Here is a 43,136-nt window from a genome sequence, read left to right on the forward strand (position 1 = left end):
TTGCTCAGTGTTCAAGCCGAGCAAAGCCGAGGCTTTAAAATAAAAAAGTTCCCTCTTCAAGATGATATTTTTATTTACAATTATTGAATTTAGGGTGAGTATTCTAAAATCGAATTCTCAGCTTTGCTGTAATTAAAAAGTTCCATTAGCTTGTCAGGGTAAGTGGCATAAACCAAAGGACGAGGAAAGGGGATATAAGCTTCGATGCAAATCAACATGGAAATTCGTGTCGCACAAAACGCTATTTAGGTTGTAATCAAGAAAGCTTTCAATTGTTTCTATGAAAGTGGATAGTTACCGCTTTATTCCGAAGAAGTGCAGAATCTGGGTTGAAAATTATTATTGTTATTATTGTGGCGATCGCACCGCAACACTATCGCCTGGTGTTGAAGGCCATCTCACCGTCAGAATAGTACAGTCAGACTGAGCAACCCAACAATATGGTACACCCGCACACCACAGCACATAATTACCCTCACGAGATAGAATCATTTCCCCATCCTCAAACTGAAGGCAAAATTGGCCATTAATCAAGATGGAAAGAGTCGCGGCTGTGTCATTTACTCCCCACTCGGTTCTACAGTCTCCTGCTTTATGGACACCCTACTTTATTTCTAGTGCTGTGGTTGAGTGAGGATCATCATCTGGGGTGATGAAGTAACCCATAAACCAACCCCAGCGATTTGCACCTTCCTTCGCAGCATTCCCAAAAATAACTTTAGGTTGCATCACTCACCTCGAAAGAAGGAAGTGAACTATTTACACTTACCGCAAGTTCACTTTACAAGAATACCCGCTTATGTTGTTGTAGTAGAGAGTGGGGTATTGGTTGCTCTAAATGAGAAAAAGCGCGTAGGCACAGCCCACCGCAAGCATCGCTAGTTTGCCAGAGGGTTTGCTTGATTAACTCCAACTTCCTGGAAACTTCTTTATTCATAACTAATTAAAATAGATCAACACAGATGATTAATTATGAAAATTATCTGCGTCCATCTACGATTTTAGATTAAGGTGAGTTTAACCAACCTCTCCATTTAGGAGAAGACCGAGCTGGCTCCTCTACGACTAATGGATAATTTATTTTTTGAGCGTTGCATAGTTGCGGGATGATTTAGCAAGTTCCAAAATTCTCCCCCTGCAACGCCAGCCTCCTCTGCTTGCCTCAATCCATCCCACTGTTCTGCAACGCCATTTTTTGGTATTCCCCTACTCTTGACTGGGAGCAGCAGGTTGCGATTGAGGTGATTGAGGTTGTTGGCGTAAACGGCGCAAAGAGTCCCGCAACTTGTTCTGGCTAGTGTTATCTGTTCGCCGTCGCCGATTTGTGGTTGCTTGTGGCTTTTGTGATGAATTGGTAGTCGTCGGCTCACGTTGGATGCGGCGTAAGGACTCTCTTGCACTTCCTTGAGTAGGAGTTGTCCTAGCTCCAGATGATGAGTTTGTAGGAGTACTTTCCGCTCTTTGAGGTTCTAACCGTCTACTAAATCCAGATATTACTGGTCTTGTGGCTGTAGCTTCATTAGATGAGGGTGGTGTCAACTCTCGTCGCCTACGTCTTGGATTTTCCTGTGTGGAGTTGGCAGTAGTTGCCTGCCGGGTTCTCTCTTCTGCTTCTCTTTGTGCTTGCCGTTCTTGAACTTGGCGCGATCGCCGTGAACCTTTTATGGCAAATTCAGTGGCTATAGATACTCCTTGTCTACCACCTTCTGTGGGTTTTAATTTCCAGTCACGCGCTTGTCTCAATTGGGCTTCATCCAATTCACGGTTTCCACTGGATCTGGTTAGCCGCACATTAGTAACATTGCCTTGTGCATCACTATCGACAGCTACTTCTACTCTGCCTTCAACTCCTCGCCGTCTTGCTGCATCAGGATACTTGGCATTACATTCACGGCAAGCTGCACGACCATTAGCATTACCTGAAGTGTTAATTTTTGGAGGTGTTGGCACTATTGGCGCTGTTGCTACTGTCGGACGGTTTCCTACTCCATTGCCTATACCACTGCCAGAGCCAGAACCAATTCCTGAACCTCTACCACTGCCAGAGCCAGAACCAATTCCTGAACCTCTACCACTGCCGGAGCCAGAGCCAATTCCTGAACCTGTACCTGTACCTGAACCTGTACCTGAACCTGTACTTAAAGCAACGCCAGAGCCAGAACTACCAGAGTTACCTGTAAGAACTGAACTACCACCGCCGCCACCACCACCACCGCCACCCCCGCTCTGAGGAGCAACAGTTGTCACAGGAACTTCTGGCTTGGGAGCAATTTCCCTATTTGTTGGTTGTGGGTTTTGAGTAGTTTGTTTTGGTTGTTGTTGAACTGGCTGAATTTGAGTAGTTTGTTTTGGTTGTTGAACTGGCTGAATTTGAGTAGTTTGTTTTGGTTGTTGTTCAACTGGCTGAATTTTTGGTCTTTCAATCAATTCTTGTACTGGTTTTTGTACTGGTGGAGTTTCTATAGACTGTTTTTGAACAACTTCTGGTTCTTTTTTGGGTTCTTCTGGAATTTTTTCAATTGGTTTTTCTGGTTCCGCAGTCGGAGAATCTACGATCGCCACCTCTATTGGTTCTTCTTCTCCTGTGGGCACTCTCGTCAAATAATTACCTATGCCTGAGGACAGTACGCCGATATGCAGCGCCAGTGAACCTATCAGACTGTAAGTCAGAAAAGACTTGAGAGCCTCAACTTCTTTGGAACGTTGCTCGACAGTAGTGCCGGAAAAGCTCATAGCTATTGCTACCTATTCTCACTAATTTAGTCATCTTAGAATGCATAGTCACAAATATCAAGTAAAAAATTAAAATTATTTTGGGCAGTGTTATGAACAGCATACTTATATAATCAAAATATCTTTGAAAAAGACTGTTTAATATAATGATTTATAGATAAAATTAATTTTTGTGTTATGTATTAATTAAATTATTTTATGTAAAACCAAAAAAGATTAAATAAAAATAATGATAATTCTATTTGAAAAAAGTATGATTATATCTTAAACTCTATTGAGAAAAAGTTTCATTTTTTTAGCTTGATTCTGGTAATTTGATTTTGTATTGTTGATGACGTTTAGAGGCACTACATGGGAATTCAGAATTTGTTTGAAGCAGGCGGTGTGGTCATGTTGCCCCTGCTGGCGTTTTCGGTGTTGGCAGGGGCATTAATGATCGAGCGGGCGAAGTTTTGGATACAGATTGGTAAGCGTCAAAACCGGGTGGTGCGAGAGGTTTTAAATCTTTATCGACTTGATAATGTTGTTAGTGCCGTGGATAAGCTGCAAAAAAATGTAGATTTGCCTATAGCACGCATTTTTCTGGCTGGACTACAGCTAGAAAGACCGACTCCAGAAAAATTTCGTTTGGCTTTGAAAAGCGAGGCGCAAGCAGAAATCCCTATGCTCAAGCGGTTTCAAGCTGTATTTGACACCATTATTGGTTTAGCGCCTCTGTTGGGACTTCTCGGCACAATTTTAGGATTAATTCGCTCATTTGCTGGACTGAATATTGGTGATGTCGGAGGTACTAAAACTAGTGCAGTTACTGCTGGTATTAGTGAAGCTTTAGTTGCTACCGCCTCAGGATTAGTTGTGGCTATCTTTGTGCTTTTAGGAGCCAGCATCTTCCGGGGACTATACCAGCGGCAGATAACAATGATTCAAGAGTACGGCGGACAGCTAGAAATACTGTTCCTCGATCGCTATGATCAACTCAATCGCCACGAACAACAGGAGAAGTCCTATGGATCTAGATGAGAATGAACCAGATTTACCACCATTTATAAATGTAGTACCTCTGATTGATGTAATGTTTGCCCTTTTGACATTTTTTATTATGTCAACGCTGTTTTTAACACGCTCAGAAGGGTTGCCAGTAAATCTACCGAAGGCAGCCACGGCGAAGGAACAGCAAATTCCCACTAAAGTTACGATCACGGTAGATGAAAAAGGTCAGATAAGCCTAAACCGCGATCCAATAGCAGTTAATGATTTAGCAGCGCGAGTGCGGACTTTAGTTGGTTCTAACCAAGATACATTGGTGATTATTAATGCCGATCAAAAAGTCTTGCATGGTGAGATAGTGGGAATAATGGATCAAGTACGTCAAGTGAAGGGTGCAAGGTTAGCGATCGCTACCCAAAGATAAAAACTAGAAATATTGTGTATCAGAAGTTGAGCGAGTCAGGAAAATTCTATATTCTGACTCTTAACTTCTTCTTGTATGATGACTACTACCAGCTACGCTTACACATCTGCAATTCTTGAGATATAAGTTTAAATAATGATTCTTGCTGTGAATGAATAAAAAAGTGGTCACCGTCGAACTCATGTAATGAGAAAGCAGCGATAGTCTGCTCTTGCCATGCTTGCAAAGCCTCATGACTAACTTCTTGGTCTTGCAAACCACCAAAAACAGTAATAGGACACTCAAGTGGCTGTTTTTGAGTGTAAATATAAGTTTCCAGAACGGCAAAATCTGCCCGCAAAATAGGGAGGAACATCTGCATCAGTTCCGCGCTTTCTAGTACTGCTTTGGGTGTACCATTAAGACTGCGTAGCTCGCCCTGCAAATCAGGGTCTGATAGGACGTGGAGGGGTGGTTTGGTTAACGGGATTTGTGCGGCGCGACGAGCAGATATGAAGAGGTGAAAGGGAGCAAGACTATACTTAGAGTGAAGTAGATGGGTCAACTCGAAGCTAACTAATCCGCCCATGCTGTGACCGAAAAAGGCGAATGGTTTGTCTAAATATGGTAACAGAACTGGAGCGATCGCTTCAACAAGAGATTCTAATCGCGTCAAGGGTGCTGACTTAATCTGTCTTCCGCGTCCCGGATATTCCACTGCACAGACTTCGACATTACTCGGTAGATTATTAGGCCATGTGCGAAAAATCATTGAGTTCCCACCAGCGTAGGGGAAGCAGAATAAACGCAAGTTGGCTTGAGGATTTGGTTGGGGACAGATAACCCAGGAATTGAAGCTTGGTGTAGTTGTCATAATAGACCCTGCATTAGCTGTTTAACCTTTTGTGGCTCATTGCTAGAACCTGCTTCATATCATACTAAATGACCGCACAAGGGCAGGTATTTGCTACTATGAAAAATGTAAAAAATGTCATAGTGTATTCGTGAAGCAGACATCTTGCTTATTTTATAATAAGGAGTCTTTGATGAGCGTTTATATTATTCGACCCAAAGCAACATCAGTAGCGCGATCGCTAAAACTTGAATCTAAAAAATTTACACCAGAAAGTCGTAAGGCGCAAGTTGCAGAAGTTGTAAATTTTTGGCAGGAAAATCCAGTACACCAAGAAATCGAAAGCTGGCTCGAAGATGCACAAAACCCAACTAGCCAAGTTTCAAAGCACCCAGATTACTCAGGAATTACTGGGGCAAGTATTGTAGAAATGCCTGATGATGAAGCTCAAAGGATGCGTGAGGAGTTACCCAACGCTCTCATTTTACGCGATCAGCCGATTGAGTTGATTGAGCCACAACGGAATACAGATACTAGAGATGAAATTACCAAAAATGAATTGTGGCATTTGGATGCGATCGCTCTCAACATAGCACGTCAAAATGGATTTACAGGCACTGGGAAAAACATCACCATTGCTGTCCTCGACACGGGTATTGACTCAACTCACCCAGAATTGCAAGGCAAAGTAACTGAATCTTATAGTTTTAATGATAGAAGCAAGCAAATCCAGTCAATATCTTCCCAAGATACCAATGGTCATGGTACTCATGTAGCTGGACTAATTTGTGGTAAGCAGGTTGGCGTTGCGCCAGAAACTAAATTAATCGACGGCGTACTTATCCCAAGAGGTACTGGCAACTTATCAAACTTTGTGATGTGGCTGGACTGGCTAGCACTTCGAGTAGACGTGAATATTGCCAATATCTCAGCTGGTCTTCCTACTTATGCTTATGAAATGAGCGATGTCATTGATACTTTATTGGCAGTTGGTATACTCCCTGTTTGTGCTGTTGGTAACAATGGACGTAACAATACTAGAACACCAGCAAACTGTCGGAGTTCAGTTTCAGTAGGTGCGACAAACTTTAATAGTAAAGTTGCCGGTTTTAGCGGCAGTGGCAGGATATCTGTTAATAATCATTCTTATGATGTTCCCTCTTTGGTTGCACCTGGAGAAGGAGTTTATTCATCAGTTCAAGGTGGTGGTTACGAAGCTTGGGACGGAACTTCAATGGCAACCCCAATCGTTTCTGGTGTAGCAGCGTTAATCTTAGAGAAGTATAGTAAGCAAATTCCGGTATTGGATTTAATTGACGGACTGCTCACAAGTTGTCAAGATTTGGGACATGATAAGGAACGCCAAGGTAAAGGTTTAATTCAGGTAACCGCAGCCCTATGAAACTTAACGAAAGTCAAATTGCCAAAATTGACCCTCTGCTTCAGGAAGTTTTGACGGGGGCAAAGGGGAATGAGGTAATTCGGGCAATTATGAGTTTGGGGGACGAAAATCAAATCAGATTAAATGCTAGCAATTCATCGCTGAAACCTCAACAATTTACATCATCTGAGGCTTATCGACAGGCATTAATTGATCAGCGCAAAAGTCAACTTGCTTTAACGCTGGGTGATACTATCGAAGAACTCCAGGAACTTTCTTTGAAACCTATTGGAGGTGGACTCAGCCGCGTTGTGGTTGTAGAAGGTTCGGCTGATGCGATTTTAAGCGCGTTGGCACTGTCTGGAGTTAACCATGTCACTTTAGATCAGCTGATTGCACTACCAGAAGTTGCACCAGATGCAGCAGTTAAATATTTTGCTGACATTTATATAAACACACTTGACCGGCCTTTAGATAAGAAAACCACAAAATTAATTTATCAAGCATCTGAACAATATATTATTGAATACCACAAGCGCCATAACAAGTTGCAAATATTGGGAATGCAACAGCCTGTAAATTTGGATTCAATTTACACAGCTGTGCAATGTTTACAGCAAGATGATATCCGGCGATTTGAATCAATTGAAGCCTTACAGAATCTTTTCAGCGAAACTGGAAAACGTGGCTTTCACCTTGAAAAGGCTGGTAAGCAAGAGGGCATTAAAGTTGCCAATCAGCAGCAATATTTGATGGTACTTGGCGCACCGGGTGCTGGTAAGTCTACATTTTTGCGGAAGATAGGACTAGAAGCACTCAAGGGCAAATCTGGTGAATTGCAATATGAATGTATTCCGGTTTTTATTGAATTAAAACTATTTACCGAGAGCAATATCAATATTAAAGAAATAATTAGACAAGCATTCCGATTGTGTCAGTTACCATTCTTTGAAGAGTTTACTAATAAAGCGTTACAAAAAGGCAAGTTATTAGTTTTGCTGGATGGTTTAGATGAAGTGCCAACGAAAAATACAGATTTAGCAATTAGGCAAATTCAAAGCTTTGTTGAGCAATACAAAGATAATCGATTTATTGTATCTTGTCGGACTGCTGCCTATCGAGCGCAGTTTAAGAAATTGATGGAAATTGTCATCGCAGATTTTGATGATGCTCAAATTCAACAGTTTATTCAAAATTGGTTTTCTTCAGAGGTAGATAGAAAAGCCAGAACTGCTGACAAGTGCTGGGAGTTAATTAAAACCCAAGAATCAACTAAGGAGTTAGCTCGAACTCCTGTATTGCTAACTTTTCTCTGTTTAGTGTATGACGAATCTCAAGACTTGCCTGAAAATCGAGCTAGGGTTTACAGTGATGCTCTTGATATATTACTCAAAAAATGGGCTGCTGAAAAACGGATTCAAAACGATCCAATTTATCGTCAGCTTGGGATCGATTTAGAGAAAATCATGCTAGCTGAGATTGCATATCACAGCTTTAAATCACAGCGACTGTTTTTATCTGACCAAGAACTTGTGCTTCAAATTCAAGAGTTTCTGGCAAGTAATGACAATGCAAATAAGAATTTAGATGCTGAGGCAGTTCTAGATGCTATAGCTATTCAGCAGGGAATATTAGTAGAACGGGCAAGGGATGTCTACTCATTTTCTCATTTAACGCTACAAGAATATTTAACAGCACAGTATATTAATGACCATCGTCAAGTTGAAAAATTAGTTACTGAACACCTGACAGATAAACCCTGGAATGAGGTGTTTTTATTGGTAGCTGGGTTGATGCATGGTGGTGCAGATAATTTGCTGTTGTTGATGGAAAAGGAAGCGCAAAAATATATTAACACCCCGAAGTTACAAGCTTTATTAAACTGGGCAGAACAGGTAACAGTTGGATCGCCAGGGGATTTTAAACCTGTGGGTAAACGCGCAGTTGCGATCACGATTGCGATTGCGATCTCCTACGCTAATCCCTACCTCTACCCTGTTCGCTACGCCTACGCCTATGCCAACGCCATTGCTGACCCCAAAGCCAACGCTATGGTTTACCCCGACAGCTACGCTAACGCCATCGCCTACTACCAAGTCCATGCCATTCTCTTCCCCGATACCTACGCCTTCTTTGGCCTCAACGAATACGCCCATACCATTGCTCAAGCTATCGAGTATACTTGTAAACTTGAAAAATTAAAAATTTTCAATAACGTCAACTTTACTATGCTGATCGCCCAACTAGAAGCACTTAAAGCTACAATTCCTGATGATCAACAGCCACAAGAAGCGCGTCTGGCATTTCTTAAACACCTGCAACAAACCTTACTCAAAGCTTTCCATCTCAGCTTAGAAATAGTCAACTTATCTGAGGAAGAAATAGAAGCACTGGAAAATTATCTCTACGCCAATTACCTCATCATCCAATGCAAACAAGCAGCAGTACGGGCGTCGCCTCAAACCTGGGAAGCGATTGAGGCGCGGATGTTGTTGGTTCCAAATGGTTAAGCAACAATAGGAAAATCAAAAGATAGCCAGATAAACGCTCCATGAGTTCATTACAACAGGCTAAAGATACAAAAACTCAAACCTTTACAGCAATCTTGCATTGGGAAGAGGATGTTTATGTAGCTGAATGTCCAGATGTAGGAACCGCCAGCCAAGGAGAGACGATAGAAGAAGCGAAAAACTATATTTAGAAGAGTTCTCGCTTGCTGAAGTCGCTACGCTAAAAACTTTCATTAGCAAAATTGAAGTCGTTGTTATTACAACTTCAAGTTTTGTTATAAATGCTCAAGCTGTAGTTACTACAACTCCAGTTGTGATAAGTAAAATTGAAGCTGTTGTTAATACAACTTAAGCTGTTGTTATGAATGCTCAAGCCGTTGTTACTACAACTCCAGTTGTGATAAGTAAACTAGAAGCTGGTGTTACTACAACTTAAGCTGTTGTTATGAATGCTTAAGCTGTAGTTAAAAACGTTGAAGTTGTTCTAACAAACGCTCAAGCTGTAGTTATAAACGTTGAAGTTGTTCTAACAAACCCTCAAGCTGTTGTTATGATACTAAGTCTTATAGTTATGAATGCACAAGCTGTGGTTTTTTCTCTTCACCCACATATATCTCATCTTCTCTGTTAATAAACACCTGAGACAATGCCTGATAAGCTTCACTCCAAGCTGCCATCACTTCTTCTGTAGCTGCTTCCCCTAAAACATCTTTCATTGCTTGCAGTAAACTTTCTCCAACAATAGGATATTGCTCTGGTGTAACATGGGTCTGCACATGACGATGAGCAATCTTTTCCACCATCGATTTTAAAGCTGGTAGATTATCAATTTGGGCAGCATAGCCATAAACTGCTGTAGCCAACCTCGCAGGCTGAGAACCATTTGCTTGAGCAGACATATCAAATTGCTCTCTGATTTCTGGATGGTTACGAAACATAATTTCATACATCCGAGTTGTAATTTGCTGACCGTTCTTTTTTAAGATAGGTGCTGTAGATTTAACGATATCTATTGTTTGTTGGCTAATCATAGTATCTTGAACCACTTGTAATGTTGATTGACTTCAATTTAGTGGTTATTCCTATTGGTTACTATGAGCTAGCTCAGTCAACGAGTAATATCCTGTCAAAGCCTCTATACATCTACAGCCAGTGGCATTGTTAAAAAATTGCAACAAGAATGAAAATGTAAGAATGCAAATATGTACATCGATAATTTATCAAGCAATTTGATATGCATACGATTGAGAAAAAGTCAACAATAAAAGCCTGGGCAGGTGCGATCGCCAAACCAGCAAAAGAATTTCCCCCTACCCAACTGCCAATTCTTTCTGGCAAAATTCCAGATGGCTTGCGTGGCACACTTTACCGCAATGGCCCGGCACGGCTAGAACGCGGTGGCAGTGGCATGGGACACTGGTTTGATGGAGATGGAGCAATTCTGGCTGTAAATTTTACCGATGCAGTCGCAACCGGGGTTTATCGCTACGTGCAAACCTCTGGCTATCAAGAAGAAGCCGCAGCAGGTAAACTAGTCTACGGCAATTATGGCATGACTGCACCAGGGCCAATTTGGAATCAATGGCAAAAGCCGATCAAGAATGCTGCCAACACTTCGGTGTTAGCACTTCCAGATAAACTTTTGGCACTGTGGGAAGGTGGTAAACCCCACGCCCTCGATTTACAAACTTTAGAAACTTGGGGCGAAGATGATTTAGGGGGGTTAAGTAAAGGATTAAACTATTCCGCGCATTGTAAGCGTGACGAGCAAACAGGGGAGATTTTTAACTTTGGCATCACCCCTGGACAAAATGCGACGCTGAATATTTACAAAAGCGATTCGACTGGGCGGATTATCCAACAAGCCGCATACCAGCTAGATGGTGTACCATTGGTGCATGATTTTGTTTTAGCAGGACAGTATCTTGTATTTTTCCTTCCGCCAGTGCGGTTGAATGTCTTACCCGTGCTAATAGGGATAAACAACTATAGTGATTCGCTAGAGTGGCAACCTAAATTAGGAACTAAAATTTTAGTTATTGATAGGGAAACCCTATCTGTAGTGAGTCGTGGAGAAACCGAACCTTGGTATCAATGGCATTTTGCTAACGGTTATGTAGATGCTAGCGGTTCAGTGATTGTGGATATCGCCCGTTATGAAGATTTTCAAACTAACCAATATCTTAAGGAAGTGGCTACAGGTGAGACTCACACCCCAGCTAAAAGTACACTAACGCAAGTTCATCTGCATCCCCAAACTGGCAAAGTTACCTCAATTCAGCAACTATTAAACGGACATTGTGAATTTCCGAATGTACCACAGCAAAACGTGGGGCAAGCTTCTCGGTACACATATATGTCAAAATCCCGTTCAGGAACAGATATTAGCCAAGAAATATTAAATGCGATCGCTCGTTTTGATCACAAAACCGAAACCCTCACCGAAGCAGACTTAGGAGAAAACCGTTATCCTTCCGAACCCATCCACGCCCAAGACACCCAAAACCCTGAACAAGGTTGGGTGCTAACCGTTGTCTACGATGGTAATTCTCATAGTAGCGAAGTTTGGGTATTTGATAGCGATCGCCTGGATGCTGAACCCGTTTGCAAACTAGGATTACCCAGCATCATCCCCCACAGCTTCCACGGCACTTGGAACCCAGCATCATAACTCCTCTGCGTACCTCTGCGTTTCCCTTAGCTACCTGGTGCGTTCAAAAAACAACGGTACAGTAAAAACTTATAGCATTGACTAGACATAATTAATCGCATCTGGTCAATGCAAAATCAAAAATCCCAAAGAGTCTTGTCCTATGCAATTACAAGAAAAACCCCACTATTCTCCCACAGAATACTTAGAACTAGAAGTCATTTCTGAGTATCGTCATGAATATATAGATGGTCAAATTATACCCATGACAGGTGGAACACCAAATCACAACCAAATAGCTGGTAATTTTTATGCAGCCCTCAATTTTGCTTTGAAGCGACAACCTTATCGAGTATTCGTCGCTGATCAACGTCTATGGATTCCCAAAAAGCGAATTTATACATATCCTGATGTAATGGTTGTTGCAGGTTCATTAGAATTTTCTGAGGCACGTAAAGATACAATTACTAATCCCTTAGTAATTTGTGAAGTGCTATCCAAATCTACCAGAAGCTATGACATAGATGAAAAATTTGCGGCTTATCGCACCATACCCAGTTTTCAAGAATATGTTTTGATTGATCAGTACAAAAATCATCTAGAACAGTATTCTAAAACTGATGAAAATAAATGGATTTTCTCAGAGCATGAACAAGAGAGTGGTATTTTAACACTATCCTCTATTCAATTTCAAATGCCTCTATTAGATATTTATGATAAAGTTGACTTTGAGGCTAAAGAATAACCTCACTCTAACTGGTTAACTAAGCAACATGACCACTTCTAGACGCCACTACCACATCACTACCTTCGGTTGTCAGATGAATAAAGCTGACTCAGAGCGCATGGCTGGCGTTTTGGAAGATATGGGCTTTGAATGGTCAGAAGACCCGAATAATGCAGATGTGATTCTCTACAATACCTGCACAATTCGGGATAATGCCGAGCAAAAGGTATATTCTTACCTTGGCAGACAAGCGAAGCGCAAGCATGAGCAGCCTGATTTAACCCTCATCGTTGCAGGTTGTGTTGCCCAGCAAGAAGGTGAAGCGCTATTGCGGCGAGTCCCAGAATTAGACTTGGTAATGGGGCCACAACATGCCAACCGCCTCAAAGATTTGCTGGAATCAGTATTTGACGGCAATCAAGTTGTCGCAACCGAGTCTGTTCATATTATTGAAGATATCACCCAGCCGCGACGGGATAGTAAGGTAACAGCTTGGGTAAATGTAATTTACGGCTGTAACGAACGCTGCACCTATTGCGTGGTTCCCAATGTGCGCGGTGTCGAACAATCGCGCACACCGTCAGCTATCCGGGCTGAAATGGAAGAATTAGGACGGCAAGGTTACAAGGAAATTACTCTACTCGGTCAAAATATTGACGCTTACGGCAGAGATTTGCCAGGAACAACAGCAGAAGGACGGCATCTGCACAACTTCACAGATTTACTTTATTACGTGCATGATGTACCGATAATTGAAAGGCTAAGATTTGCTACTAGCCATCCCCGTTATTTTACAGAGAGATTAATTAAAGCTTGTGCTGAGTTGCCCAAGGTGTGCAAACACTTCCACATTCCCTTTCAATCTGGGGATAATGAACTTTTAAAGGCGATGGCGCGGGGTTATACTCATGAAAAATATCGTCGGATCATCGATACCATTCGGCGGTATATGCCAGATGCTTCCATTAGTGCTGATGCGATTGTCGGTTTTCCTGGGGAGACAGAAGCACAGTTTGAAAATACCCTGAAACTGGTGGAAGATATTGGCTTTGATATGTTGAATACAGCAGCATATTCGCCGCGTCCAGGGACACCAGCCGCTTTCTGGGACAATCAGCTAAGTGAAGAAGTTAAAAGCGATCGCCTCCAACGCCTGAATCATTTAGGAAACTTGAAAGTAGCCGAGCGATCGCAACGTTACTTTGGACGCATCGAATCCGTTTTAGTAGAAGACCAAAATCCTAAAGATCAAACCCAGGTGATGGGACGCACTGATGGTAATCGTCTGACATTCTTCAATGGAGACATCAAAGAATTGAAAGGGCAGTTAGTGAAGGTAAAAATTACCGAAGTTCGTCCTTTTAGCCTGACGGGTCAACCAGTTGAAGTAAGACAAGCCATGCCAGTATGAAAAACAGGGAAAAGGTTAAGGGGGAAAGAGAACCTCGATATTTAACCTTTTTTGTTTCTCAAAGCTACTTCACCTTAACGCGGAAGCGAACAAAGCCGTAAAAATCTTTGACAAGATTGGGTAAATCTGGACTCCGCGTAATATTCACCACCACGGCTCCATTAGTGTTAGTAGCAGTGCAGTATGATGGGGTCGACTCGTTAGCAGGATAAAAGCGTCCGCGATCGCCATCCTCGACATTGCTAAGGTAAAATGTAGGACTGCTAGAACTAACTGCAAGACCTATGCCTTGATCTGATCCTGGTAAGCCGCCATCACCAGGACTCTTACCATTAAATGCAGTGGGAATAAAAGTAGTATTATTAGGAACTAAATCGCAGAATTTGACATTAGTAGCATCATTCGGGCCCTTGGAGAGGAAGTAGATAGTATATTCCAATTCATCGCCTGGTTTGACAGTGCCAGCATTAATCAATCCGCGCAGATAGCCAGCAGGCCATTTTGCATCGTTATCATCAGAAGCGAATGGTTCTGGTACGTAGTTGGCAGCAGTAATCGCCACGTCGCTGCGACCATCTACAATGTCGCTTAAATCTTGATTATTGATGCGGGTGATGCGTTTCACTAACAAAAGCTTTGCATTAGCAGTAATCGCACCGTTATTGCTTTCCCCAACGCTAGTAATACGACTACCTATAGTATCAGTGTCTCTAGTTGGTAGGTAGTTTGTACACCTTGTGCTAGCGTTTTTACTAGTAGTTGCTTCCCAACAAGCACTAGCATTTGTATCCTGACCATTGGGAGTTAAACTAATAGATTGTCCAGTGCTAGCGCCAACTAGAGAAGACTGATAAGTATTGTCCCAGAGATTAAGAACACTTGAGGGAGGTGTATTAACCTCACTACCACTGCCGTATGCGATATAGTCAATAATTTTATCCTGGTTATCGTACAACCAAATATCATCACCAGAGTTGTTGAGTTTGGGAGTTTGTCCTAACCAAGCTTGAAAAGCTGCTCCTGTTGCTTGATGATTGGCGTTGTTATCCCCAATCCAAATCACAGCATATTTCCCTGGTTGTAAAGTTGTGCCGTTAGGGAATGTATAAGTAAACCCGTTAGTACTATCATTATCATTAGCAGTTAGGTGTCCATCTGCTAACTTCAAACCACTTAAATCTACAGTTGAGGAGGAAGCATTATAAAGTTCAATAAACTCATCGTTAGTGTTAGTAGTAGTACCCGTTTCGTTATACAAAACTTCATTTATTATGATTTTGCCAACGTTGGGTGAAACTGCATCAATAATATTAAATGGAGTTGGTTGAGTTTGACCAGGATAATAAGTCCATAAATCCAGCCCTTTAGCATCTCCAAAAGAGCCAGTGCATGATGTGTTAGTATTACCAGCGCTACCAGACTGACCAAATTTCCGGTCATTGCTGGCGGTGTCAAAACCGTTAATTGGGTCGCTAAAGGCTGGGCTTGGTGGACTAATACCACAGAGTACTTGACCAGACGTACCGATTTGAATACCACCGATAGTTTTATAACCGCGATCGTCATAAAATCCTCTGGTGTTGCCGAGTGGATTAGTGACATTCAGCATTGTAATGGTAGGGCCGCCAGTAAAATTGTTTTCCGCATCTAGCAAGGGAAAGTGATATTCACCTCCAAAGGTTCTGACTGTGACTTTATAATTACTGTTAACTGGAAAAAAATTACCACTGTTATCTTTACCATCCCAACTAACCGCTTGCTGTCCCGTTGTGGTCATAATCCCTCGCAGAAGACGGTTTTGTGAGTTGGTCGGATCAAAATTACTACCATCTCGGCTGATAATGAGTTCATAAATACCTGTGACAGTGCTGCCAAAGTTAAAAGTACCGCCTGTACCGTAAGAACTATTATTTCCTGTAACTGTGCCGTTGAATTGTAAGTTACTGATAAGAGGAATAATTGGGCTAAGGGGAATGCCAGTTCCATCTAAACTGCCATCTGATTTGTAACGTTCAATGTATGGAAGTGCGTTGGCGTCGATGGAGTTGAAAAAGGTAGGATATTGGGGACGAGCCAAGCTAACACCACCTTGGGGACTTGTCAGCTGACCATCCGCCCCTAATAGGTCATGATAGAGAGGCGTTTTACCATCACTATCAAAAAAGCCAGTCTGATTACCATAGAGAACGAATCCATTCGGGTCTGTGCCCCTGAGTTCTACTTTATACTGAAAGCCATCTATGGTTACAGGATAGACAGGGAAGTTGAGATATCGACCGTTACCGCCAGTAAATAAAGCCAGATAATAGCTGAATAATCGCCCGTTTAAGTCAGTTGTTGAAGTTTGGTCGTTACTACGTACTGTTACATCCCAAGCTGCAACACTACTTCCTTGTTGAGCATTAAAGTTGTTCACACTACTCAAATTAATCTCACCAGTAACAGTGCCATCAGCTCCAGAGTTACTCCCAACAGGCCCGTAAAAAACTATGTCATAAACTCCAGTGGATGGAGCGTGGTAATAGCAGGGAATATAACCGCTGGGATTACCTCCACCAGAAATAGCACGGGGGCCATTTAACTCCTGTAGGCGAGTTGAGATAACCCCTCGTCCAGTTTGAGAAGTACATACAAAATCTGGTGTGCTAGGAACAGTTTCACTACCAATACTTCCACTGACACGACCGGGATTGTAAACGCGGATATCACCATTAGTTATCCCAACTGCGCTGGAACCCAAAAGAATGTACTCATCTTTGTTGGCGTAGACCTTAAGCAAGGTTCGTCGCAGCACAAGATTGCCATAAGTGTTGGTACGCCATTCCAGGTTAGCTCTGCTACTGCTGGCTGTGGCGCTACTGGGATACAGCGTGCGACTACCTTCAGCCTGAGCGACTTGTGTCCAGCAATTCAGGGCGCACAGTGATAGAGCAAGACTGCTTAGTAGTCTTTTATAGCGTTTGGGGAGTCTATTGTTGAGCGCTAAAAAATGTTTTAAAAGTAGACTCATTTATGCCTTACTAGCTCCTGATTTTAATTGGATGAGTGCGATCGCTCCGATAAGCCACTCTGTATCTACGTATTACTGTATTCACTGCCGATTTAGAAATGCCATACTGGCAATGGATAGCGGATACTCCTAACGTTGCTAAGGCTAATGCACTTAGGCTATGCCCGTTTTTATGTTGCCCAATTCATCCGAGAATTTACCATTTTTATTCACATTCACGGTTGCGATCGCTTTTAAATACTTAAATAAAAATTTCATAGTTTAATTCCTGAATAATTAGACACGAAATGTCGCATCTCTACATTGAAATTTCACTGTCTTAATTTTTCTACCAGGCTTTGCACCGTGGATTCTTGTTGCTGACGTGGCACAGGTTTTTGCTGTCCAAAGCCATCAAATAATTCGTTGAGCTTGACGCTTATACCCAAATATGCACCGCCTGCGGAACGTGTGCCAGAAAAATCCCGATCATCAACTTTACCAAACACATATCCAGCCGAAAGGCGCAGGTTAGGCGTGAGATAATAGCCTGTTTCTACAACAAACCCTGTTTCGCTGTAGCTAGACTGACTAATTACACGAGCCTCACCCACCAAATCCCAGCTATATCCCAAACGGTAAGTAGCACGTAATTGCGCCAGATTTACTGTGCTAGTACCAGCTAAATCACTGGCTATGTAAGAAGTACTGTTACGCAAAGCATACTTACCGTAGAATTCCCATTGCCAGTTAGGAGCGTAAATCGCTTCTAAAGCAAAGGTATGGTCTTGGGAACCTGTACCACTTCCTAACAGGATGGTGTCAGGGATAGTTGATGGATTTTTGCGATATTCATAACGCAATAAGGCATTAAATTTATCGCTATTGGGGTCGCGGTAAGCTAAACCCAGCTTTAGGTTAGCTGTATCTCCCAATCCTGAAAGCGCTTGATTGGAAGAACCAGCTTGTTGATAACGCACCAAAGCTGTGAGAGCCGGAGAAATTTTACCCGTAACACCTGCGCTAATTACTGTATTGCTACCACTAGAAGAAGAACGATGTTCATAACGGGCGCTGGCTTGAAACTGCGGATTATCAGAGTATTCCAGCCCAACGCTGTAGCTATCGCCACCATCAAAGCCGATCGCAGATGCTGATTGACCAAAAGCAAAGGGTTGGGCATATTGTTGGCCTGCTCCAGTCCGTCCAAAGAAGTTGCCAAATACGTGTTCGTAAGCAACGTTCAGCCGCAATCCCGAAGCAATAGTCCAGCGATTATTTAGACCAATTGCTCCTTGAGTAGTCATTTCATTTGCACCACCCAAAATTGAATAACGACCGGTCAAAGTAGTATCTGATCCGAGTTTGTGTTCACCGTTGACACTCAAACTGGTGATCGAATTACCCGAATATTGGCCACTAGTGTAAAACTGTTGGGCCAGACTGATATTCACACCAGGAATTGCTGCCCAATTCAACCCGAAAATAGTACGGTCTGGGTAAACAGTATCTTTTTGGGAAGATAAACTTAGTTCATTTTGTGCTTGAAAAGTCAGGTTCTTCGCAATGGGAACTGAAAAACGCGATCGCAGTTGATCAGAATTACTACTTAGGGCGCTGTCGGGGATGCGGTCTTCCCGATGACGATGAATCCAATCCAGATCAATAATGGCGCTACCCAAACGTTGTTGAATCCCAGCCGAAATTGTCGTCAGCGAATTATCAACTTTGCTCCCAGGTATCGCCTCATAACGGGGTGCAAACAGTTCTTCAAAGGTATCTAGCGGTTGGGGAGCAATCCCAAAATTGTCTTCGTGGTCATATTGCGCCCTGACATTGGTACTTGAGGTAAGTTTAGCTGTAACCTGCGCTCCATAACGAGTTTGTCCTGGGACAAAGCTGATAGTGGCATTATTAGCAAAACCTGTATCAGCAAAGCGATAATAAGCACGACCTTGAATCCCGTTAGTAATCTGTCCCTCAGCTTCCAAGCGGTAAGCGTCACCGCTAACCTTTCCCACAACATCAGAATCATTAGTGGAATGGGCATATTCTGCGATTAAGTTACCCTGATTACCCAAAGAAATCAGCGCATCTGCACCGTAGAGTTGAAAGTCACGCACTCCCTGATTTTCTTGGACGTAACTTGCTCCAATCCAGCTTTCAGAGTTCAACTTACGGGAAAAGTTATATTGCAAACGACCAGCATAGATATTGCTATCAGAATTTTGGCTGTCGTATTGATAGCTAACAACAATCCGGCGTACCAATACTTGTCCGACTTGATCGATATCAGTGCGGAGGATGGGTTCGCGGAATAATAAAGTACCGCGATCATAGTCAATTTCGTAGTCTGGGCCTCGGTTAAGCTGTTTGCGTTCTAGTACAGTTCCAGGACGATTGAGTTCTTCTAACTCGATAAAAACATTTTCACTACCTGGTTGTAGTATTCTGCGAGAGAGGAAGTAATAACCACTAGTACCATCGGGAGCAATGGTATCCCGTTGAAACCCTTCTAAGTGGTTGCCATACAAACCTGTAATTTGTAGGTTCCCTAAATTGTAGTTAGCCTTAAAACCGTGGAGTTGACGGGTGATAGAAGTAAATTGCTGCGATCGCCGCGCAAATTCTTCTGTGTTGTAGTCACCCCACATGGCATAATCAGGGGAAGATCCAGGGATACCAGTTGAACGCTCCAAACGCAGATATACGCTGTCAATGGAAGGAGCGAGGACATCAACTTGCGAGCTATCGCCATAGACAGGATAATTTTGCTCACTGAATTGGTAAGTTCTAAATAGACGATTATTGCAGTCGCAATCTTCATTGAGGCTACGAGAACTGTTATATGCACCTGTAAACAACCACTCCCCGATCGCACCAGTGGCAAATACTGCTGAGTGGAAATCTAATTGCGTCCCGTTGTCTTTGTCAGGAGGGAGGAAATCACGGAAACTACCGTAATAATTTGTACCTCTAGCACCCAAACGTAAATCCACTACCCCTGTCACCAAACTCGGACGCAGTGCCGTTTCAAATTGTAGTTGGGTAAAGGCTTCTAAATCATTAGCTATCGCCCGAATTCGGACAGTTTCGGCTTTGAGTTGCGATCGCAACGTAGCTGTAAATTGCCCCGCTTTCGCCTCCACTTGAAATCCGGGTTCATCGGGTTTAAAGTCTTTCCCGACAAACTCCCCAGCAGTAGGTATCAAAGTGATAACAGCATCACGATTAGAGCGATTGCCATTTGCATCGATGAGTTGACCCCGAATTGTCGCTGTGGAACGTCCATCTGCCGGGATACGAGACTCAACAGTTTCTAAAGTTAGTTGCTGTGGTGCTCCCCGGACTGCGACTTCCACCGTTACAGGGGATTCTGTCCCTCCTACTACTTGTGCAGAGATGATATTTTTACCTTCTTTTAACGAGACACCATACCATGTCTGCGTTATTAAGTTGGTGGTGGCATCACTTTCTGTCCGTCCCACCAAAGAAGAATTTACCAACGTGCCATTCACCCGCAATTCCACCTGACTTCCAACGGGAAATTGCACAGTAACTGTGGTAGCTGGTACATCTACAACGCTGTCAGCCGTCGGATTCAGAATTTTGATTGCTGTGGAAATGGCGGGAGTGGGCGACACGGGAAGATTTTCATTCACCCCTTGCCTGTTCTCTACTCCTGCTATTTTGCTCAAGCCTCTAGGTAAACCTACGGAACTTGCTGGTTGAAATGGTTGTATTTGCCTTGGAGAAGCTTGCAACTGTGTCTCGGTGTCTTTGTGTCCGTCGTTCTTGATTTCGGCTATTTTGCGTAAAACTCTGGGTAAATCTACGGAAGATGCTGGTTGAAATGGTTGTATTTCCGTTTCACTTGGCTGAACATCTGAAATTAAAGTATCAGTAGTTGGTGCTGAAGAAGTGGAAGGAAATTTGTGAGGTGGAAGTTGCTGCTCGGAACTTTTGACGTTATCTGGAAAAACCAAAGCGGAACCTAACCCCCTAGCGCCCTTCCCTTGTAGGGAAGGAGGAGAATTCAAAGCCTTTCCCCTTGTAGGGGAGAGGTTTGGAAGTGAGGTTTTCAGATCCCGTGAAAAGTCTGAATCTTCAACCCCCTTATCTGCTTGCGAAGGGGAATCAAAGAAAAAGAGATTTTCATTGACGGGTTCTGCTTTGACTATTGCAGGGTATGAAATAAGGCTGAGAGCTACTATCGGCATCGCCCCCATCAACCTCAAGTTAAATCTATTTACATGGTGCAGTCTAGGTTTCATTTCTTGACTGGCTCCTGAAAGGCGGGGGTAACTGCGAAATTCATGCGTACCAAGCCACCAGGCTCTAAACGCACTAGACGAGATTGGCTATTACGTTCGCGGAATTTGTTATTGGGAGCCAGAGTATAACCAGGAAGACTGCTGAGGTCTAGTACACCCGTATGGTTTCCTGGTAAGGCATTGGCTAATGAAAACAAACCATTTGGATCTGTGGTGATGCGGTTTCCATCCTCCAGAAAAATCACCGCATTTGGTACTCCAGGCTCACCACGCTGTTGTTCACCGTCAAAGTTTTTATCAACAAACACGCGACCGATGATTGTGCCACAATCAGAAACGATTCCTGGACGAATTTTTAACTGGTGGGTTGCTGGGCCATCCTTAGTGCTAAAACCGTTGTCAGCTCGTCGGGCATTAGCGATCGCACTGTTGCGACCAGTACCGCGCAAAGCATCGGCTGTCAGTTGAGCCGCATAAGCAATATTCAAGACTTTTTCTGTAGGAATTGTTACATCTGTGCGGAATGTCACCGTGTTTCCATTGCGTTCTGAGGTGATAGCGATCGCTTGACCATCCAACTCTCCCCGCACAGATTTAGGCAAGAACTGGAATCCTAAAGGTAAGTTGTCGGTGACAACTAAATTATTCAAACCAGCATCAGCGAGATTTTTTACTGAGAGGCGGTAGATCGCTATATCTCCAGGTTCAGCAGTAGCGCGATCGCCCGTTTTGATGATCTGCACCTGATTGGGTTGACACATATTTACGGTGAAATCAAAGGCAAATAACTTCAGTGCTTGGGTTTCAGCATTGTTAACTAAAACAACCGTATCTTCGACCCTTGTCTCACCTAAAAGACTAATTGGCTGACCATCTAAAGAAGTAGCGACATATCGCACAATATTATTACCTTCAGTGCCAGTGCTAGCAATTATTTCAATCTTGATGCGTCGTTGTTTAAAGATAGAATTTGCTGGTGGATTGACTACAAAAATGTAGCTTCTACCTGGATCAGTTTGACCCTTGTTGGGATCGAGGAGAAAATTGTAGACACCCGCAGGGTTATTCGTAATAAAATACGGATTACTATTCTCGATATTTGGGGATTTACCGCCAGGAACGTTGTTATTAGGAATATCAGGTAACTCTGTTCGAGTTAGAGGCACTAAGTTTCCCAATTCTGTCCCCGTTGGATCGCTGGGATTAGGTTCGTATACGCTCACTGAAAAACCTGTATAGTCAGGTAAAAGTTCGCCACCGCAACCTAAAATCCGCCCTAATGGGTCAACTAATGGGTTAGGAATAACATTCAGCTGACTAGAACTTCCTTGATATTTATAATTAGTAGTAGAGTCTGTATAAGTATAAGTAGCTTGATTTGTTAATGGTACAGATGCAACCAGATTCTTAGTCGGTTGCGCGATCGCTGGTATAGTAGTATGCAAAACACTTGCCAGAAGAACAGTAGCCGTTAACCTTTGATACCAGCTACTGCTAGAAGTAATTTTATTTTGGTTTGGAGGACGGCTCACTGAATATATCTCCTCTGAAATGCCAAACTTGTTATTAATAAAAGCACTACTTTATTTTGGTAAATCTAAATTATTAAATGGTACTTACTAGAGATTGAGGGAATTTAAATATGCTTTCTCTATAACGCTTGTAGAGACGTAGTATTGCTATGTCTATGCATTCTTTTTCACCAAATGTTTACCGCAATTTCACTGTTACAGTAATTCAATTTGATTAGTGAAATATTGCATAAAAGTTGTTCTTGGTCATTTACTAATTACAAAGGACAAATGACCAAGGACAAAGGACAAACCTAATTTCAATCAGCGCACTTGAGTTTGATAAGTCGTCTTGACTGTTGTTTTTGCTGCAACTAACGGAACTTGCAAACGGATGTGGGTGTAAACATTCGCTGGTGCTGGTTTGGTTTCCACTTTGCCGTCAGGAAGAGTAACTTTAACAGTAGGATTTTCGACAAAGCTGCGCCCGCCATCAATGCTGTAAGTAACTTTAGTATTATTAGCGGCGGATACAGATTTCAATACGTATACCATTCCTTTGGGAATAGGTTGATTGAGAACTAAATTCTTCACTGGGCGATCGCTTGTATTCTCACCGCTCAAAGTATAACGAAGCACATCTCCTGGTCGCACCACAGCTTGACCTTTCAAAGGTTCCCATTTCTTACTTTGCTTACCCTGTTGATCCTGTGCCACTACTTGCTTTTCTGCCTCTAAGCGCAACTGTAACTGCCCTTGAGGTTTGACATTTTGAGCGATGGCGCTTGTAGAATGCCATAGAGAAGACACTCCCGGCACTTGATTGACAAATGGAACAGTAGCAATGAGTGCGATGGCTCCGCCAACGCCAAAGGCGAACGCTCCTAAACCTGCAAAAGAAAGACGCTTCATATAAATAACCTCAAAAAACTTTCACAATGTCGATTGCTGATTTATCTTTCCCTGTTTTCGCTGGGGAATAATCAGTTTGTAGTTGGCGATTTAGGACTAAAGCGCTAACTACAAACACAGATGTGCGATCACACCTCTCTTTATTTGCAAAGAGGGGTGAAATCAAGCTATCTAGTTAACCTTGCGTTGGAAGGTAAATGTTCTAAGAACACCAGGTGCAATCTGTCCAGTAGCAGTATTTACATACTTTGTGACATCACTGCTTACCGTGGTTCCAGTTTGATCGACGCCAGGGTTAGTAGCTGGGCTACCAGTGAAGAACTGGATAGTTGAAGCGCCAGAATCTTTAGCTGAACCAACAATGTTGCTAGTATCAATTTGACCACTGGTATCGTTGTCTTTCGCCCAGTTGTTGGGGCTTTGAGTACCATCTTCAGTAATCACAATCTTGTCAGCATTCAGAATTACATTCCCGGTTCCCACTTGAGGAGTAGAAATATTTTTGTAAGTAATCTGATACTCAATAATGTTGCCTGGGGCGGGTTTTTTGGGTGTAACACTAAAATTGCCATCAGCACTATTTGCTAGTGCTGGCCCAGTTCCTTGTAAAAGTCGTGACTGTTTCAGCAATTGCAAGAAGCCAGTGTATACACGGTCAATGCTGACGTTAGTAGCTGCGTCATCAGGTAAGCCATTATTGTTTGTATCAATAAAAGCCGTAATCCGTGTGGGGAAGCCGCGTTCTATAATAGTTGTGACAGCTGCACCTTGAGCAGTAGTATCAGTTGAAAGTGGCGTACCAGCAGGTAGGTCAATGCTTACACCATAGTTAGCTTTACCACCATTGGCTGGAACTGCATCAATTCGCACTGGATTAGTGGCACTAATTGGGTTGCCCCCGACAGTACCCCCACCACTTCCTGTCACGAAGACAAAGCTTGTGCCATTGTACTTATAAGCAGCTGATAAACCTTCATAGGATACCGTCACCACTGTATTCGTAGGCAAATCACCTGGTGTTGTTGGTGGTGTAGGTACGAGAGAAATATTGGCAGCAGATGTACCAGTATTCTGAACTGTGTTAGTAAAGGATACCACAGCCGGATCAACTGTTGAGCCAGGAGCAATATTGGGTGGAATTAGTGCTGATTTATTAGTGAAGTCATCATTGTTGTCGCTTGGGCCAACAGCATCAGGCGCTCCATTTGGCCCATTCAACACAGAGGTAGGACTGGGGACTGTGAGGGTAGTTGCGTTTACAGCCCCAGTAGTACTATTGGTACCAGTGTTATTATTCTGTGTGTCAGTCGTCGTACTAGTAATACCAGGATTTGGTGTAGTAGGAAAGGTCTTATTGGTAGAGTCAAAGTTATCTGGGTTTTGGTCTCCTGAGTTGTCATAGACTTTGGTGGTCGGGTCTCCAGCAGTTGTACCAGCCACTTGAGCGATGTTGTTAATGGTTGCTGAGGTAGCATTTACAGCAATACCACTAGCCTTAACTTGGATGCTAAAACCGCTAACAGTTGTCCCAGTTGCAACTGAAGTGACAACGTTAGAATCGTTAACGAAACCAACCCGCGTGATTAAATTCAAGGTTGGTTGCGTAGTTGTCCATGTAGCCGCTTCAGCATTTGTAGTAGTAGGAGTAGTGGTGTAAACTACTTTCCAACCCGTCGGAGCAATTGGAGTGCCATTAAGCACTGTATTTGCTGGAATAGCATCAGAAACTAAGATGTGGGGAGTTGTTGTACCATCAACACTGATATTTGTACCAGCCAAAGCTGCGGGGGTAACACCACTAGCAGTTACATCGCTACCTTCAACCCGCAAGCTCAAACCATAAGTTAACAGGTCATCACTCAGGGAAGTAGAAGTGCCAGCATTATCATAGGCTGTCTTAGTTTTGAGGATAGTTGCTAACGCCCTAGTTGTAGCAGTATTTCCTACTTTAATCTGCTGGGTAGCACTGGCTTCTCTGACACCATTAACTGGCCCGCCTGCTGATATCTTTACAGTGTAAATGTCGCCACCATCAGCACTCCGGGGTTGGTTTTGAGCATTACCAGGAGTTTGTCCTAATTGGACAGTGATAATATCGCCTGTTTGAGCGCCAGCTTGCACGGTAACTGGTACACGTACTAACACAGTACCATTAACTGCGATCGCACCTGTAGTTAGTCCACCAGCAGGGATATTTGTCCAGGTTGTACCGCCATCAGTACTGTATTGCAAGTTACCAGATGTCGTACTACCAGATAATAGACCCGAAACTGTGGCTGGTCCTGTTGTTGTCGCTAAGTTAGGAATCTGGAATTTGGTGGAGTCGTTACCGACGTTGGTTACGGTGTAAGTGTAAACCAGTGTATTATTAGGGTTAGCAGTACCTGTAATCCCAGAACCTGTAACAGTAATACCAGCCACCTCTGCTACAGTCACGGTGACGGCGTTAGATGTGGAATTGATGGGACTCCCTGGCGTGTTGGGATCTTCGTAGGTCGCTGTCGCTGTGTTACTTATAGATGTGCCTGCTGTAGTACCTTCAGCTAGTACAGGTGCGACAAATTGGAAAAGGCTACCAGTTAACAATGCTGTTGCTATTAAAGATTGGTAAGGCTGGCACTGCTTGTTGACAGATTTCTTTCGGTTTACCATAGAAATAGTTTGTTTATTTGCTGAACTTGTATCTTGGGTTTTGAGACAGGATAAAGTTCGGCAATTCCTTAAAGAATTACCGATTAGACGAGCCAAAACCTTAATGTTTCGGAGATGTCTATTTGAGGAGTGAACTTATTGACACTCCTGAAAAATTAGATTGAGGCAATAAGCAGAAAAGTTATTGCCTAATTGTTTTACGCTTAACGTTGATTATCAAAGCTAGCGATCACAAATATGGATAACTTAACTACTGTGTTTTGCTGAATCGTCAATGTAAGTAGCAATGTAACTTTTGCCGCAAAAAAAAACTTCCGTATAAATAAGTAATTTCTTTAGCGATGAATTAGTGCATCAAAGCTGAAAAATCAACTTCATTTTGGCAATACACATAGCAATTTTAGTAGTTTAATCAGAAGCTAAAAACACTAAAACTTATATCTGGAAATGCTTTTGAGCTTTTTCTGTCATCTATGCTTACTACCTTGTGGAGTCATTTAGATAAAAAATAGAAGGTTAACTAAGTGATCTAGATCACTGAATATTGGATAGTGATTTAAAAAATAATGTAAGTTTGTCATAAATATAATCCAATTTAATCATATCAATGTTCAGTGTTAAGACTGAGTACCTGAAGCTATTGTCTGATTTTCTCACAAGGGCAATAAAAGCATAAATACTCAATATAGCGATTACGGATATAAAAATTTTACATAAATCCTTTTGGGCAATACTAGCTATACCCGACATTTTTGGTCGGGTATGTTTGACTGGTATTTTTGCTCGTGTTAGTATCAGGCGACAGCAGACAGACAAACTTATTAAAGCTAGTTTATGACTCAGGCAATCAAAACCCAAACCCAAACCCAAACCAGCACTGCCTACTTTCAAGCCTTGAAGTGTAAAGAATGTGGTGCGGAATATGAACTCAAAGCCAGTAACGTTTGTGAGTTATGTTTTGGGCCTTTAGAAGTCAAATATGACTACAGTGCCCTCCGTCTGACTGTCACTCGTGAAACAATTCAAGCCGGGCCCAATTCAATTTGGCGCTATCGTCCCTTTTTGCCTGTTGCAACTGACAATGTTATAGATGTGGGAACGGGTATGACTCCCTTGGTTCGTTCCCACCGCCTTGCCCGTCGCCTGGGTCTAAATAAGCTTTATATAAAAAATGATGCGGTTAATATGCCCACCCTTAGCTTTAAGGATCGGGTAGTTTCAGTTGCTCTATCAAGGGCGCGAGAGTTGGGTTTCACTACCGTTTCTTGCGCTAGCACTGGTAACTTGGCAAATTCTACAGCTGCGATCGCAGCTCATGCCGGTTTAGACTGCTGTGTGTTTATCCCCGCAGATTTAGAAGCTGGGAAAATTATCGGTAGCCTGATCTATAGTCCCACCTTGATGGCAGTTAAGGGCAACTACGATCAAGTAAATCGTCTCTGTTCAGAAGTTGCTAATACACATGGCTGGGGTTTTGTCAACATTAATCTGCGTCCTTATTACTCTGAAGGTTCTAAGACGCTAGGCTTTGAAGTTGCGGAACAACTAGGCTGGGAACTACCCGATCATGTTGTTGCTCCTTTGGCATCTGGTTCACTATTTACAAAAATTTATAAAGGGTTCCAAGAATTTGTCGAAGTTGGTTTGGTAGAAAACAAGAAAGTCCGTTTCAGTGGCGCTCAAGCTGAAGGTTGTTCGCCGATCGCCCAAGCCTTTAAAGAAGGACGCGACTTTATTAAGCCAGTAAAACCAAATACAATTGCTAAATCGTTAGCGATCGGTAATCCAGCAGACGGTATTTATGCTGTGGAGTTAGCTCAGAAAACTGGTGGTAACATTGAATCAGTCAATGATGCAGAAATTATTGATGGCATCAAGCTGCTGGCAGAAACCGAAGGCATCTTCACAGAAACGGCTGGCGGTACAACTGTGGCCGTGCTGAAAAAACTGGTAGAAGCTGGGAAAATTGATCCAGATGAAACCACCGTGATTTACATCACCGGCAATGGTCTGAAAACTCAAGAAGCAATCCAAGGCTACGTTGGCGAACCCTTGACTATTGATGCTAAACTCGATAGTTTTGAACGTGCCCTAGAGCGATCGCGTACTCTGGATCGCTTGGAATGGCAACAAGTCCTCGTTTAGTTAGAAGTTATGAGTTATGAGTTTTTTATATCATGACTCCTAACTCTTAACTGTATTCCTAACTCCTCACTCTTCACTTTGTACTTCTATGGCTGTAACAGTTTTAGTTCCTACGACTCTTCAGAATTTGACTAATAACCAAGCTAGTCTAGAATCCGACGGTAGCACCATTGCTGAATTGTTGGACTCCTTAGAACAAAGCTTTCCTGGGATTAAATCGCGGTTGTGCGATGAAGAAGGGAAGCTACGTCGGTTTGTAAATTTTTATGTCGATAGCGAAGATATCCGCTATTTAGATGGTATTAACACAGTTTTGAAAGATGGCGATGAAGTAAGTATTGTCCCAGCTGTCGCCGGTGGTTAATACAGAGAACACCAAATAAAGTAGAAGCCTGACTAGACAAACTTTTGAGAGATTGTCTCGTTTTCCTGCTCTGACTGGGAATGCTTATTAGTGGTAGATCCTGGAAATGAGATTTTCTCTGGTCTTTTGGCTGAAGTTAACACAATATAAGTAATGCCGCACCACTTATGTTATGGGGCTAATTTTACTTGCTTGACTGTTAGACTTCTCACGGCATCTGGAAAACCTCACTTTCAGACCTCTCTCCTAAGAGGACTTTTCAAACATCCTCTCAAACTGTCTTGCTATTCCCTTTGCATGAGTCAGTTCTGCAATTTCTCTAGCATAGGCAATGTTACTAAATTGCCAAACATAGGCAACTAGGAGTGTTGTTGGACTAATATTTGTCAAAGTTACTTTACTTATTCCAGAAGTGGACATGATATGTACCCCTTGCCTAGTTTTCAATAACTGTAGTTAAGGTACTACATTATTTTCATTTCTTAAAAGTGTCCCTATCTCTGGATTTTGCGTTTTCAAGTCTCAAAAAGGAGTAACCTTTAATCAACTCTGACTCCTGATATTTATCCCGTCTTTTATTTTGCTTGCTAGTTAGAAAAATCGCTTTAATGCAAGTTCTGGACGTAAAAATCCTTCTAGTTATTTTATTAAATTTAACATCTAATTAATCTGCCATAGCCTTTAGCCTATGGCAGATTGATTTTCTATTTTAGTATTGGGGTATACTAGGGTAGATTAATATCAGGTTTCAGGATATTTGCATACACCCTATGGGAAAATGCCCTATGAATAAATAATGAGTAAATTAATTCGGGATGTTGTTATGCACTGGATTTATATAGAGGTTTGGTTCACCGCCAAACCTTATTTTTGTATCTATTTAAAATGGGGCATGGTGTATAGGAAGTTGAGTATGGGGGATTGAAAAAGAAATTTTCATTAGTTTTTGTGCCCAATTGGCTACAAGCATCTGTCAATACTTAAGTTCAATAATATTTATTGATAAACGGAATTAAAAAAGAAAAGTACTCCGCAGAATGCCGATGGTAACTGAGTCACTATCTGGTGTGTGACCAGGCTCCATGATATGAATTATTCCTGGTGTAATGCTAATGTTATCTGTTAGCTGAAAACGATAAAATGCCTCAATTTGAGTAGTCGTCCCTGGTTGTCCACCTGCACGTCCTAAACCAGTATTGACAAAATCAGGAACATTATTCCCTACAGGTAAGTTGCTACTGGTGATTTTAGGAGGTTGACCGACATAAATTCCCCCCAAATTTCCTTTAGAAAATAAATCAGGAAAATTCAGAAACACCATATAATTTGTCGTCTCTACATTTCCCGATCGCCCAGGAATGTAAGATTTAGTATAACCACCCCATGCACCTGCGCTAATGCGGGGTGAAATTTGCCAAGTTACAGTCGCACCCACAGCGTTGGTTTGCAGTGGTGCTGATTTTCCGGTTGTGGTATTAACTGTAGTTAAGCATTCATCGCCAACAAAAGTTAGTAAACAACCATCCAAGGAGTAATTGTTAACGTAATACAAACTTAAATCTAGAGTATCGATTGGTGTCAGCAGCAATTGCACGCCTGTAGTGGTGTTTCCATCAAATAAACCGCTACCTTTACCAGAATTTCCTGGTTGATAACTAGTATAAATTGCCTGCAAACTAGCGCGTTTAGCAAATTGCCAATCAATAGCTATACCGCCGTGACCGTATCCTATATTTAAAATTGGGTTTCTTTGGGCAAAATAAGACAGCGGCCCTGTTGCAGCACTTTCTACTCGATTGGGGCCTCGGAAAGCAGCTGGCATACTTACGCCTTCTGTTCCCACCATTACTGCTAATTTATCTGTCACCAGCCAATGAAAATTGAGGTCACTTACAATCAAGCTATCTGTAGGAAATTCGTAGCCAAGAAAAACATCATTTCGAGAAACACTATTAGTAAATCTAGGCGAAGTTTTTCCTTTACCATCTAAAAGGCCTGTAAACAAATAACTACGGGGAGTGATTTGACTAGTTAAATATAGTTGCGCCAGGGATATGACATTAGTGTTTGTCCCTGCATCATCTGTATCTTTTTGTCCATCTCTAGGATTCACATCACCACGATTGCTAGTCCGTCCTTGAATGCCAACTATTAGTAGTCCACTGAGTTTGGTTGTTGTTGAGAATTGGTTGGCTTCGATTTCGGCGGTTCTGGCTTCTAAACTATCGACACGACCGCGCAAAGTTGCTAATTCTGGGGCAAATTCTGACTGTAATTTTTGTAATATTGCTAAATCTTCGCGGGTGACTAAATCGCTGGTGGCTGTAATGATTAATTCGTTGACTCTATCTAAACAAGCATTCACTCCGGCGGCGAATTCATATCGAGTTAAAGCACGATTACCGCGATAGCTGCTATCTGGATAGCCTACTATACAGCCATAGCGTTCTACCAAAGACTGTAATGCTTGGAATGCCCAATCGTTGGGTTGTACGTCCTTGAGTTGAGAAACCGATGTAACTTGCGCCATCGGATTTACTGGGGAGAGGGAAGAAGAATTTAAATCTATACTCTCGTGCGCCTGAGTAGTTCGTGTGTCTGTGTACTCTTGTGCTAGTGCTTTTTGTGCAACTCCATTTACTCCTGCAATTAGTAACCATGAGAGCATCCAAGTTTTGCTATGACTGTGGCTAATAAGTCTACCTTTCAACTTTTTACACTCTGCTCACATACTTAAGTGAAAAGTGTATTCGCGATTGTCTAGCATTCACATGGGAAAATTTACGGATTTTGTCCCAAATTTACACTTAATCCTTCTGGGCAACTTCTGAAAGGGCGAGTATAACAGGGTATTGGGGACTGGGGACTGATAACTGAGGACTAGGAAAGAGTTTTCTCAATCCTTAATGCTTTAATCCCTAATCCCTAATCCCTAATCCCCAGTCCATAGTCCCCAGTCCCCAGTCCCCAATCTATGGCAAATCGTTCACGCAAGCTGACGCCAAAAACCTCTAAACAAAATAAACCTCATGCAGGTATGGTGAAACGCGTCGTTAAAAAACCCCAGAAAAAGCTAAAACGGGGAAGTTGGTTGTCGTCAATGCTAGCGATCGCAATTCTGTTGAGTAGTGCTAGTCTAATTATGGCTTTTGCCTGGATTAGCGTTCTCTTCATCTTCAATCCAGATCAACTAAGCTGGCTAAATAAAATTTTACCTGCATGGGCGCAAATTCCGCTTGGTAACCATGAACGTCCTCAAACTCTCAAACAAATTCAACTCGATTTGAGTAAAAAAAACCAAATATTTGGGGAAACTCTGCCTTTACATCAAAATGCGGAAGACTCTTTTTTATTGCCAGTTTTACAACAGCGTGCTAATTGTCAATCTGATTGTGAAGAACTAGTGGAACTCAGGGTTTATGAACGCTCAGAAGAGTTAGAGTTTAAATCTCAGTCAGAAAATTACTACTATCTAGCGACTCAATTACCTGTAACTGGGCCAGATGAATCCTTTGTGATTTCTCCCTCACTTGATGGTACATCAGAACCCCAAGATATCAGCATTCCCCTATCTTTAACTGAAGTGCAACGGTTTGAAGGTGGCACACCATCACCAGGTGTTTGGTTTAATTTGCGGGGTCAACGCCAACAAGGAACTGGTGCGTTCGCTTATGGTCATATCGTATACTACAATCCAGAACGCAGAAACTTACTACAAATGTTGTCTTGGACTAGTCCTAACGGACAATTGCCCAAATGGCAACAGGTAACTGGTGATGGTACAAAAGAGTTAGTTGTTGATCAAACTATAGGTTTAGAACCGCACTTACAGATTTACCAAGTCAAGCCTCTGAAGTTATTTCTCAAACCAATTCAATTGGAGGCGATTACCCTCAAATCATCAGCGATCAAGGATTCTGGATACCAAAACGCCCTGTCAATTGCCCGTAGTGGACTGTGGACACCAGCTTTTGAATGGTTGAAATTCATTAAGAAACAGCGCAAAGGAGTTTTGCCAGAGGCGGCGCAAGCGCAAATGGATTTGATTCGCTTGCACTCCCAACTTACTAAAACCCAAGCCCAGAAAAATTGGGCAAGTCCTAGTCAAGAAGTGCTTGCAGATTTGATTGATGGTCGTTGGGGAAAAGCTTTACAGGTGTTTGAAGCCTCACCACATAATGCCCAAGAAATTGCTACCCTACTCAAAGCTGATGAAAAACGCTTATGGAATCGCACTGCGGCGGCGTTGCGGGTGAACCCAAATAGACGAGAGGTGCAAGCTTGGTTTGCTTTAATTTTAGCAGTTCAGCAGGGAGAAGGACATGCTAATTCCTGGTTGAAAGCCCAACCAAAAATTACAAAAGATGACCTTGCCTATATTCAAAATTTATTAGCAAGCCTCAATAATCAGGGTGCATCGCAAATATCCTCTACTCACCCTAGTCAAATTGTCGGTACAGTGCAACCAATCACTCAAGTTTCTAGCACTGAATGGCTGCAACCAAATTCCTCAGCAGACTTGAAACTCACGGATAACCAAGTTTGGTATCAGGTGGAGGTGAGTGCATTTAATGACGGGAAAGGCTGGCTAAATTCCCCCTTTGAGAATTTCAACCCACCCAAAACTGACGCCGCCAAATTTTTGTGGAAAACTTTGGGAATCACTTCTGACCCTGAAATTCAAATTGTGGTCTGGTTGCCTAACGGAGAACAACAAATTACTATAGCCGCTATCAAAGCGGTACAACTACGAGGTAAAGTTTTACGCCTATTAGTTGCTGGGCCAAAAACTCCAGAGAATCAAAACGATGTTCTCAAACCCAAACCTTTAGCCTTGACAAATGCAGCACTGGAATGGGTACAACCATCTCCCATCACTCTACAACAACTGCATCAACAAAATCCTCAAGGGGTGAAAGTAATGTTATCGAGTGTGTGGAAATCTTTACAGCAATCTGATGAAGTTCCGGCTGGTGCTATTCCTAGCTTTGAGCAGATGCAGGAAAAATTGGGTGATTGGCCCGTTCAAGTGATTGATTTAACAAATAACGCTCAACCAGAAATAATACTGACTATCTCAGCAGGCGCAATAGCATCCTTGAATCAGTCTACACCTGAAATTCAGGGGGAAAACACAGAGCAACGCCGTGACCGGACTATAATTTTGTCTGATAGCAATGAAGTTATTTACACTGATTTTACAGGAAATGACTTACAAAGACTATCTGCGATCGCCAAGCTTTCAGGCGTGCAATCCTTAGCTTTATTAGTAGAAAATGCTCATAACTACAGTTTGAGGCGCTGGTCAGATAAAAATCAGCGCTTTGAATAGCACGCCCCTTACTCAAATTTACCCCTCACTTCAATTTAGATTAGAGAGGGGAAAAGCGATCGCTATCTGCAAAACTGACTTATTCTTTTTGGTCGGTTTCGGCTAGACGTTGGTGCTTTAGGTTTTCCAACTGCTGCAACAGAGAGTCTACCTCTGCTTGTAAATGCATAAATTTAGCTTGCTGATCGTCTTGATAATAAGACTTGGTTAACTTACTGACCCAGTTAGCCTGGGACTCGCGATCGGAAACACTAGATAAACAAGTAGGCATCGCTAATTAAATCCAAAACTTAACTCACACCATTAGAAATATTATAATATTGCTTTTTTAAGCTTTATTAAAATATTGTGTATTTTCAATCAATTAGTCTAATGGATTTCAGGTTCAATTATAAGAGACGGTGATCATAATAGCTGTGTTCCTGAGAAAACATTGCCCCAAGTGTGCAAAGTTTCCTTCCACTCGATAATACTTAGCAATACTTAATTGATAGCCTGCCAATTCTAGTTGTATTAATTATTCTCGCTCTTCTTGAGTAATTTACGTAAAAAATTCCCTGTAGATTATATTAAATTACGCCAGATTAGGAAAAAATGTCGGGCAAAGCACTTGCCGTTCGTGTAGCGTCTTTGTACCACTTGCCTACGGCTCGCTTTGCGAATGTGGAAGCAAGATACGCGCAGCATCTTTGTCAAGAGAAGGATAAAGCTACCGCAAAGGAAAGACAGTTTACTACGTATTTTAACTTAGAAACTTAAGAAATTAAAATAGTAGAATATACATAAATACGTTCACGGAGCGCCTTGCACAGAAGTGGCATTTTGCAAAGGAGGAATAAGTGTTTCAGAGAGTTATTACGTAAGTCCCATAGATTTATCTATCATTTTTCACTTTCTCAGTATCCCCAGGTCGCCGTGGCGGTTATGATAAACTGACATTATAAATAAAATAAAAATGGCAAAATCAAACGCCTGCACCACGAAAAATAATATTCTTACATAATATTCTTTTGGAATTAGGGGACTCTTAACTGGGACAGGGCAAAGAAAAATTCCCTTTCTTCCTCTTCCCGATTCTGCGCTTCCCTATGCGACCCTTTCTAAATATCCAATCCTTTAGATTAAGAAATTTTAAATCCCGTGACATTGAGCCTGTCTGTTGCTAAATCTCATCGCCAACCCTGGCCCGGACTGATAGAAGCCTATCGCGAATACTTGCCTGTCAGCGAAAAAACACCGATTGTCACTCTGTTGGAGGGTAACACACCCTTAATACCAGTGCCAGCGATCGCAGAACGCATTGGCAGACAAGTACGGGTTTTTGTAAAATACGACGGTCTTAATCCCACCGGCAGCTTCAAAGACCGGGGGATGACTATGGCAATTTCCAAAGCCAAGGAAGCTGGGGCAAAAGCAGTAATTTGTGCCAGCACGGGCAACACCTCAGCCTCAGCCGCCGCTTATGCAAGGCGTGGGGGCATGAATGCCTTTGTGCTGATTCCCGACGGTTATGTGGCGCTGGGCAAATTAGCTCAAGCTTTACTGTACGGTGCAGAAGTATTGGCAATTAAAGGTAATTTTGACCAAGCCCTAGAAATTGTCCGCGAGATGTCCGAAAGCTATCCGGTGACTTTGGTAAATTCGGTCAATCCCTACCGCCTAGAAGGGCAGAAAACAGCAGCCTTTGAAATTGTTGATGCGCTGGGTGATGCGCCAGACTGGGTGTGTATCCCCGTGGGGAATGCAGGAAATATCACAGCATATTGGATGGGATTTTGTCAATATCATCAAGATGGGAAGTGCGATCGTTTACCCCGAATGATGGGATTCCAAGCCGCAGGTGCAGCCCCCTTAGTACATGGTCAGCCAGTAGCAAATCCCGAAACCCTAGCGACAGCAATTCGGATTGGCAACCCTGCTAGTTGGGAGTTAGCTGTTGCAGCCCAAACCGCAAGTCAGGGAAATTTCCACGCCGTTACCGATGCAGAAATTCTCGACGCTTATCGACTTTTGGCAGCATCAGAAGGTATCTTCTGCGAACCTGCTAGCGCCGCTTCTGTAGCCGGGTTATTACAGGTGAAAGACCAAATTCCTACAGGGGCGACAGTGGTTTGTGTCCTCACAGGTAATGGTCTAAAAGACCCAGATACAGCCATTAAATACAATCACAGTCAATTTCAACAGGGTATTGCAGCAAAATTGGGTGCAGTAGCCGAAGCAATGGGATTTTAAACACTGGGAACTAAAAGCGATCGTAATACGTAATAAGAAATTGCGTAGGTTTTGCCCACCAAAGGCAATACTGCTCGGTTAATAATATTCGTAGGTTGGGTTGAAGCAATGCGTTACCCAACGAACTCCGCAAGATGTTGGGTTACCCTGCGGGAATCCCCTTTGGGTCTACGTTCCTCAATCCAACCTACACATTTTAATTTTTTGGGCAAAACCTACGCAATATTTCCACCAAAGGTATCGCAGCCAGGATTTTTCAGTCTGGGAAATGTCAAAATAATTCTAGATAATTTTTAAACAACTAGTTGATCATCTTGTAATGAACAAAACACACTCATGATACAAGCCTCTAAATTTATTTATGGTTACTGAGCGACTTGCCTTGAGCGACTTGTACTGAGCGTAATCGAAGTAAGTCGAAAGGAGCCGAAGTATGGGGATTAAAAATTATTGAATTTTGAATTTGGAGCGAAGCGACGTGACTCATTCTACTGATATTGCTACTTTAGCCCGGTGGATGGCAGCTGACTTTAGCAATCAAAAACAAGCTTTTGAAAATCCGCCTTTTTATGCCCACATTCGCGTGTGTATCCGTCCCCTTCCGTTGGAATTGTTCTCAGGCGTAAGTTTGTTTCTCGAACAAGCTTATGATTTTATGCTCAATCAACCCTACCGGATGCGGGTAATGAAGTTGATTCCGACAGAAAACCACATTGTTATTGAACACTACACGCTTAAAGAAGAACAAAAATTTTACGGCGCATCTCGCGATCCCGAACGTTTAAAAGTTTTATCTGTTGACCAATTGGAAAAAATGTCAGGTTGCAACATGGTTGTAGAGTGGACAGGTCACAGCTTTAAAGGCAGGGTTGAACCTGGAAAATGCTGCATTGTGGTTCGTGACGGCAAAAATACTTATCTGGATAACGAATTTGAGATTGACGCTAAAGAATTTTTCAGCCTCGACCGGGGAAGAGATTTAGACACCGATGAACGTCTCTGGGGTTCTATCGCCGGCCCATTTCACTTTGTCCGATGGGGTAGTTTTGCCGATGAAGTGAAGGTGTAAGAAGTGAGAAGTGAGGAATTAAAACTCATAACTCATAACTCATAACTTATGGTCAACCTGTAATCAGGACTCTTTAGCGATCGCCTAAAGACTACCATCCTACTATCTCTACCTCAAAAACTTTGGATTTGGTTCATGATGTCCATCTAGCGATCGCCTAAAGACTACCAGAAACTCCAGTTAACCCACTATCTCTACCTCAGAAACCTATGCTATCATGGGTTAATTAGCGCCCTATGGCTACTAAGATATCTTATAAAGATTAAAGTAATTCAAGGAATTGTGCTGTGGCGGCATAGCCAAGTGGTAAGACAGAGGTGTGCAAACTTTTACCTTAATACCCCTCAACCCCTTACCAGTACTAAGCTTTAACCTACTACTAATATACCTCTTATAGCCCTAATGGTAGCCTAATGGTAGCTAACCGCTTACAAGGGTACATATACTTAGCCTCTGAGAATGCGCTGTATGATGCCATTAAGAGATAGGCAACCCTATTTGAGCCATAGAACAGTCTCTATGGTCTGCTAGCTGTTGCATAGCGGTATAGTTTTGTTCTGAGAAGCGCATTGTTAGCTTTGCTGTTGTCCTAGCCATATCCTTGTCTCCTATCTGCTTACCCTTACTTTGTCTATAGTCTGTTTAGATCCTTGTTTGTTCGGTTAACCGCCCATAAAGGTAGTACTAACCGATAAGCATAAATATTAGATCAAGGAGTGCTGACAAAGATATTCCCTCTGATATAAGACAGTACATATAGGGTAAGGGGGCTTAACCCTAGCTAAATGAGCTAACACACTCCTAGACATGATAAAGCCCTGCCAAGGCTAACCTCGCAGGGCTAAATAGGGTAGATAGGCTTGGTACTGGACTGCTACTGCCTAGCCCATAACTCTCTAGTCTCATCAGTTGGCAACCAGCTTAGTCCATTAGGGTCAAACTTAGCTGTCATTAGCTGTACCTTGGCTACCTTAGCCTTGGCTAGGTCTTGCGGAAAGTTAGCTACTGCATTCTGCCTACCTTTCTCTGTCTTAACATTCGACTGAGCTAATATGCCCTGCTTTAACCGCTCTAGTAGTTTCTCAGTGGGTAGTATAGTACCTGGTTCTAGGGTAGTGTCCGGGGTATTAACTTGGGTAGCACCCCAGACGACATCTGAGTCAATATCTGAGTCAACATCTATCGCTGCTATTACTTGTTTTCTTGATGTTTGAGGGGTATTAACTAAGTCAACATTTGAGGCAACATCTGAGTCGACATTTAAGGGTATTGACTGGGTATTGACTTCTTTAATAGCAGTTATCTCTAGCCACAATGCATCTATTTGCTGATAGATGTATTCATCTTTAACTAAGGTACTGACCAGATGTTGCCCAGATGTTGACTCAGGTATTGACTGGATGTTGCCCCGGGTATTACCCGCTATAACTGCCAATACAGTTTCTCTAATGTACTTAGATATTGAGCTATCTGCTTGTTTAGCATGATACTCAATGGTATTGAACTCTTGAACTGACATTGCGACTTGTACTGTTTTAGGGCTTGGCATCATGTTATATCTTTTCTGGTTGCTATTTAAAAATATAGCAAAAGTCAATATCTAGGTTAATACCCAAGTCAGTACCCGCTAAATGCTTGCACAGCCAAACTACAGCTATTAGATGTTGACTTAAATGCTGACTCAAATGTTGACTACTCCCCCCTAGCTACTACTTAAGTCAGTACCCGGTCAATACCCGGTTATGACCTATTAAAATACCCTACCGAGTCTTATTAGGACTAAGCAGGGTAATGTTGTAATAAAGTATCCTTTTATACTATAATTTAGAACTCCGGTAGAGAGATAGTAACCCCATTACCAGCATAATGCTGCAAGATGACAGCAGGGCTGTTACCTACCAACTTGGCTACTTGAGCTACTGTTAGACCCTCTGCAAGCATTAAGGTTATAAAAGTATGTCTAGTATTGTAAAAGCATCTGTAGCGCTCTATAGCGCCTTTATCTAGTAGAACTTGCATTACTCCCCTATAAGTCTTATCGCCTTGCCTGCCGCCCTTCCAGACTTGAGTGCTAAACCTAGTATTATTGACTAAACCTCCATTAGGCGCTAAAAATACCGGGGTATCTTCATAGGCGGTATCAGGTTTTATAGACAATAGTAATGCTGTCAGCTTGGCATTACATGGGAACTTTCTACTTTTACCTGTTTTAGTGCCCTTCCTGACCTTTAACCCAGAGTCATAGGACTCGCAGAATGTAACCTGAGTACATTCCGGGTTAATATGACCCCATGTTAGCCCTATCGCCTCTCCGGTTCTGCATCCAGTCCAAAATAAGAACTTGACAAAAGGGGCATAATGCGGTCTAGTCTCCTCAAATGCCTTAATGATGGTAGCCATCTCAGCCCTACTGAATGGGTCTATGGCATCATTATCATGCTTTGGTAGCTTAATATCCTCTGACATACCTGTAAATGGGTTATTCTTAGCTAGCCCAGAGGCTACAGCCCATTTACAACAGGCTGCAAGGTATGTTAGTACTCTTTTAGCGGCATTAAGGGATAGGGTAGCTAATAGGAAGTCTCTAATGGCTATTGCCTGGGTTAAGTCCTTGGTAGGTAGTGCTGCAATATGGTTAGTATATTTCCTTGCATAGTCCCTTCGGTAGGTTGTACTAGCTAGTTGAGGCTGCATATACTCGCAATATGCGCTCCATAGTTGCCCTATGTCTTGCTGAGGTTGGGATGGCTTGACTATTGTTAGCTGTGGGCGGTTATAGCCCTCTATTCGCTCTTTGTACCGCTCTAGGGTACAGTCGAACTGTCCGGTAGCTATCTCTTGCTCCATAGAAGCCGCTAGCGCTCTTAACTGTTTTCTGTTATAGTCAGAGGCATCTAGTCCAGTCATGAGATACCTGCTCTGACCTTCTTTAGTTAGTAGAGTAGGCAGTCTAAGCCTTAGCTTACCCCTATGGTCTTCGATACCTACAGTACCCTTGGCTTGCCTAGTCCTTATAGGTTGCATCATGTTAAGCTACCCTAATACCTTTATCTTACCTAATGGTAGCTAAATGGTAGCTAGTAGTCAAGAATAAAGCTAAAAATAGCTGTGGCGGCATAGCCAAGTGGTAAGGCAGAGGTCTGCAAAACCTCCACCCCCGGTTCAAATCCGGGTGCCGCCTTCAAATAAATATAAGCACTACAGGGTTTTCAAGCCCTTTTTTATTGGGCGTAAAAGGATTGTTTTCAGAGCCTTCGGAGATTTTTGGGGTTATTTTGGGTAGTTTGGGTAAAGAACTGGGGTAACAAATGTAAGGTAGAGGTTTTATACCCCAATAGGTATTTCTGGGGTAAAACTGGGGTAAAGTGGAAGGATAAAGGTCTTTACCCCAGTTAATTACCCTTATGGAATCTCAAAAATATCAAAGATTTACTTTATAAATAGCCTCTTAGATAATTCGCCTTAAAAAATAAGTAGTGAATCATCCTTATAACAGATAGCTGTCTAGGGCAAAGTGAGTAACACATAGATTTGTTTTCCTTATGCAAAATGGACTTGACTAGGAATAACAAATTAATCGAATAAAACACGAATGAATTTAAAGTTGTAAAGAAAAATTAACTCCAGCACCACTGAATATATCCCAAAGGATCAACAATCCCTAGAACTTGCCCAGGACTATTTGTAATATCATGTCCGGGGGCATACCCATAGTAAGATGAACTAGATATATCTTCTGTTGCAAGTATCTACCGTAAAAATGCCAAAACGTCTTAGAATAGAGCCACATCTACCACTAACCGAGTTAGAACAGCGTTACCGTCAAGCAAAAGATGCTGTGGAGAGAAGCCATTACCAAATTATCTGGCTATTAGGATCTGGAAGGAGTAGCCAAGAGGTTTCACAAGTAACTGGTTATAGTCTTAGTTGGATTTACGAACTTGTGTGGGGATATAACCGTATTGGACCGGATTCATTAGGGGACAAAAGACATGAACATCCCGGAGGGAAGACACTTTTGGATGATGTTCAACAGGCACAATTGTGGCAGGTATTACAATCACCTCCGAGCGATGGAGGGTTATGGAACGGGCGAAAAGTCGCAGATTGGTTAAGCGTTTTAGTCGGGTACAAGGTGAGTAGACAACGTGGGTGGGAATATCTTAAAGAAATGAAATTACGCTTAAGAGTACCTCGACCTTCACACGAAGAAACAGATTATTTTGAGCAGGAGGAATGGAAAAAAAAGTTGGCATCCGAGGTGACTCAAGTTCAAAAAAAGTATCCCGACACCGACGTAGAAGTGTGGACAATGGATGAGCACAGAATTGGTCTCAAACCAATTATTAGAAGGATCTGGGTTGATGAATGGACAGAACCGATCGCAAACCTCAATTGGCGATTTAAATGGTTGTGGTTATATGGTTTTGTTCACCCGCAGTCAGGAGAAACAAAAGGCGTGGATACTACCCTATGTAAATACGGAAATTTTTCATCAAGTTTTGGCTGATTTCGCTCAACATTTTGATGTCGGTGATCAAAAACAAATCGTTTTGGCTCTTGACCAAGCTGGATGGCATACCGCGAAAAAACTTGAGATTCCACAAGGTATCCATATTGTCGAAATGCCATCTCACTCTCCGGAACTTCAACCTGCCGAGAGACTTTGGCCACTTACAAATGAACCAATTGCTTTCCCGTTCATTTAAAGATATTGATCAGGTGGAGGAAGTTGTATTTAATCGCTGCAAACAGTTGCTTGAACAGAAAGATTTAGTTCGGGGTTTAACAAATTTTTACTGGTGCCCTCAAGTAACTGTTGCCACCTGACAGGATTAACTATGGGTAATCAACCGGACATGATATAACTCTCTAATCAGTTTAAGGTTATTGAGGCTAGTAAGTGGGAGTCGATTACTAAAAATACCTCCTTTTTCCAGAGGATCTTTCATCAGTCCAAATAGTGGGCAATGGCCGAAATTTTTTATCAAGATTTCTATCCAAAGTTTGATTCGTTTGAGAAATTTTGGTGGGCTGTTGAGTGGGATTTAATGCATCGGGCTATGCGCGGCTCAGGTCTAATCAATATCACTGAGCATGTCAGCGATCATGTCAATCTCTTATTCCTGACCTCAAGCACTTTGCCACCGAGGGTAGACGTGTTGATATCTGCTTTGATCGGGACACCAAGCGTGAGACTGTTCAACAGGTGAGAACTGCTATTAATCGCATGGGACAGTTATTAGTTGCCGAGGGCTGTTCAGTTAAAGTAATCGATTTACCAGGGCCAGAGAAGGGCGTTGATGACTTTATTGTTGCCCAAGCTCAAGACGCATTTAAGGCACTTTACAATCCGGCCGAAGCTTTTAGAGATGTGGCAACTCCGGCCTTTTACCTTGCTCACTTATCCAGCAGCCATCGCACTCAACCAAAGATTTCTAAATCAACTTCTCATACCAGAAGGTGAAAAGCTGATTGTCCTCAAACTACCTAAAGGAACAGGGAAAACAGAATGGCTAACTAGTCAGGTGAATAAGGCACACGAAAACGGGCCAAGAGTGCTCATTATAACTTATCGCATTCAACTAGGTGAAGCGTTATGTAATCGCTTTGGTGTTAATTACGTAACTGAAGTTCATGAATCAGAAACGGGAGACCTCTTAGGCTATGGGGTATGTGTTGACTCTTTACATCATGGTAGTCAAGCAAGATTCAATGCCAACGACTGGTCTAACGATATAGTCATCATCGACGAATGTGACCAAGTTTTCTGGCATCTTCTCAACTCAGGTACAGAAGTAGCCAACCCTCGCGTATCCATCCTCAAAAACCTCAAGCAATTGATTCAAAACGTTTTGAGCAGCCTACAAGGTAAGATTTATCTATCTTCTGCTGATGTATCCGATTGTGATGTAAATTATCTACTATCACTAGCTGGGGAAATCAAAGTCAAGTCGCTTCTCGAAATTAAAAATTAAAAATATAAAATTAAAAATTGCAA

General features: G+C 42.4%; 32 protein-coding genes, 1 tRNA gene and 1 pseudogene. 18 read left to right on the plus strand and 16 right to left on the minus strand.

Annotation, left to right across the window (positions count from 1 at the left end):
- Nucleotides 1–348 precede the first annotated feature (348 nt).
- The 4 genes from ACFFAP_RS06375 to ACFFAP_RS06390 form a co-directional block, all read right to left on the minus strand.
- Nucleotides 349–492: a hypothetical protein gene (locus ACFFAP_RS06375; RefSeq protein ID WP_375510433.1), complete on the minus strand. Its 144-nt coding sequence runs from the start codon at nt 490–492 to the stop codon at nt 349–351.
- A 111-nt stretch (nt 493–603) separates the two neighbouring features.
- A complete protein-coding gene (locus ACFFAP_RS06380; RefSeq protein ID WP_375510434.1) occupies nt 604–729 on the minus strand; it encodes a hypothetical protein in 126 nt (41 codons plus the stop codon).
- A 52-nt stretch (nt 730–781) separates the two neighbouring features.
- Nucleotides 782–937: a hypothetical protein gene (locus tag ACFFAP_RS06385; protein WP_375510435.1), complete on the minus strand. Its 156-nt coding sequence runs from the start codon at nt 935–937 to the stop codon at nt 782–784.
- Nucleotides 938–1,206: 269 nt separating this feature from the next.
- Nucleotides 1,207–2,733 carry a TonB family protein gene (locus ACFFAP_RS06390; protein WP_375510436.1) on the minus strand — a complete coding sequence of 509 codons (1,527 nt, stop codon included), beginning with the start codon at nt 2,731–2,733 and terminating at the stop codon, nt 1,207–1,209.
- Between the two features lie 351 nt (nt 2,734–3,084).
- On the opposite strand from ACFFAP_RS06390, the gene ACFFAP_RS06395 reads away from it, so the two are divergent.
- Both ACFFAP_RS06395 and ACFFAP_RS06400 read left to right on the plus strand, forming a co-directional pair.
- The gene (locus ACFFAP_RS06395) at nt 3,085–3,753 is read left to right on the plus strand and encodes a MotA/TolQ/ExbB proton channel family protein (protein WP_375510437.1); all 669 of its coding nucleotides are present in this window, start codon (nt 3,085–3,087) and stop codon (nt 3,751–3,753) included.
- The gene (locus tag ACFFAP_RS06400; RefSeq protein WP_375510438.1) at nt 3,740–4,144 is read left to right on the plus strand and encodes an ExbD/TolR family protein; all 405 of its coding nucleotides are present in this window, start codon (nt 3,740–3,742) and stop codon (nt 4,142–4,144) included. The genes ACFFAP_RS06395 and ACFFAP_RS06400 overlap by 14 nt, the downstream gene beginning before the upstream one ends.
- Nucleotides 4,145–4,229: 85 nt before the next feature.
- Here the strand turns inward: ACFFAP_RS06400 and ACFFAP_RS06405 are convergent, their stop codons facing one another.
- Complete coding sequence (locus tag ACFFAP_RS06405) at nt 4,230–4,997, minus strand: thioesterase II family protein (RefSeq protein WP_375510439.1); 768 nt, start codon at nt 4,995–4,997, stop codon at nt 4,230–4,232.
- Between the two features lie 172 nt (nt 4,998–5,169).
- Here ACFFAP_RS06405 and ACFFAP_RS06410 point away from each other — a divergent pair, with 172 nt between their 5' ends.
- The 3 genes from ACFFAP_RS06410 to ACFFAP_RS06420 are packed head-to-tail and all read left to right on the plus strand — an operon-like array spanning nt 5,170 to nt 9,058.
- Nucleotides 5,170–6,378, plus strand: coding sequence for a S8 family serine peptidase (locus tag ACFFAP_RS06410; RefSeq protein WP_375510440.1), 1,209 nt, complete (start codon nt 5,170–5,172; stop codon nt 6,376–6,378).
- A complete protein-coding gene (locus ACFFAP_RS06415) occupies nt 6,375–8,867 on the plus strand; it encodes an NACHT domain-containing protein (RefSeq protein WP_375510441.1) in 2,493 nt (830 codons plus the stop codon). The genes ACFFAP_RS06410 and ACFFAP_RS06415 overlap by 4 nt, the downstream gene beginning before the upstream one ends.
- A gap of 41 nt (nt 8,868–8,908) precedes the next feature.
- A complete protein-coding gene (locus ACFFAP_RS06420) occupies nt 8,909–9,058 on the plus strand; it encodes a type II toxin-antitoxin system HicB family antitoxin (RefSeq protein WP_375510442.1) in 150 nt (49 codons plus the stop codon).
- A 378-nt stretch (nt 9,059–9,436) separates the two neighbouring features.
- On the opposite strand, the gene ACFFAP_RS06425 is transcribed toward ACFFAP_RS06420, so the two are convergent.
- A complete protein-coding gene (locus ACFFAP_RS06425) occupies nt 9,437–9,898 on the minus strand; it encodes a globin domain-containing protein (RefSeq protein ID WP_375510443.1) in 462 nt (153 codons plus the stop codon).
- Between the two features lie 203 nt (nt 9,899–10,101).
- Here ACFFAP_RS06425 and ACFFAP_RS06430 point away from each other — a divergent pair, with 203 nt between their 5' ends.
- From ACFFAP_RS06430 to miaB, 3 genes are all read left to right on the plus strand, one after another.
- On the plus strand, nt 10,102–11,538 hold the full coding sequence (locus ACFFAP_RS06430; RefSeq protein ID WP_375510444.1) for a carotenoid oxygenase family protein: 1,437 nt from the start codon (nt 10,102–10,104) through the stop codon (nt 11,536–11,538).
- 142 nt (nt 11,539–11,680) lie between these two features.
- On the plus strand, nt 11,681–12,262 hold the full coding sequence (locus ACFFAP_RS06435; protein ID WP_375510445.1) for a Uma2 family endonuclease: 582 nt from the start codon (nt 11,681–11,683) through the stop codon (nt 12,260–12,262).
- A gap of 28 nt (nt 12,263–12,290) precedes the next feature.
- On the plus strand, nt 12,291–13,655 hold the full coding sequence (miaB, locus tag ACFFAP_RS06440) for a tRNA (N6-isopentenyl adenosine(37)-C2)-methylthiotransferase MiaB (RefSeq protein ID WP_375510446.1): 1,365 nt from the start codon (nt 12,291–12,293) through the stop codon (nt 13,653–13,655).
- Between the two features lie 64 nt (nt 13,656–13,719).
- On the opposite strand, the gene ACFFAP_RS06445 is transcribed toward miaB, so the two are convergent.
- From ACFFAP_RS06445 to ACFFAP_RS06465, 5 genes are all read right to left on the minus strand, one after another.
- The gene (locus ACFFAP_RS06445) at nt 13,720–16,665 is read right to left on the minus strand and encodes a lamin tail domain-containing protein (RefSeq protein ID WP_375510447.1); all 2,946 of its coding nucleotides are present in this window, start codon (nt 16,663–16,665) and stop codon (nt 13,720–13,722) included.
- A gap of 311 nt (nt 16,666–16,976) precedes the next feature.
- On the minus strand, nt 16,977–20,918 hold the full coding sequence (locus ACFFAP_RS06450) for a TonB-dependent receptor (protein WP_375510448.1): 3,942 nt from the start codon (nt 20,916–20,918) through the stop codon (nt 16,977–16,979).
- The gene (locus ACFFAP_RS06455) at nt 20,915–22,450 is read right to left on the minus strand and encodes a hypothetical protein (RefSeq protein ID WP_375510449.1); all 1,536 of its coding nucleotides are present in this window, start codon (nt 22,448–22,450) and stop codon (nt 20,915–20,917) included. The genes ACFFAP_RS06450 and ACFFAP_RS06455 overlap by 4 nt, the downstream gene beginning before the upstream one ends.
- A 303-nt stretch (nt 22,451–22,753) precedes the next feature.
- Entirely contained in the window at nt 22,754–23,341 is a 588-nt protein-coding gene (locus ACFFAP_RS06460) for a hypothetical protein (RefSeq protein ID WP_375510450.1), read from the minus strand.
- A gap of 171 nt (nt 23,342–23,512) precedes the next feature.
- A complete protein-coding gene (locus ACFFAP_RS06465) occupies nt 23,513–25,993 on the minus strand; it encodes a beta strand repeat-containing protein (protein WP_375510451.1) in 2,481 nt (826 codons plus the stop codon).
- An 834-nt stretch (nt 25,994–26,827) separates the two neighbouring features.
- Here ACFFAP_RS06465 and thrC (ACFFAP_RS06470) point away from each other — a divergent pair.
- Both thrC (ACFFAP_RS06470) and ACFFAP_RS06475 read left to right on the plus strand, forming a co-directional pair.
- A complete protein-coding gene (gene thrC, locus ACFFAP_RS06470) occupies nt 26,828–28,138 on the plus strand; it encodes a threonine synthase (protein WP_375510452.1) in 1,311 nt (436 codons plus the stop codon).
- A gap of 88 nt (nt 28,139–28,226) precedes the next feature.
- Nucleotides 28,227–28,502, plus strand: a complete 276-nt coding sequence (locus tag ACFFAP_RS06475; RefSeq protein WP_375510453.1) for a ubiquitin-like small modifier protein 1 — start codon at nt 28,227–28,229, stop codon at nt 28,500–28,502.
- A 246-nt stretch (nt 28,503–28,748) separates the two neighbouring features.
- Here the strand turns inward: ACFFAP_RS06475 and ACFFAP_RS06480 are convergent, their stop codons facing one another.
- Together ACFFAP_RS06480 and ACFFAP_RS06485 are read right to left on the minus strand one after the other, a co-directional pair.
- Entirely contained in the window at nt 28,749–28,922 is a 174-nt protein-coding gene (locus ACFFAP_RS06480) for a hypothetical protein (RefSeq protein ID WP_375510454.1), read from the minus strand.
- Nucleotides 28,923–29,514: 592 nt separating this feature from the next.
- Nucleotides 29,515–31,170, minus strand: a complete 1,656-nt coding sequence (locus tag ACFFAP_RS06485; RefSeq protein WP_375510455.1) for an iron uptake porin — start codon at nt 31,168–31,170, stop codon at nt 29,515–29,517.
- A gap of 306 nt (nt 31,171–31,476) precedes the next feature.
- On the opposite strand from ACFFAP_RS06485, the gene ACFFAP_RS06490 reads away from it, so the two are divergent.
- The gene (locus ACFFAP_RS06490) at nt 31,477–33,834 is read left to right on the plus strand and encodes a hypothetical protein (protein ID WP_375510456.1); all 2,358 of its coding nucleotides are present in this window, start codon (nt 31,477–31,479) and stop codon (nt 33,832–33,834) included.
- Between the two features lie 79 nt (nt 33,835–33,913).
- Here the strand turns inward: ACFFAP_RS06490 and ACFFAP_RS06495 are convergent, their stop codons facing one another.
- Entirely contained in the window at nt 33,914–34,105 is a 192-nt protein-coding gene (locus ACFFAP_RS06495) for a hypothetical protein (protein ID WP_375510457.1), read from the minus strand.
- Nucleotides 34,106–34,974: 869 nt separating this feature from the next.
- Here ACFFAP_RS06495 and thrC (ACFFAP_RS06500) point away from each other — a divergent pair.
- The gene (gene thrC, locus ACFFAP_RS06500) at nt 34,975–36,066 is read left to right on the plus strand and encodes a threonine synthase (RefSeq protein WP_375510458.1); all 1,092 of its coding nucleotides are present in this window, start codon (nt 34,975–34,977) and stop codon (nt 36,064–36,066) included.
- 478 nt (nt 36,067–36,544) lie between these two features.
- Nucleotides 36,545–37,135 carry a chromophore lyase CpcT/CpeT gene (locus tag ACFFAP_RS06505; protein WP_375510459.1) on the plus strand — a complete coding sequence of 197 codons (591 nt, stop codon included), beginning with the start codon at nt 36,545–36,547 and terminating at the stop codon, nt 37,133–37,135.
- A gap of 874 nt (nt 37,136–38,009) precedes the next feature.
- Here the strand turns inward: ACFFAP_RS06505 and ACFFAP_RS06510 are convergent.
- Complete coding sequence (locus ACFFAP_RS06510; RefSeq protein ID WP_375510460.1) at nt 38,010–38,687, minus strand: hypothetical protein; 678 nt, start codon at nt 38,685–38,687, stop codon at nt 38,010–38,012.
- A gap of 272 nt (nt 38,688–38,959) precedes the next feature.
- Nucleotides 38,960–40,042, minus strand: coding sequence for a tyrosine recombinase XerC (gene xerC, locus ACFFAP_RS06515; protein WP_375510461.1), 1,083 nt, complete (start codon nt 40,040–40,042; stop codon nt 38,960–38,962).
- Between the two features lie 203 nt (nt 40,043–40,245).
- On the opposite strand from xerC, the gene ACFFAP_RS06520 reads away from it, so the two are divergent.
- The 5 genes and pseudogenes from ACFFAP_RS06520 to ACFFAP_RS06540 all read left to right on the plus strand — a co-directional run bounded on the left by ACFFAP_RS06520 (nt 40,246) and on the right by ACFFAP_RS06540 (nt 43,113).
- Nucleotides 40,246–40,316: transfer RNA gene (locus ACFFAP_RS06520), tRNA-Cys, on the plus strand.
- A 579-nt stretch (nt 40,317–40,895) separates the two neighbouring features.
- Nucleotides 40,896–41,645: an IS630 family transposase gene (locus ACFFAP_RS06525; protein ID WP_375510462.1), complete on the plus strand. Its 750-nt coding sequence runs from the start codon at nt 40,896–40,898 to the stop codon at nt 41,643–41,645.
- Nucleotides 41,557–41,844: a transposase gene (locus ACFFAP_RS06530; RefSeq protein WP_375510463.1), complete on the plus strand. Its 288-nt coding sequence runs from the start codon at nt 41,557–41,559 to the stop codon at nt 41,842–41,844. Before ACFFAP_RS06525 ends, ACFFAP_RS06530 begins: the two co-directional genes overlap by 89 nt.
- A 458-nt stretch (nt 41,845–42,302) precedes the next feature.
- Nucleotides 42,303–42,407: pseudogene (locus tag ACFFAP_RS06535) on the plus strand (DUF3854 domain-containing protein); the annotation flags it as partial.
- Nucleotides 42,408–42,438: 31 nt separating this feature from the next.
- Nucleotides 42,439–43,113, plus strand: a complete 675-nt coding sequence (locus ACFFAP_RS06540; RefSeq protein ID WP_375510464.1) for a hypothetical protein — start codon at nt 42,439–42,441, stop codon at nt 43,111–43,113.
- The last annotated feature ends 23 nt before the right edge of the window (nt 43,114–43,136 follow it).

The sequence above is a fragment of the uncultured Nostoc sp. genome (genome assembly GCF_964245575.1).
In the GTDB taxonomy this organism is placed as follows: domain Bacteria; phylum Cyanobacteriota; class Cyanobacteriia; order Cyanobacteriales; family Nostocaceae; genus Nostoc.

What these genes read in the sequence shown, in the direction of transcription:
- ACFFAP_RS06375 (WP_375510433.1), bottom strand. Translation starts at nt 492, where the DNA reads ATGATTCTATCTCGTGAGGGTAATTATGTGCTGTGGTGTGCGGGTGTA.
- ACFFAP_RS06380 (WP_375510434.1), bottom strand. Translation starts at nt 729, where the DNA reads ATGCAACCTAAAGTTATTTTTGGGAATGCTGCGAAGGAAGGTGCAAAT.
- ACFFAP_RS06385 (WP_375510435.1), bottom strand. Translation starts at nt 937, where the DNA reads ATGAATAAAGAAGTTTCCAGGAAGTTGGAGTTAATCAAGCAAACCCTC.
- ACFFAP_RS06390 (WP_375510436.1), bottom strand. Translation starts at nt 2,733, where the DNA reads ATGAGCTTTTCCGGCACTACTGTCGAGCAACGTTCCAAAGAAGTTGAG.
- ACFFAP_RS06395 (WP_375510437.1), top strand. Translation starts at nt 3,085, where the DNA reads ATGGGAATTCAGAATTTGTTTGAAGCAGGCGGTGTGGTCATGTTGCCC.
- ACFFAP_RS06400 (WP_375510438.1), top strand. Translation starts at nt 3,740, where the DNA reads ATGGATCTAGATGAGAATGAACCAGATTTACCACCATTTATAAATGTA.
- ACFFAP_RS06405 (WP_375510439.1), bottom strand. Translation starts at nt 4,997, where the DNA reads ATGACAACTACACCAAGCTTCAATTCCTGGGTTATCTGTCCCCAACCA.
- ACFFAP_RS06410 (WP_375510440.1), top strand. Translation starts at nt 5,170, where the DNA reads ATGAGCGTTTATATTATTCGACCCAAAGCAACATCAGTAGCGCGATCG.
- ACFFAP_RS06415 (WP_375510441.1), top strand. Translation starts at nt 6,375, where the DNA reads ATGAAACTTAACGAAAGTCAAATTGCCAAAATTGACCCTCTGCTTCAG.
- ACFFAP_RS06420 (WP_375510442.1), top strand. Translation starts at nt 8,909, where the DNA reads ATGAGTTCATTACAACAGGCTAAAGATACAAAAACTCAAACCTTTACA.
- ACFFAP_RS06425 (WP_375510443.1), bottom strand. Translation starts at nt 9,898, where the DNA reads ATGATTAGCCAACAAACAATAGATATCGTTAAATCTACAGCACCTATC.
- ACFFAP_RS06430 (WP_375510444.1), top strand. Translation starts at nt 10,102, where the DNA reads ATGCATACGATTGAGAAAAAGTCAACAATAAAAGCCTGGGCAGGTGCG.
- ACFFAP_RS06435 (WP_375510445.1), top strand. Translation starts at nt 11,681, where the DNA reads ATGCAATTACAAGAAAAACCCCACTATTCTCCCACAGAATACTTAGAA.
- miaB (WP_375510446.1), top strand. Translation starts at nt 12,291, where the DNA reads ATGACCACTTCTAGACGCCACTACCACATCACTACCTTCGGTTGTCAG.
- ACFFAP_RS06445 (WP_375510447.1), bottom strand. Translation starts at nt 16,665, where the DNA reads ATGAGTCTACTTTTAAAACATTTTTTAGCGCTCAACAATAGACTCCCC.
- ACFFAP_RS06450 (WP_375510448.1), bottom strand. Translation starts at nt 20,918, where the DNA reads ATGAAACCTAGACTGCACCATGTAAATAGATTTAACTTGAGGTTGATG.
- ACFFAP_RS06460 (WP_375510450.1), bottom strand. Translation starts at nt 23,341, where the DNA reads ATGAAGCGTCTTTCTTTTGCAGGTTTAGGAGCGTTCGCCTTTGGCGTT.
- ACFFAP_RS06465 (WP_375510451.1), bottom strand. Translation starts at nt 25,993, where the DNA reads ATGGTAAACCGAAAGAAATCTGTCAACAAGCAGTGCCAGCCTTACCAA.
- thrC (WP_375510452.1), top strand. Translation starts at nt 26,828, where the DNA reads ATGACTCAGGCAATCAAAACCCAAACCCAAACCCAAACCAGCACTGCC.
- ACFFAP_RS06475 (WP_375510453.1), top strand. Translation starts at nt 28,227, where the DNA reads ATGGCTGTAACAGTTTTAGTTCCTACGACTCTTCAGAATTTGACTAAT.
- ACFFAP_RS06480 (WP_375510454.1), bottom strand. Translation starts at nt 28,922, where the DNA reads ATGTCCACTTCTGGAATAAGTAAAGTAACTTTGACAAATATTAGTCCA.
- ACFFAP_RS06485 (WP_375510455.1), bottom strand. Translation starts at nt 31,170, where the DNA reads ATGCTCTCATGGTTACTAATTGCAGGAGTAAATGGAGTTGCACAAAAA.
- ACFFAP_RS06490 (WP_375510456.1), top strand. Translation starts at nt 31,477, where the DNA reads ATGGCAAATCGTTCACGCAAGCTGACGCCAAAAACCTCTAAACAAAAT.
- ACFFAP_RS06495 (WP_375510457.1), bottom strand. Translation starts at nt 34,105, where the DNA reads ATGCCTACTTGTTTATCTAGTGTTTCCGATCGCGAGTCCCAGGCTAAC.
- ACFFAP_RS06510 (WP_375510460.1), bottom strand. Translation starts at nt 38,687, where the DNA reads ATGATGCCAAGCCCTAAAACAGTACAAGTCGCAATGTCAGTTCAAGAG.
- xerC (WP_375510461.1), bottom strand. Translation starts at nt 40,042, where the DNA reads ATGACTGGACTAGATGCCTCTGACTATAACAGAAAACAGTTAAGAGCG.
- ACFFAP_RS06525 (WP_375510462.1), top strand. Translation starts at nt 40,896, where the DNA reads ATGCCAAAACGTCTTAGAATAGAGCCACATCTACCACTAACCGAGTTA.
- ACFFAP_RS06530 (WP_375510463.1), top strand. Translation starts at nt 41,557, where the DNA reads ATGGTTTTGTTCACCCGCAGTCAGGAGAAACAAAAGGCGTGGATACTA.
- ACFFAP_RS06540 (WP_375510464.1), top strand. Translation starts at nt 42,439, where the DNA reads ATGACTTTATTGTTGCCCAAGCTCAAGACGCATTTAAGGCACTTTACA.